Below are 57,284 nucleotides of genomic sequence, written 5' to 3'. Positions count from 1 at the left end.
GAAGTTTGAGCCGAATTGTCATGATCTGCTTCCCGACGGAGACCTGGTTGAAAGCGCGATACTGTATATATCGCGTAAGAAGCATCAATAAGTGAACGGATTTCGTGCACATATATTCAGCTCCACTGGAGGATTGTAGCGGAGAGATTGCAAATATTTTGTGTATTTTTTACCAAGTCCACGGATTAAATTGTATTTTTTGAGCATTTGCACAAACGGGAGTCATACAGCCACGACGTACTAGCGACTAACTTACATCAGACATCATGCACTAGGAGACAGGTCATTCCATGAGCATCAGAACATTCGATGGTTAAGGGGCACCGCTGTTGGTTTCCACGCAGAACTGAGCCGGTTTTTCCACCGAGAAGTGAGCCACCTCTGAGTATGGTTTTCTGATCAGGGTTTGGTCAAGGGGTTGGCTTTTTCTCCTTTCTTCTGCGCTGCTGCAGCCGAGCTGGCATTGAAGCGGAAGCTGTCATTTCCTGTTTCCAGGATATGGCAACGGTGGGTCAGACGGTCGAGCAGAGCCGTGGTCATCTTGGCGTCGCCGAAGACTGTTGCCCATTCGCTGAAGCTGAGGTTGGTGGTGATGATGACGCTGGTGCGTTCGTAGAGCTTGCTCAACAGGTGGAAGAGCAGCGCTCCGCCTGAGGCGCTGAACGGCAGGTATCCCAACTCGTCCAGGATGAGCAGATCGAGGCGCACCAAGGTCTCCGCGATCTGGCCCGCCTTGCCCTTGGCCTTCTCCTGCTCGAGAGCATTGACCAGTTCGATGGTCGAGAAGAAGCGGACCTTTCGGCGATGATGCTCGATCGCTTGGATTCCAAGACCGGTCGCGACATGCGTTTTTCCAGTGCCAGGGCCACCGATTAGGACAACGTTCTGCGCCCCATCCATATACTCGCATCGGTGCAGTTGGCGCACGGTGGCCTCGTTGATCTCGCTGGCAGCGAAGTCGAAGCCGGAGATGTCTTTGTACGCAGGAAAGCGAGCGGCCTTCATATGATAGGCGATGGAGCGGACCTCGCGCTCGGCCATCTCGGCCTTCAGCAACTGTGACAGGATGGGCACGGCCGCATCAAAGGCAGGAGCCCCTTGCTCGATAAGGTCTGTGACGGCTTGGGCCATGCCATACATCTTCAGGCTCCGTAGCATGATGACGACGGCAGCACTTGCGGGGTCATGACGCATGGCGACCCCCTGCGATCCTGGCGCGTAGGCCATCATAGCGTTCGACATTGGCCTCGGGTTCACGCACCAAGGTCAGCGCCTGTGGCGTATCGATGTCGGGACCATCGATTGTCTTGCCGTCGATCAGCCGATGCAGCAGGTTCAGCACGTGCGTCTTGGTCGCCACCCCCGCATCCAGGGCCAGTTCCACAGCCTTGAGGACGACCTGTTCGTCGTGATGAAGGACAAGGGCCAGGATATCGGCCATCTCACGATCACCGCCGGGGCGGCGAAGCATCTGATCTTGCAACTGTCTGAAGGCCACCGGGAGTTCCAGAAAGGGTGCACCGTTGCGCAGGGCACCGGGTTTGCGCTGGATGACGGCAAGGTAATGTCGCCAGTCGTAAATCGTTCGCGGCGGCTTACCGATGAGATCCTTCAGCGGATGCCGGACGAGCGCCGTTATCCGCGGGCCGCAGCCGAAGCCGTGCGTGGTTTCCTGTTGTTGCGTCTCGGCCTGCATCTGGGGCTTCGCCAGAAAAACCTGCGCCAGCTTCTGCTCTGCCCGCGCGGTCATTTTCCGCGCTCCGAGCGGCGGCTGGAAGAACTGAAGCGGGGCGAGTTGCGCTGGAACGACCGCGAGCGGGGCTGGGAAGTGCTTATCCCTGCCAACGCCTTCAAGAATGCCCACTCGTCGTTCTTCGGCTCAAAACCCTTTCGGCTGGTTCTGCCCGATCTCATGGGGCTCTACACGCATCTCGACGCCTATGTCGAACGACACCGCAGCGTTCTTCTTGGAAACGCGCGCGATCCCGAAACCTTCTTCGTCAAGACGGTGAAGACCACCAGCAAGGATGCGGCCTACGACCAGACGACTTTCTATGAGGCATGGCGGCTGACCATCCAGCGGTACGGGATCTACAATCCCTACACCGGCCGCGGCGCGATCGAAGGCCTGCTGCCACACGGGCCACACAATGTTCGCGATGTGCTCGCCACCCACATCCTGAAACAGACCGGCTCCTACGAGCAGGCAAGCTATGCCATCCAGGACACACCCGACATGGTGGCAAGGCACTATGGCCGGTTCCTGCCGCAGGATAAGGCGGCGCTGGCGGCGAAGATCCTCAATCAGGTCTGGCAGGCGGCGTGAGGACCATGTGCCCCTCGCGCAGGCTCAGGTCTAACATGCAAAGGGAGCGGCTGATAACCGCTCCCCATTGCAGCTTCGTCAGTACGGAAACAGGTAATGCTTCCCCCTCCACCTGCAGGCTCACGACGTGCGGCTATATCCGATTACTTCTCGATGATGGTTCCAAGGCTGCTCGCCGGCCCCTTCAACGCCGTACATGCTGACGACCAGGCATTGGCGTCATCGCCGATGGCAGTTCTCAACCAAGCCAGCGTCATGCGCTTCGTTGCCTCGAGCGCATCCGGCACCTCAACCTCTGTCTCCTTGGCGTCGAGCCCTGCAATGCCACCGAGGCCGTGGCCTACTCCGTGAAGGGTAAGAAGCGCATGCGCACCAACCGCGTCATGGTAGGCATCGGCGTGCCAATCCGGGCCACGGGGCGTAAAACGCGGGTTGTCATCTGCCCCGCAGACGACCAGGCTCGGCGTCGCGAGGTGTGAGAAGTCGAGGTCAAAGAATGGAAAGCGCGCGGCGTTGTCTTCTGTCAGATCTTTTCCACCACGTCCGGGAGCGGTGAGAAGGATCCCAGCCTTAACGCGCGGATCGCCAAACATTTCTCCATGAAGGCGTGCACCCGTTAGCAGGCTCACGGTATGGCCACCGAGGGAATGTCCTGCCGCCGCGATGCGGTCATGGTCAAGTCGGCCAGAGACGGCCGGCGCACGCTCCTCGATCTCTGACAAACGGTCGATGATTGTCCGTATCTCAGCGACGCGCTCGCGCCAGAAGAACGGCGCTCCTTCGGCGTCGTCAGGACGGCCGCCGACGCGGGAGCTCGCGTGGGTGGGCTGGATGACAGCAAAGCCGCGCTCCGCCCAGAACTGCGCCAAATGCGCGTAGCCGTCCTTCGACGGAACGTAGAATGACGGCCCGAATCCATGCGACAGAATGACGATGGGGAGGCGATCGCCTTCTGCCGGTGCAGTCAAACGCAGTTCCAGAGGCGGCCGTCCGTCGATGTCGAGGCGGATCGGCGAGTAAGCTATCGTGAGGGCCCCGACAGACGTTGGGATACGGCGCGCGATATCGATCAGATTGTTCGTTGTCATTTGTGGGTCTCCTTGTGCGCTGCCAAGATGGACCCACAGGACGGGACGATCTATATTTAAACGTCCGTACCTATTTCGTGAAAGTCCAGAAATGTCCGATCCACTCGCCCAGATCGTCTCGCTGCTCAAGCCCGTACCATCGATCGCCAAGCTGGTTACGGCCGGCGGGACGTGGTGGGTCGAGCGTCGCGAGCTTGGTAGTCCTTTCTATTGTGCGATTGTGGAAGGACGCTGTCTGCTGACGATCGCCGGCAGAACGCCGATCATCCTCGAGTCCGGGGACTTCGTTCTCGTGCCGCAAATCCACGAATTTACCATGAGCAGCTTTGAGCCGCCTCCGCCGGGCACGTCATCGCAACGGCTGGAGACCGGTCCCGGCGTCTTCCGCCTCGGCGATCCTGACGCACCGTCCGAAGTCACGGCCATGGTGGGTCACTGTTCCTTCCGAGCGAACGACAAGCAGCTGCTGAGCTCGCTGCTGCCGGACATCGTTCATGCTCGAGGCGAGCGGCGGCTCATGGATCTCGTAGGGATGATTCACGCCGAGATGGTCGGCGGACTTGCAGCGCGGGACATGATCCTGAGCCGGTTGCTCGAAGTTCTCTTCATCGACGCTCTTCGGAGTACGGGAGGGGCTGAGACATCTCCCGGACTGTTACGTGGGCTTTCCGACATGCGCCTGGCTCCAGCTCTGCGACGCATCCATCAGGACCCGAGCGGAGGCGTGTCCGTCGAAGAACTGGCAGAGACCTCCGCTATGTCTCGGTCGGCATTCTTCGACCGCTTCCGAAGACAGGTGGGCGTCCCTCCGATGGAATATGTGACGGGCTGGCGCATGGCGATTGCAAAGGACCTCTTGATCCGGCGAGAGGCGCCGCTGGTCGAGATCGCAACGCGGATCGGTTATGCCTCCGCCAGCGCATTCAACGTTGCATTTACGCGGCATGTCGGCGTCACGCCAGGGGTTTTCGCCCGAACAGACTGACCTCGACAGCCCTGTCCCGCCGCCTAGTTTATGCTGGCTCTGCCCTGCAATGTCTGTTTCGAAGGCACCAAGTACGAGACGCCTGCCAGACCTTTCGTGTTCGCAGCAATTGGGCTTTCTAAAGCTACCGCTTTACGAGAGATGCGGCTGAGCAAGATCGCTCGTTGTCATAGGAGACGCCGTTGCAGAGTCTGAAAAGTGGACTGTGGCTCAATGAGCCCACAAAAGCACATGCTTCGGATACCGAGCTTTCCGTGACGACCGACGCCAACACGGATTTTTGGCGAGAAACGCACTATGGCTTTGTGCGCGACAACGGCCACTTCTATGCATTCCAGACCGAAGGCGATTTCACCGCCCAGGTTCGGATTCAGGCAAATTTCACGCATCTCTACGATCAGGCCGGCCTGATGGTCAGGCTCGACGAAAGACGGTGGGTCAAGACCGGGATCGAGTTCTCGGACGGATATGGCTTGCTCGGCAGTGTGCTGACGAATGAAGCCTCCGACTGGGCAACGGGGCGTTATGACGGCGACCCATCAGATTTCTGGATAAGGGTGACCGTCCAGAGCGGCGTTCTGAGGATACAAGCTTCACACGATCGGCAGACTTGGCCACTCGTGCGCCTCTGCCCATTCCCGAAAGCGGACCATTATCTCGTTGGACCCATGTGCTGTACCCCCGAACGTTCAGGTTTGGAGGTCAGATTTAGTGAGTGGCAATTGAGACCGACCTTGGGCAAAGACCTTCACGACCTGACGTAGCTGCCAGAGCTTTGTTTGGCAGCCGCAGCATCTGCTTCTCGCGCAATTCACGCAGATGTGCCGAGGCGCATTCCTGACAGGCAATCATCCTCGCCAAAGTCGAAAGCACTGGTGGTCGCCGCCTGGCAACCTACATCATAAATCTCTGAATCACAGAGACGACCTCATACGCGATAACGCCTCGGCCACAAGGTTTGGTGCAGCAATCCATACGGCGCCCAATCCTACATGCAGCGCTCCGATTGTCATCAGGATGCTGCGGAACGGCTCTTTGCGCGTTTTGTGACCAAGTACTTGCTGGGCGGCAAGGGCTCCAAGGCTTCCACCGACAATAGCCAGCCAGAGCAGCGTGCTCTCGCGAACGCGCCACGCTCCCTCTACCGCAGCTTTCTTATCCCACCAGTAGACGCAGTAGACCGCGACGTTGATGAGAAGATAAATGAGAAGCAGTGTCAGCTGTGTCGAACGGTACATAGTCGAATATATGCATGCGGGCGTTAACCGCCGGTCAATCATCGGTTCGATGATTGACGCAAGTTTCTTTGCGACGCAGCCTGCCGCGCGTCACTGGAACGGCATCAAATGGCATAGTGCCAGGAAGGGATCGTGAACGATCTGATCTGTTCCGGAAACTCACTCCCTCATAACCGGAAAAGCTTTGGGTCCACTTGCGGGCAAGACGTTTGAGATGTGGACATGGGCAGCGCGTATCTTGTATTCTACATGTACCCGTTGCTGAGTGGTGAGGATGAACGGAGGCCACGATACGATTTCTGGACCGCCTCTTGCGCCGCACGCAGGCCGCACTGGTGCCGCTGACGTCCTGGCCCGACGGCCCCGCGCCTGCGGAGGTTCCGTTATTTCCCGATGGCATGAACCCGATCCTTCGCCTTGCCGACGATTGGCGCTTACCCCGTCACGAAACGCGCATGGAAGTCTTGGCGCGCTGCGGCGTTCTGCCCGATCCGATCTACAACTGGCCAGCGCTCGTCCTCACCCACGCCGAACCTCCACCAGGCGCACTCGCGCCTTGGACGGCAAGCGCCTTTGAGCGCATCCCACCCCAGTTTCCGATCACCCGTTTTACCGCCCTTGCGTGGTTTAAGGACGACGCGCACGCCAACCTTCGACGCGTCGCTGACCATCTAACGGCATCGCTCGGGCCCGCGCCGGTCGGTCAGCGGTGGAACACTGTCGTTGCCGCCTGGCGGTCGGGGCTGGCTGAGGTCTCGCTGACAGCCTGGCCGCCGGATTGGCAGTCGCACGGTCTGCAAAACCCATCCGAGGATCGCGACCCGCGCCTTAGGACCGCCTGCCACCTGACGCTGACGACGGGCTTCCGCCTGGCTCTCAGCGCGAGAGAACGAGAATGGGTGACAGGCTTCCTGCCTCTCGCGTTCGACGGGGATGTCGGGACAGCGCGCATGGCTCAGGCTGGCCGCCTCTCGCCGGGCGAGACAGAGCTCGAATATGTGCGCGACCCAGAAGATCTGGTCAAGGACCGGCAGCGGATGCTTGGGCTGTCAGCAGACGGCGAGGCGCTGATCGTGGTTTCGGATCAGCTCTTCGTCATGCCCCGCACCGACATTCTGCACCTTGAGGTCATCCGTATGACGCCGGCCAAGGGCGGGGGCGGCTCGTCGCTTCATGCCCATTGTTATACGCACGCACCCGGCGCGGACAGCCAGTCTGTGTTTCTAGCGCAGCACGGCGATCCAGACGGCATGACGGCGCTTGGGCAAGAACTGGGCGAGCGGCTCGGTTGTTTGGTCGAGGTCAGCCCCTACTACCCGGATTGCTGACCACGTAGGGATGACGGCTTGGACCAGCGTCGATAGGATGCCGGAGCGAAACGGACAGAAGCGGGCTCGCTAATGGAAGGCAGGAGGACGGGCGCATGGCGGACAGAGACCGGAACCAAGTGGCGCGGAGGAGTGCTTGACCGTTTACGACGGCGCGGCATCTCCAAGCTTCTCGTCCTCCTTCTCGTCCTGCCGGTCGCAGCGGAGCCGCACGAGCCCGGCTACGCGGACGCGAAGATCGCCTCGCCCGCACGCACTGGCCGCGCGGGCGTCCGTCTCGCCTTTCCTGCCGATCAACTGCCGCGTCGCGGGATGCTGGTCGCGACCGGTAACGTCCTGTCGCCGCTGGCGCGCTGGATCGTCATTGATCTCGACCTCATGACGATCCGTCAGGCTACGACCCGTCTGGCCGATGCGGGAGGGCCGGTGGAGATCGAAGGCGGACGCACCGGTTCCATTTCGGATGAGGAGCGGCGCAACGTGATCGCGTCCGGGAACGAGGTCTGGATCATGCCGGATCCCGATCCGCCAGTGCTCGGTGAGCCGACAGACCATCTGTGCAGCGTCGCGCTGTTCGACGGCGATGACGTCCTGCAGGAGGTCGGCTCCGATTGTCCGAGACCACGCCTTGTCGCGGTACTGGAAGCGTTGGCGGCGTCCCGCTAACGGGCGAGCGAGTTCGAAGGGGCATGCGCCGGCGCCTTCTTCCGCGGGGCCGTGGATCGGCTCAGCGCATTGCGAGCCCGAAGGCACCCTGGTCCTATGGCTGCGAGGAAAAAGTGAAGACGGGTCCGTTGTCGGACATGGTGAGGTGCGCTACCCACCAAGCAACCACCACTATCACCGTGTCCTGCGCCATTTTGGACCGATCCCGCCGGGCGGTGAGGTTCTTGTGCGGCCATTTCCACCACTCTGGCCGGACGAACCTGCATTGCTTCAGCGACCAAGGTCGTAGGTCACGGTGACGATCACCTGGGCGCGATCGCGACGCGCACCCGGTTCGTTGGCACGGCTGAGGACCAGTGCCAGCTTTGGCTCCTTGCGCAGTCGGAAGAAGGTCGAGACCATGCCCTCTCGGCGCTCTTCGCCGATGCGCTCCCAGCGATCGGAGACGTCCGGTGAGGCGGCCACCGCTTCGGCCGCCGGCTGGAAGTCGACCCCGCCGCCGCCCGTGATGTGGCACATCGGAATATCGCGCGAGACCACCAGCGCGTAACCCTCGTTGGGTCCGGCATCGATCCGCCAGTAGCGGTTGCCGCGTCGGAAGGGCTCGGGTGGGAGGAGCGGCTCGGGCAGGCTCTCGGTCTCGAACACCGCACCGCTAAGATCGATGGCCGCTAGGAAGCGTGCCGGATTGTTCAGCCAGCTTGACGGGTCGAGGACCCAAATCTCGCAGCCGCGCAGTGCGCCTTCCAGACCGCTGCGCAACGGATCCGCGACAGGCCCATCCTGCGCCGATGCGGATCCGGAGATGGCAAGCAGCATGGTGTATGCGAGCAGCAGGCGGGACAAGCGTTCCATGTAGATGCAGCACCGTAAGCGCAGCATCATCGGTTCTCCAAGCCCTGTGAGGCGCGCTCGGCTCTGATCATGTCCGCTTCTCGACCGATCTGGTCGCGAAGGGCCGTCAGTCCTGCCCGCATCCGCTCGTGTACGGCCGGATCCAGCGAAGGATCGGGATAACGTACGTCCCAAAGGAGCACGGCGTCGATCGTCCGGTGGAGCTTGGGGATGTCGCCGAAGGCCCAACCATTGACGGGCGGCCCGAGTGTCTCGAACAGCGACGAGAACAGAGCGGGTTCGCCGGTCGGGTCCTGAGCTGGGCTGGCGTTCAGGCGTGAGCGCCAGCGAAGTTGTCCGGCATAGAACCAGAACGTCGCCTCGTCGCGCCTGCCCGCCTGCATCAGGGGTGCCACACGCAGCATGATTTCGCTGGGCAGCGCGTTACCCGCGGTCTCGGCACTTGGCGGCAAGGCCAGCTCCTCTGCGAAGGCAGGTGGCGGACCAAGAAGAAAGAGGGCTGCCGCTGTAAGGTGCGGGAAGATGGTGCGATAGGACATGTGGCGCGGCGGCTCCCTGCGGCTTCTGCCGATTCACGAGGCTTATGCAATAAAGGCAGAAAGTGAACGGCAGCCTAGCGGGGAGTGGACGAGCACTTGTGGCACGGCTTCGAAGGGTTACTTCCGGTGATCCACAAATTCGCAAAAGTCGGTCGCGAATGGTAGCATTTTGCGCCAGAATTTTCCCTCAAAATTTAACGTCGCTGATCTGTCGCGACTGTTAGGGTTTGGCGGCACTTGCTCCGGCAGCGAGTAACCCCTTTCGGCCAATTACAGACCTCGTTGAGCCGAACACCCTGAGCCGGATCGAACCTTCGCCCCCTCGGTTGTTCCGTGTAGGTCTCATCCAAAAACTCTTTGAGATGCCAGTAATATAGAAATCTCTACCCTTAACGGCGAGAGGCTTGCCGATAACAAAGGACAGCCGTCTCGCTTGCTGAGACTTGTCGCCTAATACATCATATGTCATCTCGATACAGAACTTGGGATCTGCTCTACTGAGGAATAGCCAATTATTAGCTCACAAACTGTAGACTCCAAACGCAACCAAACCAGTAGCAACGAGAGCATAGATTTTTGTTCCCCACGGCAGGTTGCGCACCCAGTCCAGTGCTTCAGGTATGCTTCCAGCCTGCTTCGAATCCACAACCAAAGCCGCGAAGACATGGCATGCATCATTATGGGTAACGATCCTCAGGGCGCAGCCTTTGCGCTCGTCGGTGGCAAATAGGGAGTGACACAATGGCAAAGATGACCACCTGTCTATGGTTCGACCACGGCAAGGCTCGCGAGGCTGCCGAATTCTACGCGAGCTTGTTCCCCGATAGCTATGTTGGCGCGGGGCAAGACTCCCCTGCGGACAATCCCTCGACCAAGCGTGGCGAGGAGATCACTGTCGAGTTCACCGTGCTCGGCCAATCGTTCGTTGGCCTGAACGGCGGTTCGCGCTTCGTCCCGAACGAGGCGGTCAGTTTTCAGGTCTTCACCGATAGTCAGGAGGAGACCGATCGTTACTGGAATGCGATCGTCGGCAGCGGCGGTGCAGAGAGCATGTGCAGCTGGTGCAAGGACCGCTGGGGCTTTTCGTGGCAGATCGTGCCACGTGCGCTGATGGCCGGAATGGCCGACCCAGACCCCGCAGCGGCCAAGCGTGTGATGGAAGCGATGATGAAGATGCGCAAGATCGACATTGCCAAAATCGAAGCGGCGCGCGCAGGGGAGACGCGCGATGCGTAAGATCATCGGCGGCATGTTCTTATCACTCGATGGAGTCGTACAAGCACCGGGTGGACCCACAGAAGACCCGACCGGCGGATTTGCCCATGGCGGCTGGATGTTTCCCGTCGCCGACGATCAGGTCGGCGCTGCGGTTGGCGAGTTTTTCTCACGGCCTTACGATCTTCTGCTGGGCCGGCGGACCTACGACATTTTCGCCGCATACTGGCCTTACGTCGAGGGCGAAGAGATGGGCAAGGCCTTCACTCTGGCAAACAAATACGTCCTGACAAAGGGTGAGCAACCGCTGCCATGGGAAAACAGCCATCGAATGCGCGGGATCGACGACGTTGCGATGCTCAAGCAGGGCGATGGTCCCGATCTGTTGATCCAGGGATCAAGCACGATCTATCCCGCACTGCTCGCAGCAGGCCTGCTCGACCAGCTGGTGTTGTACACCTTTCCGATCGTGCTCGGCAGTGGCAAGCGGCTGTTTAATGACGGCACGTCGTCGAGCACGCTCAGGTTGGTGGATCACCAAATATCTTCTGGTGGCACCGTCATTGCTACTTACGAACCCGCAGGTGCCGTCGAAACAGGGTCCTTTGGCGCGATCAAAAGCGCGCGTGAGGAGGAACGTCAAGTGAAGATGAGGAACCGCACCTGGTAATCCAGCTCTTCGGTCATCCGTTTTCGTCCTATATTTGGAAGGCGCAATTCGCGCTCTACGAGAACGACACTCCGTTCGAATTCAGGATGATTTCTGATTCCAGCGACGGCCAATCATAACGGCTGATTTCGAGAACAACTCCGGCTCCACTCATGGATCAGAGCCAGAGGAGCACTCTGATCGTAATCGGATGAAGGCCGCCGCATTCCATGAACCACCGATCCCGCGAAAAAGCCGGTCGTGTCTGACACGGGCCGGCTCTCTGGTTACGTCCGAGATCTGCGCAACGTCAAACCTGCGCAAGCCCCCCGTCTACGAAGACCTCACCGCCCGTCATGAAGCTGCTGTCAGCGGAGGCAAGGAAGGCAGCGACGGCGCTGGTCTCCGATGGGTCTCCCACTCGGCCGAGGACGGTCGTCGCGCCGATCGCATCCATGCCATCAGCACCCAGCACTTCCTGCGCGAGCTCGGTTGAGATCGGCCCAGGCGACATCACGTTGACCCGGATGCCCGTGCCGCGCAGATCAAGTGCCCAGCTGCGCGCGAGATTGCGCACGGCCGCCTTCGTAGCGCTGTAGATGCTGAAGGCCGGTGTGCCCATCACCCCGGTGCTTGAACCGGTGAGAATGATCGAGCCGCCGGTGCCCATCAGCGGCAGAGCCTTCTGTACGGTGAAGATCAGCCCCTTTACGTTGATGTCGAAGGTCTCGTCCACATGCTCCGGCGTGATACTCCCAAGTGCAGCGAACGCGCCCGTGCCAGCGTTGGCGAGGACGATGTCGAGACTGCCCCGCTCGGCCTTCACGGTTTCATAGAGGCGGTCGAGATCGGGTAGGTGGGTGACCGACCCCTGCACGGCGCGCGCCGAGGGCCCGAGCTGATGCACGGCCGCATCCAGCATTTCCTGCCGCCGGCCGAAAATGTAGACGAAGGCGCCTTCCTCGATCAGCGTTTTGCTGCGCCGAGGCCGATGCCGGTTGCCCCGCCGGTGATCACGGCCGTCTTGCCTGTCAGTCTGCTCATTGTGTGCTCCTTGGTTGAGACTACGCCAAGGTGGCCAGGCGCCTTCCACTTGACAAGTATGCACCTTTTGGTAAGTACTTACTATGACCATACAGATGCAAAGCCCGACCACCCCGTCTCTACCGGAAGCCGGCACCTGCACCCCGACGTTACCCGGCTTTACCTGCGGGCTGGACGCGACGCTTCGGGTGATCGCAGGGAAGTGGAAACCGCTGATCCTCTATTTCGTCGCCCAAGGCGGCCCGACCCGCTATGGCGCGCTGCGCCGTGCCGTGCGCGATGTCAGCGACAAGATGCTGATCCAGCAGTTGAAGGAAATGGAGGCAGACGGCCTTGTGAAGCGCACGGACTACAAGGAAATTCCGCCGCGTGTGGACTATAGCCTAACCCCGCTTGGCCACAGCCTCGCGCAGGCCCTTGTGCCACTTTGCACCTGGGGCACGGAGAACATGGCCGAGGTGGCACGCGTGTTTGCCGAACGCGACGCCATGACGGCGCAGAACCAGCAGAAGAGACGGAGGTATCCGCACGAAGCGGTATGACCGCGCCCTAATGCAGGTCTCTCGGTCTTCCACATAGGCAGAACCGGCTTTCGTCGGAAGGACGGCGTGTCCGAGGAGGTCGCGTCTACGCCGCGGCCGCATGCGGCATCATTGCCATGAGTTCAGCCGATAGCGCCGGATCGACACCGAGATCCTGCCGGATCAACCCATGGCTCCATCGATTGCGGGATCGCGGCGCATGCCAAGGCGGGCAGTCGACCATCGGATACCAGCAAATGCCGACGATCCCGACGCCCCGGTCCTTGGCAATCTTGACCTCATCCTGCACATGCTGGAGCCAGATGCCCTTGTTCACCCCCGGATAGCGCCTGTGATGAACCGGGTGGCCATCGTGCCAGCTGGTCTCCGACACCATGATCGGCTTGCCGTAACGCCGCCACGTCTTGAGCAGCACTTTCGACAGAGATGTGCGGGCCGTATGCGGGTAGTAATTCACGCCGATCACGTCAACGACCGTGCGCGAGACGATCGCATCGGTCGCCGCGAACTGACGCTCACCGATGCCCGTGATGGGATCATTGACGAGAATGCCGACGGAGGGATGCAGGTGCCGAGCCTCCTCGGCCATGACGACCGCCATATCGATCGCGTGATCCCGGGACATGCCGGCCAGCATCGGATAGAGCGACGGCTCGTTGACGGGACACAGCCACAGGCGTTCTGCGCCACAGACTGCCCGAGCCTGCCGTGCGATCGCTCTCGCATGGGCTCCGGGATCGTCGATGCGATGATAGTGCGACAGATCCCAGATGGTCTGCACGCCCTCATCCCGCGCGATGCGCAGTCTCTCAACGGCATCGTGCCCTGGCACCAGCCCGTCACGCGTGGTGAAGAGCCCGTGATGTCTGGCAATTCTCAAATGGTCGCGCATGCGGCCGGCCGGCAGATGGCGGGTGGTCTGCAACAGATCATGCCGACCGCCGTGAACAAGCCCGCACTCGAACCCGGCAATGATTTCGCTGTTGAACGGAGAGCGCTCCGTAAGACCGAAGCTGAATTGATGCTGCCGCGACACCGCCTGTCCTCGTTCCGGGTTTGATGGGACGGATAGCCGCGCATTCCGGTGCGAGGCATGAGAAACCTGGGCCTCGACAACAGAGAAGCAATCAACGGCGTGACCCGCAATGCTCGCCGCACACCGCCGCTGCGTCTTGGCCAAATGGCAGGTACAGGACGCTTATGCCTTGATCTCGATCCCGGCTTCGTGCGCCGCAGCGATGAACGACAACCGAGCCGCTTCCGCCGACGTCTTGCCGTTCATCGCGGCTTCGAGGGTCAGCAAGGCGGCATCCAGCGCTTCGCCATCCTCAAGAGGCCAGTCCTCGATGAGAGCCCAGGACGCCTCCTGATTGTTGCTGATGGTGGTAAACGCGCCGTGTTCTCCCAGCGCCAGTGTCACGCCTTTGTTCCAGTCGTCGCTCAAGCTATGGCCTCCAGGCAAGCATCGTCAGCGCGTTTGCGATTGCGGCGCCCGACGCTGTGGTATCGAACACGCACCCGCCATCGTCGGCAAGCATTTGCCGGTATCTGCCGATCTCGGTTTCGTCGTAGCTGGAATAGTCGGTTTTCGGCATGCCACGCAAGCGGACATGGACGGGCGGCGTTGTGAAGGAGGTCGCCGGCCACACCGGCGCCGGGGCGGCCGGCACGCGGTCGACCCGGTGATGCGCGAGGAGGACGAGAGCCTCCCTTGGACGTCCAGCTTTTGTGGCGCACCTCGATCACGATGCGTCCGCCTTGCCTCTGCCGCAGGTTCGTGAATGCGTGATCGATGACAGTCGGATCGAACGCCGGCCTTGGCCGCAGATGGCAGAGAAACGGGCCGATCCCGTCGCCGAGCGGAGACATTTTCCTTCAGAAACAGAAGGAACAGCGGCCCGATATCGGTCAGTCGCCGATCGCGGATTATCGTTTGCGGCTTTCTCAGCGCAAACTGGAAATCGTTGAGTACCCTGTCTGCCCATCGCGCGGAGGTCCATGCCCTGCGATGCCCGTAGACCGCCGTATCGACCTCCACGCCCTTCAATAGCGACGCAAACCGGGCAAGGCCCGTACCTTCCTTGGGAAACGATCCGGCAACCGCTTTCGAGATAGGCGAGGAAGCGGCTGGGATCACCGGCATGGCTGCCGCCCCGCCTGCGTCATGAGCCCCCGTCGAGCCTTTCCCATCTAACGGCTCGAGACATCCAGCGCTCCCGCCTCCCGAAACGCGGCCTGCGCTTTCTCGACATCCGCAAGCGCCAGATCGACGGACACCTGAAGTTGACCGTCGAGAGCCGCATCCGTTCGCACGCCATCTCCTTCCCGGTTCTCAAGATCGCCGCCCGAGGGCTGCGTGCCGGCCGTGTTGCCCGATCCGACGGCCTCGACGAAGACGTCGGTCCGCTCGATGCCGTATTGCTGCACGAGATGCTCGATGGCGAGGTCGGCGGCCTCGCGGGTGTCGAAGGTGGCAATGAGGGTTTTCACGTGATCGTTGGGCATCGATTGTCTCCTGTTGCGTCTCGGGAAACAGAATGCCGATGATGTGGTTCCCGTCTGAATATGGCCAAGTCTTCAGGCTCGGGCGTGAACAGGGAATAGGATCGAATGGCAGCGGACCTATCAAACATGAGACACGGAGAAAGGTGACATCAAATGTTCCTTATCGATGTCCCGGCTGGCACATCATCGATCAGATGCGGTCGAACGCCTGTCATGATGTTCAAATGGGAGGCACCTAGCCTGACACTCTGCGATCCTGACGGATATGCTCGTCGCAGGAATTGTCCGGCGATATCGGGAGCAAGCCGCACACCGAAGGCATCGGGCGATCGGCGACACCGTTGGACCTGCCTGATTGCCATATCCGCGACATGTCCGATGAACCGCCGTCACGCCTCATCCGCCTCTCCGTCGTCAGAAGGGCTTTCCCCGAACGAAAGCGCCGCCGCCGTCTTCGACCCGCGCATCAGCCCGGCATCCTCCAGCATCTCGATATCGGGCAGGTCCCGCAAGGTCTCGAAGCCGAAGGCCGACAGGAAATGCCTGGTGGTGACATAGGTATAGGGTGCGCCGGGCGTGGGGCTGCGGGGACCGGAGCCGATGAAACCTGAGCCGCGCAAATTTCCGATCGTGTCGCGACTGATCTCCCTTCCAAAAATCTTCGACAGTTCGCCGCGCGTGACCGGTTGGAAATATCCAACCGCCATCAGCACCATGGCCTCGAACTCCGACAGCGCAGCTGCCCCTCCCCGCGTCGGCGCCATTGAGGCCCGGATCGTGTCGGCAAAGCGCGGCCGGGTGCGATGCTGCCAGCCGCCGGCGACCGACACCAACTCGTAGGGCCGGTCACCGAGTTCCTCGATGAGATCGTCGATCAAGAGGTCGATGCTGCAATCGCGACCGACCGCACGGGCCAGCGTCTCGCGGCTGACGGGTTCGGCGGAAGCAAAAATCACCGCCTCAACCCGCAGCATCCACTCCCGCCAGCGCAACTCTGGCGGCAAGTCTTCCAGTTCCCTATCATAGAGGCGTTCGCCTCCCTCTCCCTTGTCGGGCCGCCGTCTGCTGCGAGGCGTACTGGATCCGGTCATCGTCACAATCCAAAAATCCGGAAGGAGGAACGGCCGGACAATTCCCGCACCGCCTCAAAGCTTTCAAGCCGTTCGAACAGCCGCGTGGCCGCCCAGCGCGACAGGGTGCTCCCGGGCGCCGAGGCCGGCACGGCATCTTCGTTCAGCAATTTGCCGATGACCGGCCCGGCACCCTTGGTGCGCAGTTTCGGCGCGACAGCCAGCAGCCGCGCCGCCCGGCGATCGATCTCCATGGCGAGGCGAAGCGCCGCCTCGACGCCGTCGACAAGCGCCAGGCAGATCGCCTTTGGATAGGCCGGCTCGCCCGGCCGCACCCGGCCACTGCCGCCGATCGTGCGGAAGGCCGGGCCAAACCGTTCGGGCAGCAGCAGCGGCACGGGTCTTGGCCACTTCAGCGTTTGCGACAGCACGACGTCGGCGAGCCCAAGCGCCAACACCTCCGCATCCGGGCGGGTCGCGCACATCGCTGCAACCAGGTCCGCCGCGACGAAGGGTGCCGCCCGCCCGCCCGGGATGGCGGTATCGAACAAGTCTGGGATTGAAGTAAGGCCGTCATCCCAACGGATCCCCAGAAGCGCGGCAAGCTCCTTAACGAACGGTGTGGTGATTGTCCCGGATTGGCGCGTCAGCATTCGTGTGGCGGAAAACAGCTTTCCGGCAGGGCCTGGATCGTCACCAACGGCGGTCAGCAAAACGGCGTCGCGGATGGCGGGTTCTTCCTCGCTGCGGCCGAGCATTTTTGCGGCGACGGCTGCCGATTTGAGCGCCAGTCGATCGCGCCAGCAGCCAATCCACGGCGGTTCGGCGCTGATCAGATCGTCGAACGATTTCAGGGCGATGCCGGCGGCGAAGGCAGCGTCGGACTCGGTGATGTCACGGCCGCGCGGCCGCGTCCAACCTGGTAAGCGGGGAGACCAAGCGGGTGTTGTTGAGACGTGCGGTGAAAGCGAATCCATACCGTGGATGATAAATCAAACGCGCACTTTAAGCCAGCTATAACGCAATCAACCGCACAGCCTGTCGCCTACATAAAATGTCCGATAATGTTGCATTATCGGACGTCTTTGGCATAATACGCAAATGACCGAAATCATCGAGCAAAGCAGCGAAAATCACATCGTGGAGCCATCCGCGCGGCCTCCGGGTTCGGTATCCGGCAGCCTTCTGTCCGCAGCGGATGTCCTGGGCAGCAGCCTCCTGCCCTCCCCCGCTGGTGCAGATAGGTCGCCCGCTCATCTCGCCGGCCTTGCCGATCGTGCGCGTGGTTACGTCGAAGCCGCCAGCTCGGCCAATACCCGCAAAGCCTATACCGCCGACTGGAAGCATTTCTCCGCCTGGTGTCGCCGATCGGGCCTGTCTCCCCTCCCCCCGCAGCCGCAGACCGTCAGTCTCTACATTACGGCCTGCGCCTCCGGCAGTGCCGTTGGCACCCCGACGCGCGACGTGAAAGCGAATGCGGTCTCGACGATTGAGCGACGTCTGGCGTCCCTGTCATGGAACTATGCCCAGCGCGGGCTCAGCCTCGATCGCAAGGATCGTCACATCGCAACGGTCCTGTCCGGTATCCGCAGGAGCCATGCCAAACCTCCGGTTCAGAAAGAAGCGGTGCTGGCGGAAGACATCATCGCCATGGTCGAGACACTCGACCGGGGAACGCTGCGCGGCCTGCGCGATCGCGCCATGCTGCTCATTGGCTATGCCGGCGGCCTGCGGCGTTCCGAGATCGTCGGTCTCGATCTGAAGGCCGACCAGACAGAGGACGGGCGCGGGTGGATCGAGATCCTCGATCAGGGCATGCTCGTTACGCTGCGGGGTAAGACCGGATGGCGGGAGGTGGAGATCGGACGGGGGTCGTCGGATGCCACCTGCCCGGTCGTGGCGGTGGAGACCTGGATCCGGTTTGCAAAGCTGGTTCATGGGCCGCTGTTCCGCCGGGTAACGGGACAGGCCAAGGCCGTCGGGCCCGATCGTCTCAACGACCGGGAAGTGGCGCGGCTGGTGAAGCGCGCGGCGATGGCCGCCGGTGTCCGTGGTGATCTCAGCGAGATCGAGCGGGCGATGAAGTTCTCCGGGCACTCGCTGCGCGCGGGTCTTGCGTCCTCGGCCGAAGTGGACGAGCGCTATGTACAGAAGCACCTTGGGCATGCGTCGGCTGAGATGACCCGGAGATATCAGCGGCGAAGGGACCGGTTCCGGGTGAACCTGACGAAAGCGGCCGGCCTTTAAAGGAGACCGGCCGCGATCAAAATCTTTCGGAGCGCGTAGCGGCACATGTGTTTAGACGTCGTGGGAGCCGCGCCGAAGTCGTCACTCCCAATAGTCGCAACCTGACGGTTTTCATTCTCCATGATTCAACCGCCGACAGGCGCTTCACCATGTCGAACAAGGCTTTGGCGGTCTTTGGCACCTCCAACGCTTCGCAGCACGTTTTCATCGCGAAACCTAAGCTTTACCGGTTCGTGTAACCTAAGCGCCGGTCCTGCTGTAAGATTTCAGCATGAAATCAAAGAATGAAATCGCCCGCGCTCAACGTTATCGATCCTTCGAGTGTCACTTGGAAATCAGTAAAGCCATCTCCGTCCACATCCGCAAATACTTCTGTCCTCCCATCGGAAACCTCAAATCGAATTTCTGCGCCGGTTCCGCTGAACGCTTCGGATCCCCTAAAGACGAGCTCTCCTATGGCGGAGAGATCTATGATGTCCCTATCGTCTTGCGAGAAGTCTGTGATCCGGTCGATCCCGGAAGCAGCGTTCGAATGGGTAAGAGCGGTGAAGAGAAAAGTGTCTTGTCCGGAACCGCCGGCGAGCAGGTCCAGACCCTCACCGCCGAACAAAGTGTCGTCGCCAGCAAGTCCCAAAATTGTATCTGCTCCGTTACCACCGCTCATCGCGTTGGCCAAGTTGTTGCCAGTGCCGACAAAGTTCGAAGGACCTGTGTAAATCAGGTTTTCGACATTGTTTGTCAGTGTGTAAGTGTTCGTCGATGTGAAAACGGTATCGGTACCGTTGCCGGCTGTCTCCGTCACGGCCACATTGCCGCTGCCGATATAATAGCTGTCGTTTCCACCGCCGCCGGCGAGGGTCACGGCCGAGGAGGCCACCAAGCTGTCGCTGAACGCCGAGCCTATGACAGTCTCCAGTGCCACGAGAGTATCGCCCTCCGCGTCGCCTCCGGTGTGTACTCCCGTCACCAGATTGATAGAGACCGCCGTGGACGATGATGCATAGCTTGCTGTGTCGGTGCCGGAGCCGCCGTTTAAGATGTCCGCTCCGGATCCTCCTGTCAGTAGGTCGTTGCCGGCGTCACCGTTGAGCGTGTCAGACCCTGTTCCGCCCGTGAGGATGTCGTTGCCATTGCCTCCGTTGAACACGTCGTTGCCCGCGTCGCCCGTTATCGTATCGCCGTAACTGGAGCCGGTGATGATCTCTATGCTGTTCAGTGTATCGCCTGCGGCATCACCAGTCTGCGCGCCTGTTGCCAGAGTGATCGCGATCGCAGCAGCAGCCGTTACGTAACTCGCCGTGTCGATGCCGCCATTACCGTTAAGCACATCCGCGCCAGCGCCACCGATAAGCACGTCGTCTCCCGAACCGCCGGTTGACGTATTGCCGGACGCATTGCCGTATGCGGTCACAGAACTCGAACCGGCGTAGACAAGGTTCTCAACATTTGCAGTCAGAGTATAGTTTGAGACTGTGGTTATGACGGTATCAGTGCCGCCACCGGCAGCCTCCGTAGCTGGCCAATGTCGTGGCGATCAGCGAAGCCGCCGCCGTTCATTTCGATGCTTTTCGCAGCCGGCCGGAGGACTTTGGTCCACAGGTCCGCATGCGGCTGTCCCAGGCCATCGCCATTCCGTCACCGCTCTATCTCAGGGCCCTGCAGATCCGTGTGGTGATGCTGGAAGAGTTCCTCGCGACGGTGTTTTCGGCCTGCGACGTCCTGATCGTGCCGACCATGCCCTTCCTGCCGCCGCTTTCCAGCGATGTGGACGTCGGCGCGCGTGCGTCCATGAACCGCATCGTCAGCGCCATGACGGCCCTGACGCGCCCCTTCTCCTTTCTCGGCCTGCCCGTGGTGACGCTGCCGGTCGCCCGCAGCCGCGAAGGCCTGCCCGTGGGCCTGCAGATCGTGGCGCCGCCGTGGCAGGAGCAGCGCGCAGCGTCCCTCGCCCGCCATATCGAACAGCAGCTCGCGCTTGGATCGTTCGCCGCCACCTTTCCCCGCCCGACGGCGGCCTGAGCGCGCGCCGGAAACGCTAGAAAAGGAAGCCCCATGTCCGCAGCACCCCTCATCGACGCCGGCCGGATCGAACCCGCATTTGTGGATCGCGACGCGTTTCGCAGCGCCATGTCGCGGCTCGGCGCGGCCGTCAACATCATCACGACGGATGGGCCGGCCGGCAAAGCGGGGTTTGCAGCCTCCGCCGTCTGCAGCGTCACCGATACGCCGCCGACGCTTCTGGTCTGTCTCAACCGGTCGAGTTCGGTCTTTCAGACCTTTGCCGCCAACCGCATGCTGTGCGTCAACACGCTTGCCGGGCATCATGAACATCTGTCGGCGCTGTTCGGCGGCAAGACCCCCGTCGAGGAGCGTTTCGCCGCCGCCACATGGACGCCGGGCGCGACCGGCGCCCCGGTCCTCACCGACGCCGTCGTCTCCTTCGACTGCGCGATCGACGCGAGCACCGATATCGGCACCCACCAGGTCCTCTTCTGCAAGGTCCTCGGCATCCATGAAACCGGCAGCAACGTTCCGCTGATCTACTTCAAGCGGACCTATCACCGCATCGGCACAGAAAGCCTTTAGCCGCGCGTCCGGCCTCGGACGGATCGACAGTCATCGCATCCGGATCATTGCTCCCGTCAAATCCGTCGTTGCGTGTCGCTCAGCCCTGCGCCTCGGCCGAGATCTGAAGATCCGCTGCCGGCTTCCGCGCCGTGTAGCCTCTGCTCCCGTCCATCAGCACCCTGGTATAGGGGTGGGTGACCTCTCCGTTGAGGATCTGCGTCTTCGTCACCGTCTCGACGAAGACCCCGTTCTGCATGACGGCGACGCGGTCGCAGAGATGGGCGATGACCGCCATGTCGTGACTGACGAGGATGAAGGTCAGGTTCTCCCGTTGCCGCAGATCCTTCAGCAGATTGAGGATCTCGGCCTGGATCGACACGTCGAGGGCGGAGGTCGGTTCGTCGAGGAGCAGGATACGCGGTTTCAGGATGAGCGCGCGGGCGATCGCGACGCGCTGCCGCTGGCCGCCGGAAAGCTGGTGCGGAAACCGGTAGCGGAAGCTGACGGGAAGGCCGACATCGCGGAGCACGGCCTCGACCCGGGTCTGCCGGTCATCGAGCCCGTGGATTTCCAGCGGTTCCAGCAAGATGCGGCCGATCGTGTGGCGCGGGTGCAGGGAGCCGAACGGATCCTGGAAGACCATCTGCTGGAGCGCCAGTTGCGCCCGCGTACGCTTGGCGCCAATCGTCTCGCCGTCGATCGTAATGTGGCCCGTCCAGTGTGTGTTGCGCCCGGCAAGCGCACCGAGGATGGTCGATTTCCCGCAGCCGCTCTCGCCGATGAGGCCGAAGGTCTCGTTGGCGCCGACCGAAAAGGAGACGTCGTTCACCACGCGGGTCGGTCGGCTCGGGCTGCCATAGGAGACGGCAAGATGGTCGACAGAGATCATGGACATGCTCAGCCCTCCAGCCAGACAGGATCGCGCGCGAGAACGTCGAGCCTGTCGCGTGGGCGGTCGAGGCTCGGCAAGGCGTTGAGGAGCCCCTGCGTATAGGGATGCTTCGCCTGATCGAGATCGGCCGCCGCGATGGTTTCGACGATCCGTCCCGCATACATGATGATGACGCGGTCGCAGAAGCTGCGCACGAGGTTGAGATCGTGCGAAATGAAGATGAGACCGATATCGCGCTCGGTCACCAGATCGTCGAGAATGCTCAGAACCTGCTGGCGAACGGTGACATCCAGCGCGGAGGTCGGCTCGTCGGCAATGATGAGCGAGGGCGACGCGATCAGCATCATCGAGATCATGATGCGCTGGCCCATGCCGCCGGACACTTCATGCGGATAGAGATCGAACACCCGACGCGGGTCGCGGATCTGGACACGCTCCAGCATGCCGAGCGTGCGCTCCCGCGCGACCCTGCGGGACACCTTCTCGTGCAGCATCACGGTCTCGCCGATCTGCTCGCCCACCGTCATCACCGGATTGAGCGAATATTTCGGATCCTGAAGGATCATCGCCATGCGCCGCCCGCGGATGGACAGCATTTCCTTCTCGCTGACCTTCAGGAGATCGATCTCCTCGAAGCGCAACGTGTCGGCTTCCACCACCGCGCCCGGCGGCTGCAGGCGCATGATGGCGCGGCCGGTCGTGCTCTTGCCGGAGCCGCTTTCCCCGATGATGCCGATCTTTTCGCGCCCGACGGAGAACGAGATGTCGCGAACGGCAGGAACCAGGCCCGAAAGCGAGGGAAAGCCCACCGACATGTTGCGCACCGTCAGGATCGGGTCGACGGGCAGCGGTGATGGATCAGGCATTGCGCGGGTCCAGAATGTCACGGAGACCGTCTCCCAGAAGGTTGAAGGCAAGGCTGACGACGAGGATCGCGATGCCGGGAATGGTCGTCAGCCACCAGGCGTCCAGCAGATATTGCCGGCCGGACGCCGCCATCGCGCCCCATTCGGGCATTGGCGGTTGCGCGCCGAGGCCGAGAAATCCGAGACCCGCGGCCGTCAGGATGATGCTCGACATGTTGAGCGTCAGCCGCACGATGATCGATGGCGCACACAGCGGCACGATATGGCGGAAAAGAATGCGCGCCATCCCCGCGCCCTGAAGTTCGGCCGCCACCACGAAATCCGCCTTGCGGAAGGTCAGCGTTTCCGCCCGGGCGAGGCGCGCGATCGGCGGCCAGATGGTCAGCGCGATGGCGATCACGGCGTTTTCGATGCCGGGTCCGAGGGCTGCGGAAAAGGCGAGCGCCAGAACGAGAGAGGGAAAGGACAGGAAGATGTCGGTGATCCGCATCAGCACCGTATCGACCCAGCCGCCGAGATAGCCCGCCGTCGCGCCGATGACGAAGCCGATCGGCGCGACGATGACGGTAACGAGAATGCTGATGTAGAGGGTGGTGCGGGCGCCGTAGATCAGACGGGCATAGACGTCCCGCCCGAACTCGTCGGTTCCGAACCAGTGGAGGAGAGACGGCGCCTTGAGCGCCATGGTGAGATCCTGGGCGAGCGGATCGTGAACCGTGAGAACGGGCGCGAGCGTCGCAAGGCCCACGAGGAGCACGATGACCATCAGGCCGAGCAGCGCCAGCGGATTGGCGACGAGGCTCAACCAGCCGACATAGGCCTTGTGCAGGCGCGCCTGCCGGGTGGAGGTGAAGTCCTCGCGGATCAGCCAATCGTGCAGATTATGGAACGTGCCGGAACGGATTGTCATGATGACCGGGTCCTCGGATCGATGAAGCGATAGACGATGTCGGAGAGGAGATTGACCGCAATCGAGATGAGACCGATCAGGAGAACGCTGCCGAGGACGGCATTCATATCGGCAAAGAACAAAGCCGAGGTCAGATACTGGCCGAGGCCCGGCCAGGAAAACACGGTCTCGATCAGCACCGTCCCGTCCAAGAGGCCGCAATAGGCAAGCGCGACGACGGTCAGAAGCTGGACCCGGATGTTTCGGAACGCATGCCGCCAGACGATGGGGCGCTGGCCGAGGCCCTTGGCCCGGGCCGTCAGGATGTATTCCTGGCGAAGCTGCTCCAGCATGAAGCTCCGGCTCATCCGGCTGAGATAGGCCATGGCGGCATAGCCGAGAATGATCGCCGGCGCCGCGACATGGTGAAGGGCGCTCCAGAAAACCTCCCACTCGCCCGCCAAAAGCGCGTCGACGATCAGGGAGTTGGTCGGCCCGTCGACCAGTCCTTCATTGTAGATATCGATGCGTCCGCCGCCGGGTATCCAGCCGAGCGTCGCGTAGAACACGAGAATGACGATGGTGCCGAGCCAGAAGATCGGCGTGGAATAGCCCAGCAGCCCGACGACACGCGCGACATGATCGACCCAGGTGCCCTTGCGCACGGCGGCGATGACGCCGAGCGGCACCCCGAAGCCCGCCCCAATCAGCGTGGCGAGCGTCGCCAGTTCCAGCGTTGCCGGGAACACCCGCGCCAGATCGCTGGCGACCGGGTTCTTGGTGACATGCGACTGGCCGAAATCGAGATGGGCGATATCGCCGAGATAGGTGCCGAACTGGACATAGAGCGGCTGGTCGAGACCCATTTCCTTGTAGACGCGATCATACGTCACCTGATCGGCCTGATCTCCGATCACCGCGATGACGGGGTCGGCCGGCACCATGCGGCCGATCACGAAGGTGATCACCAGAAGGCCGAGCAAGGTCGTTGCGATGACGCCGAGGGACGCCGCCAGCTTGCCGGCCCCGGTGAGCAGCGCCGATTTGTCCGGCAGCCTGCTTTCAGTGGTCTGAGTGATGCTCACGACGGTCTCCTTCCTGATCGATGACGGCGGTCCCGATCGTCATTCGGCCTTCGTGACCGTGTCCCAGCGGGTGAGCCATGTGGCGTGGCCGACATAGCCCTTGACCAGATTGCGCACGGCCTTTGCGTCCGTCCGCTGGAAAGAGGTGATCAGGGCGGGAGAGGCTGCGAGATAAGCGGCATTGATCCGGGTGTAGAGATCCGCGCGCTTGGACGCGTCGGTCTCGTGCGCTGCGGCCGTCACCATGTCCTGGATCTCCCTGGGCACATCCCAGGCGGAGCGCCAGGCGAGCAATCCGGTGAGCTTGGCCGCATCGGCATTGTCCGCATTGGTGGCGTAGGAGTTCAGCACGGCATGCGGATCGGGCAGGCGTTCGCCGGAGCGGGCAGAAAACAGTTCGAAGTCCCGCGCCCGGAATTTGCCGATATGGTCGCCGCCCTGAAGATCGAGCTTGATGCCGGCTTTCGCCGCATTGGCGGCCAGCGACTGGGCGACCTCGTATTCGGGCGTGACCGGCGTCGCGTAATAGACCTTGGAGAAGCCGTCGGGATAGCCCGCCTCGGCAAGCAGGGCTTTCGCCTTGTCGATATCCAGCGTGTACGGGTTTTCGCTCGATGCGCCCGGCAGGCCGGCGGGGACGATCGTCTGCTGCTTGACGCCGTAGTATTTCATGACGGTACCGGCAAGGCCGTCATAGTCGATGAGGTAGCGGAAGGCCTCGCGGACCTTGGGCTTGGAGAGAATCTCGTCTTTCTGGTTGAGCGCGAGATAGTAGAAGCCGAAGCCGGGCGTCTTCTGGATGGTTACCTTGCCGCCCGCGTCGAGCGCGTTGAGATCGGTGGACGACAGGCGCGTGGCGACATCGATGTCGCCGGCCTCGATCTGAAGGCGCTGGGCGGAAGACTCCGGCATGTGCCGGATCAGAACGCGGCGCATGGCCGGCGCCCCCTGCCAGTAATCCTTGAAGGCATCGGCGATCAGAAGCTCGTTCGACCGCCAGGACCGCAGGGCGTAAGGCCCCGAACCGGCATCCGCCGTCTGCAGATAGGCCCGCCCCATATCGCCGTCCTTCTCCTTGTCGGCCAGGAACGCGCTGTCGAGAATGGAGGTGGAGAAGCTTGCAAGCGAGAAGAGAATGAGGTTGGCATTCCAGACCTCGGGCGTCTCGACCACCAGGGTGGCGTCGTCCGTCGCACGGATCAGCGTGTCGACATTGTCGGCGGAAAAGCCCCATTGGCGAAGATCGGTGGAGGGTGCGAGCCCGAGCTTCACGAGGCGGCGCAGCGACCATTCGACATCCTTGGCCGTCAGGCTATTGCCCGAATGGAACGTGACCCCGGCGCGGATCTTGAACGTGAACGTCTTTCCATCCGGCGAGACGGACCAGCTCTCGGCAAGGCCCGGCTGCGGCTCGGAGATCTTGTCGGCCGCCAGGACGACGAGCCGCTCATAGAGATTGGCAACGACTTCGGCCGATTCGAGCTGGTTCAGCTCATGCGGATCCAGTCCGCGCATCGACGACATGTTGGAGGCGAGGACCAGCTGGTCTGCAGGCGTGGCCGCGATCGCGAACGGTGCACCAAAGAGGGACAGCGCGGTCGCGGTCGCCAGTGCGATGATAGGGGCTTTGTTCATGTCCGTCTCCTCCGAGGCTCCTCAACCTCATGATTGCAAACTTTCATATCGACAACGATCTGAAATTTGATATATCAGATTTCACAAATCGGGATGGACGTCAACGGGGTTCTCGACATCATGGCTCAAAACACGACGGATGATCGCGGTGACGAAATGTCGAAGCTCGACCCCCGGGTCTTCGCGACCTTGCGGGATCACGTGCACCGCAGCCTGCGCACGGCGATCATCGGCGGGCGCTTCGCCTTCGGGCAGAAGCTGAACGAGCGGCAACTCGCCGAACAGCTGGGCGTGAGCACGACGCCGATCAAGGAGGCCTTGCGCCAGCTGGAGTCCGATGGCTTGGTCGAGACGCAGCCCCGCCGGGGCGTCATCGTCCGTTTCAACGCGACCTGGGCGGAGGAGATGATCCTCGCGAGGGCGGCGCTCGAATCGATGATCGCGCATCTCGCCGCCAAGCGCCGGGAGAGCGATGAGGGAACGGCGCTGGCGGCGACGGTCAAGCGGATGCGCGAGGCGACGGACAGCGGCGATGTCGACAGCCTGATCCTGCTCAACGAGACCTTTCACGACCAGATCCACATCGCGTCGCGCTGCGCCTATCTCGGCAAGCTGATCGAGCGCCAGCAGTTCTACGATGCCGGCACCCGCCGCATCATTCATTCGGATCCCGCAGAGCGCGAAAAAGCTTTTGGGGAACATGCCGCGATTGCGGCCGCGATCACGGCCGGCGATGCGGATCGGGCGGAACGCACGATGCGCGACCACGTGGTCCGCTCCGGCGAGACCTATCTCGCCATCGTATTCGGTAACAAGGAGAGTTGATGTGACTGACACGCTTCAGGCCGTTCGGACGGCCCTCACCGGCATTTCCGGCGTTCCGGTGACCCCCTATCGTCCCGACGGCAGCGTCGACACCCGGAAACTGACAGACCTCATCGAGCGCCTGGCGGCCGCGCGCGTCCACAACCTGATGGCTGCGGGCAACACCGGCGAGTTCTTCACCCTGACGATGGAGGAAGTCCGCGAGGTGCACCGCGTCACCATCCATGCGGCCAACAGGCAGACCCTCGTCAGCGCGGCCGTGGGGCGGTCCCTTTCGGAGGCGAAGGCGCTTGCGCGCGACGCCATCGCGGAAGGGGCGGATGCCATCATGGGGCATCATCCGATGGATCCCTTCGCCGGACCGAGTTACCAGGCCCGCTATTTTCTCGATCTCGCCGATGCCGCCACCGTCCCGCTGATCGCCTATGTGCGCAGCGACAGCTTTTCCATCGATGACTTCCGATCCCTCGCCCTTCACGGCAACATCGCCGGCATCAAGTTCGCGTCCACCAATCTCATGCTGCTTGCCGACATCATCCGCTCGACGCGCGACGCGCCGGCGATCTGGGTCTGCGGCCTGGCCGAAGGATGGGCGCCCGCCTTCTATGCGCTCGGCGCGCGGGGCTTCACCTCCGGGCTGGTCAACGTCTTCCCGGAGCGTAGCCACGCGATCCACCGCGCCCTGGAGGCGGGAGACTATCCGGCCGCCCGAACGCTCATCGACGGCATTGCCGGCTTCGAGGCGCTGCGCACCAAGTACAACAACGGCGCCAACGTGACCGTGGTGAAAGAGGCTCTGGGCATGCTGGGGACGGATGTCGGCCCCGTGCGGGTTCCCGGCGTGACAGCCCTGACGAGCGACGAGCGCTCCCTGCTGCGCGCGATCGTCGATCGCGTCGATACCGAAACCCGCGCCGCCTGACCGGAGACCGAAACGTGCATATCACCAGTCTGAAAACCTATATGCAGCGGGTGGACGAACGTCCGCGGCTGCTTGTGAAGATCGAGACCAGCGAAGGTATTTCCGGCTGGGGCGAATGTTACAATCACGGCCCCGATCTCGCGCTGCCGCCCTTGCTGGACTACCTGTTCCACCAGATCGAGGGCGAGGACCCGCGCCGCGTGGAGTTCCTGGTCCTGAAGCTCAACCAGCAATGCCGGTTTCCGCCGGGCGCGCTCGGTCTCGCCGCCATCTCGGCGATCGATCATGCGCTGTGGGACATCGCCGGAAAAGCGGCGGGCCTGCCGGTCTACATGCTGCTCGGCGGCAATGTCCGCGACCGCGTCAAGGTCTATTGCGGCGTCTACACCGCGCCCGACCCGGAGCATGCGCGCGACCAGACACTGCAGCTGCATGAGGACTATGGCTATACCGCCTTCAAGATCAGCCCGTACCGGCGGGACCTGCACAAGGGGCGCTGGGGCGAACTGGTGCGGGAAACAGGCGACTATTTCGGCCGCATCCGGGAGATAACGCCCTCGGATTTCGAGTTCGCCTTCGACGCGCATGCCAAGATCTTCGAGCCCTACCAGGCGATCCAGCTTGCCGCCGCCATCGCTTCCCATGATCCGCTGTTCTACGAGGAGCCGATCCGGCCGGAGCACATACCCGCTTGGAGCGAACTGAAATCCAAGATCAACGTCCCGCTCGCGACGGGCGAATCCCTCTATTCCCGCTTCGAGTTTCTGGCACTGCTCACTGCACGGGGTGCCGATATCATCCAACCCGATATCTGCGTCGTCGGCGGCGTCACGGAAATGCGCCGGATCGCCACCCTTGCCGAGGCCCACTACGTCACGGTCGCGCCCCACAATCCCATGGGTCCGCTGGCCACCGCCGTCAATATCCATTTCTGCGCGGCCCAGCCCAATTTCAAGATCCTCGAATTCAAGCCGCACGTTCACGCACCCTGGGCGCTCGACCCCTACATGCCTGTCGACGGACATATGGACCTGCGCCCCGATCGCCCGGGATGGGGTCTCGAAATCGACGAGGCGTGTCTTGCCAAGGACGACTACGTCCATTGGGAGCGCAAGATCACCCGCAAACCCGATGGATCGACGGCCTATCCGTGACGCGGCGCGCGCGCAGGGCGCCCGCCGGATAAGACGATGCGCGCGCCGGGGACCCCCATGCGCGCGCACCGTCAACGCTTTCGGATGATGACACGCGGGACACGGTTTGCCCGTGCCCCGCGTGGTGTGGTGTGGTGCGGTCCGGTGCGGCCCTCAGGCTGCGAACTGGTTCATCGTGTTGTGCGAGCCGCCGGCCTTCAGGGCCGCTTCGCCGGCGAAATAGTCCTTGTGGTCGTCGCCAAGGTCGGAGCCGGCCATATTCTGGTGCTTGACGCAGGCGATGCCTTCACGGATCTCCTTGCGCTGGACGCCCTTGACGTAGCCGAGCATGCCGGCCTCGCCGAAATACGCCTTCGCCAGATTGTCCGTCGACAGGGCTGCCGTATGGTAGGTCGGCAGGGTGATCAGGTGGTGGAAGATGCCGGCGCGCGCGGCCGCATCGCGCTGGAACGTCCGGATGCGCTCGTCCGCCTCCTGCCCGAGCGGCGTCGCATCGTAATCGACGCTCATCAGCCGGGCGCGATCGTAGGCGGAGACGTCCTTGCCCGCCTGGCTCCAGGCATCGAACACCTGCTGGCGGAAGTTGAGGGTCCAGTTGAACGAGGGCGAATTGTTGTAGACCAGCTTCGCATCGGGAACGACCGCGCGAACGCGATCGACCATGCCGGCGATCTGCTCGATATGCGGCTTTTCCGTCTCGATCCACAACAGGTCGGCGCCGTTCTGCAGCGAGGTGATGCAATCGAGGACGCAGCGGTCGGCCCCCGTGCCCTCGCGGAACTGGTAGAGGTTGGACGGCAGGCGCTTCGGGCGCATCAGCTTGCCGCCGCGGTTGATGATGACATCGCCGTTGAGCGAGCTGATATCGGCAACCTCCTCGCAATCGAGATAGGAATTGTAGAGATCGCCGATATCGCCGGCCTGCGTGCTGACGGCGATCTGCTTGGTCAGGCCCGCGCCGAGCGAGTCCGTTCGGGCGACGATGATGCCGTTGTCGATGCCGAGTTCGAGGAAGGCATAGCGGCAGGCCCGGATCTTCGCGATGAAATCCTCGTGGGGAACCGTGACCTTGCCGTCCTGGTGGCCGCACTGCTTTTCGTCGGAAACCTGGTTTTCGATCTGCAGGGCGCAGGCGCCGGCCTCGATCATCTTCTTGGCCAGAAGATAGGTCGCCTCGGCATTGCCGAAGCCGGCATCGATATCGGCGATGATGGGAACGACATGGGTCTGGTACGTCTCGACCGCGTGCTGCAGCTGGCGCTCTCTGGCGATGTCGCCGGCCGCGCGGGCCGTATCGATCTCGCGGAACAGCATGCCGAGTTCGCGGGCATCGGCCTGCCGCAGGAAGGTATAGAGCTCCTCGATCAGCGCGGGAACGCTGGTCTTCTCATGCATGGACTGGTCCGGCAGCGGGCCGAATTCGGAGCGCAGCGCCGCGACCATCCAGCCGGAGAGATAGAGATAGCGGCCCTTGGTCGTGCCGAAATGCTTCTTGATCGAGATCATCTTCTGCTGGGCGATGAAGCCGTGCCAGCAGCCGAGCGACTGGGTATAGTTGGCCGGATCGGCATCGTAAGCGGCCATGTCGCGGCGCATGATGTCGGCGGTGTAGCGCGCGATGTCGAGGCCGGTCTTGAAGCGGTTCTGCAACCGCATCCGGGTCACGGCCTCCGGGGTGATGCCGCTCCAGGTGGCGTTTTCGGCAATCAGGTCTTCGATCTGCCGGATGTCGGTCTTGTAGGCCATGAGAATGCTCCTTGGATGTCGATGGAACCGGTGTAGGGCAGCCGCCGCGCCGACGTCAGGGCCTTCGGTGTGCACTTGTCAAACCTTACAAATTTTGCTTGTAATGTTGTAAGGATGGAGAGCGGCCATGTCGGAGAAGCAGGGTGTGTATGTCGGAGCGCGCCTGCGGCGGCTGCGGCGCAATCTCGGGCTGACCCAGTCGGAGATGGCGGGCGACCTGGAAATCTCCGCGTCCTACGTGGCGCTGATGGAGCGCAATCACCGCCCGGTGACGGCGGAGGTGCTGCTGCGGCTGGCGCGTTCCTACAAGATCGACATGGCCGAGCTTGCCGGCGATGGCGGTGCCGATCATTCCGCGCGGCTGCAGAGCGTCATGAAGGACCCGATCTTTGCCGACATCGATCTCTCGACGACCGAGATCTCGGAGGTCGCAAACGGCTTTCCCGGCTTCAGCGAGGCGCTGCTGCGGCTCTACACGGCCTATCGCGAGGAGCAGATCGCGCTGGCCGAGCGCCTGCCGGGCCAGGGCGCCCAGAGGCCGGAGGCGGTCGATCCGGTGGCCGCGACGCGCCGCTTCCTCGCCGCCCGCCGCAACAGCTTTCCGATGCTCGACACGGTGGCGGAAAAGCTCGCGGCGACGGTGCAGGACAAAGGCGGCATCCCGACCTATCTGCTCGAACGCCACGGCCTGCGCATCCGCCGCCTGCCCTCCTCCATCATGTCGGACTCGCTGCGGCGTCACGATCTGCACCGCAAGCAGATCCTGCTCGATGAATCGCTCGACATGGCAAGCCAGCAGTTCCAGCTCGCCCAGCAGCTCGCCTATCTCGAATTCGGCAAGGAGATCGCGGATGCGGTCGAGGAGGGGCATTTCCAATCGGAAACCAGTGCCCGGCTCGCCCGCCGCGCGCTGGCAAGCTATGCCGCCGCCGCCCTTCTGATGCCCTACACCGCCTTTGCCAAGGCGGTGGAAACGCGCCGATACGATCTCGCCGCCCTGTCGCGCCAGTTCGTCACCAGTTTTGAGCAGACGGCGCACAGGCTGACGACGCTGCAGAAGCCGGGACAGGAGCGCGTGCCGTTCTTCTTCATCCGGCTGGATGCGGCCGGCAACGTGTCCAAGCGGCTGGATGGCGCGCATTTCCCCTTTTCGGCCTCGGGTGGGGGCTGTCCGCTCTGGAACGTGCATCAGGTCTTTCGCATGCCGGGCGAGATCCTCACCCAGTGGCTCGAATTTCCCGATGGCCAGCGCTTCTTCTCGATCGCCCGCACGGTCAGCGCCGGCGGCGGCGCCCATGGCGTCACGCGGGTCGATCGCGCCGTGGCGCTGGTCTGCGATGCCCAGCATGCCGATCGCCTCGTCTATACCAGGCCCGACAGCGACCGCACGCCGACGCTGGTCGGCATCGCCTGCCGCCTCTGCCAGCGGGCCACCTGCACCTCGCGCGCGGAACCTCCGATCGGCCGCCAGATCCTCATCGACGACTATCGCCGCACCGCCGCACCCTTCGGCTTTGCCGACACCTGAACGTGCAAGCATCGGTTTCCGCTGTTATATAAGCATTTTCACGAAAATGTCACACTCCGCAAACCAAACGTTCAGTTTCCGCTGCCAAGGTCGGTCACGACCGCTTTCGGAGACCGCGATGAGTGCCCTGCTGGAAACGTTTTCGCCCCGTCGCCCGGGCCGCAAACCGATCGTCCCCCTGTCGAAACGCGTGATGGAAACGGCCCTGCAGCCGATCGTCGAGGCGACGACCGGGATCTGTTTCGGCTACGAGTCGCTGATGCGGGGCTTCGATCGGCTCGGCTTCCCGTCACCGCTGGCGCTCCTCGACCGCGCGCAGGAAACCGGCGAGCTTCTGGCGCTGGAGCATATGGTCATCGGCCGGGCGCTTGCGGCCTTTGCCGGCCTCCCCGGCGTTCACCAGCGCACCCTCTTCATCAATTTCGACACGCGGCTGATCGGCGTCCATGACGAGGCGATCCTCGACCGGCTCGACGCGCATCTGAAGCGCATCGGCATTTCGCCCTCCAGCCTCTGCTTCGAATTGTCGGAGCGGCACGACAGCGAGACGATCGCCGCCTTCGACACGCTGCTCGACCGGCTGCGGCAGCGCGGCTTCAAGCTGGCGATCGACGATTTCGGCGCGGGTTATAGCGGCCTGCATCTCCTGTCGCGCGCGACCGTCGATTATCTCAAGATCGATCGCCATTTCGTCTCGAAGATCGAGAGCCTGCCGCGAAACCGGCAACTCGTGAAGCATATCGTGACGATGGCGCACAAGCTCGGCGCCCGCGTGATCGCCGAGGGCGTGGAGACCGAGGCCGAGTTCCACATTTGCCGCGATCTCGGCTGCGATCTGCTGCAGGGCTATTTCGTCGCCCTGCCGACCGTCTGCCATGCGGATCTGAAACCGAGCTATCCGCATCTCGTCCAGGCCGACGATACGCGGCGGCGCACGGCCTCGGCTGATAGCGTGCTGATCCGCAGACAGGTCGAGCCTCTGCCGACGGTGCAGGAAAGCGCCAGCCTCGACACGATTTTCGAGCTGTTCCGCACGTCGCCCCGTCAGGCCTTCTTTCCCGTTGTGAACGCGAACAACGAGCCGCGCGGCATCATTCACGAATATCACCTGAAGGAGATGATCTACCACCCGTTCGGTCGGGACCTTCTGCAGAACAAGGACTATCAGCGCCGCGTTTCGAGCTTTTCCACGCCGGCACCGGTGGCCGACGTCAACATGCCGGCCCATGAGATGCTCGATATCTTCACCGGCGCGAACGGCAGCGACTGCCTGATCCTGACGGAGAACATGCGCTATGCCGGCGTGCTCTCCTCCGCCTCGCTGCTGCGCATCATCAGCGAGAAGCAGCTGACCTTCGCGCGCGACCAGAACCCTTTGAGCGGCCTGCCGGGCAATCGCGCCATCCGCGATCACGTGCACGAGGCCATGCTCGACGGCGACCGGACGCGCCTTTTCTGCTACTGCGATTTCGACAATTTCAAGCCCTTCAACGACCGCTACGGCTTCCACCGCGGCGATGCCGCCATCACCCTGTTTGCCGCCCTCCTGCGCCGCCACTTCATCGGCGACGGCGATTTCGTCGGCCATGTCGGCGGCGACGACTTCTTCGTCGGCCTGTCGGACGTCTCACCGGACGCTGTGGCCGATGTGCTGACGCGGCTCCTGCGCGGCTTTGCCGACGAGGTCAGGGATCTCTACCCCGAGGACGACCGCCGCCGCGGCGTCATCACCGGACAGGATCGCACGGGCACGGAGCAGACCTACCCGCTGATGCGCTGCAGCGTCGGCGTTCTCGTGCTGGACGAGGGCGAGATCCTCACGGACATCAACGCCGTCACCACCCGCGTCGCCGAACTGAAAAGCCGCGCCAAGGCGAGCCGCTCGGGCCTCGTGACCGACCGGCTGGCCTGACGCTGAAAGGGTCGGCCGCGCAGTGCGGCAGAGACGATGCCGGCATCGCCGGTCGTCCCGAGCCTCTTCGGCTCTTGCGATCCCCTCTGCCTAGCGGTGGCCGCGTGCGCCAGGGGTGAAGGGAGGGGCCCCGGCGCGCGTTTTGCGCTATGGAGGGACAAGCCCCGACGACGACGCAACCGAGAGATCGCCCATGACCCAGCCCGAAACGCTCTTCACCCATGCCCGGCTGATCGACGGCACGCTCTGCGACATCACCGTTGCCGGCGGGCGGATCACCGCGATCGCACCGGCCGGCACGCCGTCCGCGATCGCGCAGATCGTCGAGATCGGCGGCGCGCTGCTGGTGCCGGGCTTCGTCGAGGGGCATATCCATCTCGATACCAGCTTTTACGGCGACCGCTGGATCCCGCACCGGCCCTGCACGGACGGCTTCGACGTGCAGGAGCGCGTGGCGTTCCAGGCCGAGAACATGGCCTCGGCCGCGCCGATGGAACGCCGGGCGCGCGACCAGCTCGACCTCTGCATCGCCCAGGGCTCGTTGCAGATGCGCAGCCATGTCATGGTCGATGGCTCCGTCGGACTGGCCTCGCTGGAAACGATCCTCGCCGTGCGCGAGGACTATCGGGACCTGATCGACATCCAGCTCGTCGCCTTTCCGCAATCGGGCATCCTCAAAAGCCCCGGCACGCCGGAGCTGCTCGATGCCGCGCTTCGCCTCGGCGCGGATCTCGTCGGCGGCCTCGACCCCGCCAGCTTCGACCGCGACGTGAACGGGCATCTCGACGTGGTCTTCGGTCTCGCCGAAAAGCACGGCACCGATATCGACATCCATCTGCACGAGGCGGGCACGCTCGGCGCCGTCACCATCGAGGCGATCTGCGCGCGGACCACAGCCCTCGGCATGCAGGGGCATGTCGCCATCAGCCATGCCTATGGCATCGGCGATCTCGCCCCCGATCCGGCCCGTCGCCTGGCCGCCGGGATCGCCCGCGCCGGCGTTTCCATCATGACCAACGCGCCCGGCAACCATGCCTTCCCGCCGGTGGCGCTGCTGCGCGCGGAAGGCGTCGTGGTCTTTGCCGGCAGCGACAATATCCGCGACAGCTGGTGGCCCTATGGCGATGGCGACATGCTGCGCCGCGCCGAAATCATCGGCTACCGCTCCGGCTTCTACACCGATGCCGAGCTTACCGCCGCCTTCGACGTGGTCACCGCGGCCGGCGCGCAGGCGCTGCGGCTGGAAGGCTACGGCATCGCGGTCGGCGCGCGGGCCGATTTCGTCACCCTCGATGCGGACCACGTGCCGCTCGCCGTCGTCTCGGTGCCGAAAGGGCGGCGGGTGTTCAAGGCCGGCCGGCTGGTGGCGGCGGACGGAAAGGTGCTCCGCTAGCACGAGACCTGCCCCGGCATCCCGTGGCGCCGAACGCTGCCACAGGCGCCGAGCGCTGCCACAAAAGCGACGATTGCCGACGCTAGGGTTTCGGCGCAACAAGGAATGAAACATGCGCCTGCCGATCCTGATCCTGCCCGTTCTGATGACCGCGACCCTTGCCCATACCTCGTCTGCCCATGCCTCTTCCGACGATGCCTGGGCGGCGCTCAACCTCAAGGTCGCGGAGACCTGCGCTGCGGCCAGCGGGCTGAAACACGCGCATGTCTCCGAGCTCGTCGGCTTCGACGATACGCTCGGCAAGGTGGCCACGCTGGTGAGCGGCGTCTATCCGCAGAAGGCGCTGAAGGGCGCGCATGGCAAGATGCTCTGCATCTTCGACAAGGCCACGGGCAAGGCCTGGACCGACGAGGCCAAGGGCTGGACCGCCCCCGACCTGCGCTGACGCCGCCGGCGCGCCTTTCGCGGGACCGAGCCGTTGCAGTTCGCCGGCACAAGGCTTAGGCATGGGAGCGATCGAGAAAGGGAAGCGCAAGCTTACCTTTCCGATACCCGACCCGACACGCCCGCAGAGACGGCAGAAGACCTTGCTATGCCCGACATCGACATTCTAGACGGGCCTCCGTCGTCTCCGACGTCACGCCCGCGCACATCATGACAGCCCGCATCATGACCGCCAAAAGCCGCGGCTATCTCTACGTCCTCCTCGCCGTCACGATTTTTGCCGGTCAGGATGCCTTCTCGAAGCTGCTCGGGGAGAAGTACCCGCCCATCATGGTGGTGATGGTGCGGTTCTGGGCATTCGCGCTGTTCGTCATGGTCATGGCGGCGATGTCGCCGGGCGGGCTGAAACGCGCCTTCGTCACCCGCCGGCCCGTGCTCCAGGCCTTCCGCGGCGTGCTTCTGGTCGGCGAAGTGGTGGTCGTCGTCTTCGCGCTCGTCACGGCCGGCCTTGCCATGAGCCAGGCCATCCTGCAGGCGACGCCGCTGATCGTCACCGTGCTGTCCGTGCCGCTGCTCGGCGAAAAGGTCGGCTGGCGGCGCGGGCTGGCGGTGCTTGCCGGCCTTTTCGGCGTGTTCGTCATTCTCGATCCGCTGTCGGTGCAGTTCGACCTGCGCCTGCTCCTGCCGCTCGCCGCCGCCTTCATGTACGGGTTCTACAGCATCGCCACGCGGGCGGTGAGCCGCGACGATTCCGCCAGGACCAGCGTCCTCTATGCCGGCGTGTTCGGAGCCATCGCGGCCACGCTGGTCGGCCCGTTCTACTGGACGCCCATCGCCCCGGCCGACTGGCCTGCCATGATCGCGCTCTGCATCTGCGGCGCCACCAGCCATTACTTCCTCATCAAGGCCTATGGCCTGCTGACGGCGGTCGAGGTGCAGCCGTTGACCTATCTGCAGCTCGTCTTCAGCGGCGGCGTCGCGGTGGTCTTCTTCGGCGAGACGGTGACGGTCAACATGATCGTCGGCGCCGTCATCGTCGTCGGCGCCGGCCTCTTCACCGTCTGGCGCGAGCACCGCGTGAACCTGCGATCCGCCCGATAGCGAGGATCCCGGTCTTTGCCGCATTCTTCGACCCTGACGCGAGCCCGCTTCGGCTGGACACGCTCTAGCCTTTGCGCGGATCGACCAGCAGCCCGGTCGAAAGCGCCCGAAACGCCTCGATCGCCTTCGGCAGCACGCGGGCCGCGTCGTCGCTTGCGGCGATCCACAGCGCGGCATTGAGCGCGGCGCCGCTGATCAGCCGGGCGGCGGCCTCGGCATCGACCGGCTTGACGATGCCGCCCGCAATCAGCCGCTCGATCGTCCGTTTCGTCACCTGCAGGCACGTGTCCTGGCTCGGCCATTGCGAGGGATCGCCCAGCACCGCCGGCCCGTCGAGAAGAACGATGCGCTGCACGTCCGGGTCGAGCGACATCTCGATATAGGCCGTGCCCTCGGCCAGAAGTCCCGCCCAGTCGTCCGCCATCTGCGCGCCCACAGCCTGCGCCCGCGCCGCCATCTCGCCGTCGATCTGGTCGACGACGGCGGCGAACAGGCCCTTCTTGTCGCCGAAATTGTGGTAGAGCGCGCCGCGCGTCAGCCCCACTTCGGCCGTCAGTTCGTCCATCGAGGCAGCGGCATAGCCTTTTTCGGCAAAGGCCCGGCGCCCGGCGGCGATCAGCTTCGCCCGGTTTTCCTCCATGGTCTGCGCCCGCGTCTTCGCCATCCGGTTTTCCTTCTTTCAGCCGTTAATTCACATACGAAGCGTATCTGTAATTGACATACGCCGCGTATGCGATTATCTCTCTACATACGCATCGTATCTGAATTTCGATGCGCCCGGAAGCCGTCCCGTTTCGGCTTGCCCTCCAGTCCAGACAAGGATCCACATCATGACCACCCGCCAGGCCATCTTTCCCGCCGACCGCCATGCGCTCTACGAAAAACACGGCTACTCCGCCGCCATCCGCTCCGGCGAACTCCTGTTCGTCTCCGGCCAGGTCGGCAGCCGCGCCGATGGCTCTCCCGAGCCGGACTTCGCGACTCAGGTCGAACGGGCGTTCGAAAACCTGGAGGCGACGCTTGCAGCAGCCGGCTGCACCTTCGACGACGTGGTGGACGTCACCACCTTCCACACCGACCCGGAGCGCCAGTTCGAAACCATATTGCCGATCAAGTCGCGCTATTTCAGCACGCAACCCTACCCCGCCTGGACGGCGATCGGCATCACCTGGCTCTCCGGCTTCGATTTCGAGATCAAGGTCATCGCCCGCATCCCCTAGGCCTGAGATGACCCATCCCGGCGCGCCTTGATGAAATCGATGAAGGCGCGCAGCGGGCTCGGCACCAGGCGGCGGCCGGGATAATACAGGAACGGGCCGGGAAAACGCGGCCACCAGTCCTCCAGCACCGGCTCCAGCGCGCCGGTGTCGAAATGCGGCTGCAGCCAGGCGTCGAACAGCGAGACGATGCCGAGCCCGTCGATCGCGGCGGCAACGCCGAGATCCGAGCCGCCGCCGGCCTGCACGATCAGCTGCGGCGCCGGATCGACGCGGACGGTTTCCGCCCCGCGCTCGAACTCCCAGGGCGTGACGGAGCGCCCTGCAAAGCGGCTGCGGATGCAGGCATGGGCCAGAAGATCGCGGGGATGCGCCGGCCGGCCCCGCGCGTCGAGATAGGAAGGTGCTGCGGCCGTTGCGAACCGCTGCTCGCGCGGCCCGATCGGCACCGCGATCATGTCCTGCTCCAGCCGCTCGTCATAGCGGATACCGGCATCGCAGCCGGCGGCGTTGATGTCCACGAAGGTCTCGTCGGTCAGGATCTCCAGCCGGATCTCCGGATAGGCCTTGAGGAAGGCCGGGACGATCTGCGGCAGGATCAGCCGCGCCGCGCTGATCGGCACGTTGAGCTTCAGGCTTCCCGCCGGCCGCTCGCCGAGACCGACGACATGGCGCAGCGCCGCATCGATCTCGCGCATGGCCGGGTTGACCCGCTCGATCAGCGCCCGCCCCGCCTCCGTCGCCACCACGCTGCGCGTCGTCCGGTTGAGCAGCCTCGTGCCGAGCTGCGCCTCGAGCCGGCGCACCGCATCGCTCAGTGCCGAGGCGCTGCTGCCGGACGCCCGCGCCGCCTCGCGAAAGCCGCCCGCGGCAGCCACGCTCAGAAACGCCTTCACGTCCCCCATCTCGAACCCGCCATCCTCGATCACGCCGCCACCCGCCATTGTCCGCCTATCCGCACAAGCTGTGCACATTGCCACGGATTATCAAGCGCCCCCGCGCGCGCTATCTCTCCATCATCGTCCCATCAGCATCAACATAAGAGGGTCCCATGACCGATATCCACACCGCCGGCACCTATCGCCTCGGCGATTTCACCGTTTCGCGTCTCGGCTATGGCGCAATGCAGCTTGCCGGCACGGGCGTGTTCGGCCCCCCGCGCGACCGGGAAGAGGCGATCGCCGTGCTGCGGGACGCGGTGGAAAGCGGCGTCGATCATATCGACACCAGCGATTTCTACGGCCCGCATATCACCAACCGGATCATTCGCGAGGCGCTGCACCCCTATCCCGAAAATCTCGTCATCGTCACCAAGATCGGAGCCGTGCGCGGCGCGGACGCTTCCTGGAACCCGGCCTTCTCGAAGGATGCGCTGACGAAAGCCGTGCACGAAAACCGCGACAATCTCGGGCTGGAAACGCTCCCCGTCGTTAATCTGCGCGCCATGTTCGATGTGCACGGCCCGGCCGAAGGCTCGATCGCGGCACCGCTCGCCGTGCTGGCGGAGCTACAGGCGGAGGGCCTCATCCGCCATATCGGCCTCTCCAACGTCACCCCGGCGCAGATCGCCGAGGGCCGCGGCATCGCCGATATCGTCTGCGTGCAGAACCAGTACAATCTCGTCCATCGCGGCGACGATGCGCTGATCGACGACCTCGCCGCGGCCGGCATCGCCTATGTGCCGTTCTTCCCGCTCGGCGGCTTCTCGCCGCTGCAATCGGCGACGCTGACCGATGTCGCCGCCGATCTCGGCGCCACACCCCTGCAGGTGGCGCTCGCCTGGCTCCTCGCCCGCAGCCCCAACATCCTCCTCATCCCCGGCACATCCTCGCGCATCCACCTGCGCGAAAACCGCGCCGCCGCCGATCTCGCCCTGTCGGCGGAAACCCTCGCCCGCCTCGACGCCATCGCCACCGCGGGATGAGGGAGACGCACGCCCCAGTCCCAGTCCCACTGCGTCAACATGCCGGATGTCATCGCCAGCGGTTCCGGGATAGGTCTGCCGCCATCCTGAAACCTCTCAGACTGAAAAACCGCGAGATATCCGCCATGTGGGATTGGTTCCCGATCGTCTTCTTTCCGCTCAAGCTCATCGTGCTCGGCACCGGCATGTTCTTCGCGATCAAATGGCATCGCGACCAGGAAAAGAAGAAATAGGACGACACCCGCCCGTCAGCGCCCGTCGATCGGACAGGCGCTGACGGTTTTTTGGTTCTAACGCGCCTTACGCCGCCGCGCCGAGGGTTCCGTGGGGGTCGAGCACGTATTTGGTTGCGGCACCCTGGTCGAAGCTCTCATAGCCTTCCGCCGCCGCGTCGAGCGGGATGATCTTGGCGTTGACGATGTCGGCGATCGGCAGGCGGTCGTGGAGGATGGCCTGCATCAGCTGGCGATTGTACTTCAGCACCGGCGTCTGGCCGGTGTGGAAGGACTGCGCCTTGGCCCAGCCGAGCCCGAAGCGCAGCGACAGGCTGCCGCGCCGGGCCGCATCGTCCACGGCGCCGGGGTCTTCGGTGACGTAGAGGCCGGGAATGCCGATCGAGCCGGCGGCGCGCGTGATCTCCATCATCTGGTTGAGCACGATCGCCGGCTGCTCGCCGCCCGCATGGCCGCGCGCCTCGAAGCCGACCGCGTCGATGGCGCTGTCCACCTCGTCCGTGCCGATCACCTGCGCGATCATGTCGCCCAGCCGGTCGCTCTTCGACAGGTCCACCGGCTCGAAGCCGACCTTGGCCGCATGCGCCAGGCGCTCCTTGTTGAAATCGCCGATCATGACGACGGCGGCGCCGAGGATGCGGGCCGAGGCCGCCGCGGCCAGGCCGACCGGGCCGGCGCCCGCGACATAGACGGTCGAGCCGACGCCGACGCCCGCCTTCACCGCGCCGTGAAAGCCGGTCGGCAGGATGTCGGAGAGCATGGTGAGGTCGCGGATCTTCGACATGGCCCGGTCGCGATCGGGGAATTTCAACAGGTTGAAATCGGCATAGGGAATGGTGACGTAGCGGGCCTGCCCGCCGATCCAGCCGCCCATGTCGACATAGCCATAGGCGCCGCCGGCGCGCGACGGGTTGACCGTCAGGCACACGCCGGTGTCCTGCGACTTGCAGCAGCGGCAGCGGCCGCAGGCGACGTTGAAGGGCACGGAGACGATGTCGCCGACGGACAGCATCTCGACGTCGACGCCTTTCTCGATCACCTCGCCGGTGATCTCGTGGCCGAGCACGAGGCCCGGCAGCGCGGAGGTCCGGCCGCGCACCATGTGCTGGTCCGAGCCGCAGATATTGGTGGAGATGACCTTCAGGATCACGCCGTGCTCGATCCGCCGACCGTCCGGCGCCTCCAGCTTCGGATCGTCGATGTCACGGACTTCCACCTTGCCGGGTCGCAGATAGACGACGCCTCTGTTCCTGCTCATGCGATTTCCTCCTCGATTGATGTCCCGCGCGATCGTCTCGATCCGCGGCAGATCCCGCTCCGCCCGCGCTCCTCCGCGAACGGCTGGGGGCCGTCAGGTCCCGGTCCGGGTTCCGGGTCCGGGACATAGCGAGCAGATCACGGACACGGCGCACAGGCAACCGGAGAAGCGACATGCGTGCCCTGCCCCACGACATCGGCAGGCCTTGGGGCGGCGCCGCACGCCGAACGCCGCCCTCCCGTCAGGCGTGCGCCGGCGCCGCCGGCTGGCGGGTGGCGTGGTAGAGGCGCCCCTGGCGTTCGGAAAGATCGTCCCAAAGCGCGCGCGCGGCCGGATCGGGCGGAATTTCCTCGGCAAGCCGGGTCATGGCCTCGGCGGTTTCCTCGAAGCCGCCGTACCAGCCGGCCCCCACCGCCGCCGACATGCCGGCGCCCAGCGCCGAGGCCTCGTTCGACAGGCTGCGGATGACGGGCAGGCCCGTCGCATCGGCCACCATCTGGCGCCAGAGCCGGCTTTCGGCGCCGCCGCCGATCACGAAGAGGCGGTCCGCCCGGGCGCCGCTCTCGCGCATCTTGGCCAGCGACCGGGAAAATTCGAGCGTGATCGCCTCCATCGAGGCACGATAGAGATGGCCGATTCCCGTGTCGGGACCCATGCCGGAAAAGGTGGCCCGCGCGGTATCGTCCCAGTGCGGGTCCATGCAGCCGACGAGATAGGAGCAGACGGTGACGCCGTTCGAGCCGACCGGAAGCCGGATCGCCTCGGCTTCCAGCCGTTCGAACACGCCGGGATCGCCCCGCCCGCCGGCAAAGGCGTCGAGCAGCCAGTTGAAGAAGTAGGTGCCGCCGCGCTGGCAGCTTTCGAGCAGATAGCCCTTGCCGCTCGGCGACACCAGCGTGCGCCAGAAGTCGCTGAGCTCGGGCGTGGCCGACCACAGGCCGCCGACCACGGCCGTGCCGAGATTGAGATAGACGGCGCCCGCATTGATGGCGTTGACGCCGAGCCCGGCGCAATTGCCATCGCCCCCACCGGCAAAGACCGGCGTTCCCGGCCGAAGTCCGGTGGCCGCCGCCGCCGTGGCGATGATCTGCCCGATCGCCGCGCCCGGTGCATGGAGGGAGGGCAGTTTGTCGGAGGGGATGTCGAGATGATCGAGGATCTCGCGCGACCAGCGCTTGGTGCGAATGTCGAGAATGCCGAACGGATCGGCGCTCGTCCAGCTGGCCGAGGCCTCGCCGGTCAGCTTCAGCGTCAGGAAATCATGGACGCTGAGAATGCGGGCGGCCCTGTCGAGAAGGGCCGGCTCATGCTCGCGGAAATAGCGCAGGCGGTAGACGCAGGGGATGACATCGACCGGCTTGCCGGAAATCGCATGCAGCCGGTCGGCGCCGAGCTCGCCGGCCAGCACCGGCACGAGGTCGTGGGCGCGCCGGTCGAGCCAGAGGGTCGCCGGGGCAAGCGGCCGGTCTTGCGCATCGACGAGCACCATGGTCTCGCGCTGGTTGGAAATGGCGATGCCGTCGATGCGCTCCGGGTCCACCTGCCGCATCAGCGATTGCAGCGCGGTGCAGGTCGCGGTCCACCAGTCCCCGGCATTCTGCTCGGCATGCATGGGGCCCGGCGTGCTGATCGTCAGCGGCGCCCGGCCCTCCGCATGAGAGCGGCCGTCCGCGGTCCAGGCGATCGCCTTGACCGACTGGGTGGACGAATCGATTCCGATGACCAAACGGTCGCGATCAGGCATGCAGGGCTCCTCCTCGACAGCGAGAGGCCGGCGTGCGACGGCGCGCGCCCGGCAGCACGGACCGGATCTCCTCCCCCGGCCCGCACCCTCTCCTATGAAACCTTCGACGACGCGTTCAGTCTTTCCGTGCCCGTCTCTTCATGCAGTGCCAGCCGCGGCGATCAGGGCTTCCGCGGTCGCCATGTCGGTGATGAAATGGGTGACGTAATCCGCCTCGAGCGTGGCGATGATCGCCTTGATCTTCGACGGCCCCCCGGCCACGCAGATGCGGCTCGGAATGTTCTTCAGCTCGTCCAGCGTGATGCCGACGATGCGCTCGTCGTGCGCGCCGCCGACGGCGCCGCCATGGGCGTCGATGAAGCGGCCGATGATCACGGCCGTCGCCCCCCGCGCCACATAGTCGTCGATCTCCTCCGGCTCGCCGATACCCGCCTGCCGCACCGTGCTTTTCGGCCCGATGTCGCCGACGCCGAAAAGGATGCGGTTGGCCGAGTGGACGAGGTCCATCTGCTTCAGGAGCACCGGCTCGGCGAGCAGCAGCGCCTTCAGCGCCTTGGTCGACAAGACGGCCGGTGCCAGAAGGTTGACGCAGCGCGCATGGATGCGGTTCGACAGGATCGAGGTGCAGAGTTCCGGCGAGAAATCCGCCTCCCCGGTCGAGCTGCCCGACACCTGCACCACCGTGAGATTGCGCACCGGCCGCGTCAGCGAGATCTGGTCGGCCACCGCCAGCACCGTGCGCCCCCAGGCGACGCCGATCGTGTCGCCGTCTTCCATCTGGTCGGCCAGCACCCGCGCGCCGGCATCGCCCAGCCGCTGCACCAGCGCCTGCTCGTCGCCGTCCGGAATGACGAAGGCGCCGGCGAGCCCGAACGTGTCCATGAGCGCGCGCGCGACGCGCGTGCGGTTTCCGGCCTTCGGGTTGATGTGGACCGAGACGATGCCGCGCTCGCGCGCCTCCTGCAGGTAGTTGACGATCGTCGCGCGAGAGACGTTCAGCCGCTTGGCGATCTCGCTCTGCGTCATCTGGTCGGCATAATAGAGCCAGGCCGCCCACATGATGGAATCGTCGAATTCCGTCGGCACGAGCATGCCCTTTTCCGCATCGGTCCGGTCTGATGTCTTCGCCTTGGCCATGGACCTATCTGACGCCGATATTGTCATTTGTCAACTTCTGCTGTCTTGTGTCTTGACATATGACATCGCCTGTTGTCATTTGAGCGGAAGGCGAGGAGGCCCTGCAGATATGGAACGTGGAACGATGGACACGGCGCTCGCCACGCGCGCCGGCTGGACGACGCTGATCGACGATATCGTTGCGGGCCGATGGACCAATCCCGAGACGGACGCGCTTGCCAGCGTTCCCTACGAAACCATCGTCATCGAGGAGAGCCTCGACGGCGCGGAGGCGGATCTGGTGGCCGGCCTCAAGCTCGGGGAACGCTTCACCGTCGTGACCGACACCAACAGCTGGGACGCGATGGGCGACCGCGTCGCGACGGCGCTCCGGCGTCTCGGGCCGGTGGAAACCGTGGTTCTCGATCATCCCCATGCCGACATGGCGAACGCCGAAGACCTGCGCCGGACGCTGCACGGCGCCGATGCCGTCGTCGCGGTCGGCTCCGGCACAATCAACGATCTCGTCAAGTTCGTCACCGGCCAGGCCGGCAAGCGCTATGCCGTCTTCGGCACCGCGGCATCGATGAACGGCTACACCTCGACCACGGCCTCGATCACGCTCGACAGCGGATTGAAGGTCTCCCTGCCCTCGCAGGGGCCGGCGGGTTTCTTCGTCGATCTCGGCGTCAGCGCCCGCGCGCCGCGCCATCTGTCGGCGGCGGGTTTTGCCGATTGCCTCGTGCGCTCGGTTGCGCAGGTCGACTGGTGGATGTCGCACCGGCTGCTGTCCACGCTCTATTCCACGGTCCCCTACATCATCCAGGAGAAGGACGAGGCGGAGCTCAACGCCCGCGCCGCCGGCATCGCCACGGGCGACATCGCGGCCAACGGCTATCTCCACCGCGTCCTGACCCTGTGCGGCCTCGGCGTGTCGTTTACCGGCATGTCCAATCACGGCTCCATGGGCGAGCATCAGATCTCCCACTATATCGACTGCTTTGCCGGCGCCGATCATCCCGGCACGCTGCATGGCCAGCAGGTCGGCGTCGCCACGCTGTCGATGGCGCGGCTGCAGCGTCACTTCCTCGACAGCGAGACGCCACCGGTCATCCGCCCGACGCGGATCGACCCGGCCGACATGGCCCGGCGCATGGGGCCGGATATCGCGGCGCAGTGCTTTGCCGAGCTGAAGGGCAAGGTCTTCGACGACGAGGGCGCAGCCCGCATCAACGAGAAATTCGCCGCGCTCTGGCCGACGCTGCGGGCGGAGCTCAACGCCTTCGCCCTGCCCGTCGCCGAGATGGAGCGGCTCCTGTCGGATGCCGGCGGCGCGATGACCGCGGCCGATCTCGGCCTGCCCGTCGCACGCTATCGCGAGGCGGTGATCCACAGCCGCGAGATGCGCAATCGCTATTCCTTCCTCGATGTCGCGGCGGATGCCGGCATTCTCGAGGATTTCGCCGCCGGGGAGGCCTGACCCGATGCGCCCGATCCTGGACATGCCCATCGAGGTCGCATCGCGGATCAAGGTGCTCTTTGCCGACATCGACGACACGCTGACGAACGAGGGCCGCCTGCCCTCCTGCGCCTATGATGCGCTGGAGCGGCTGACGGCGGCGGGCATCGCGGTCGCCCCGATCACCGGCCGGCCTGCCGGATGGTGCGACATGATCGCCCGGATGTGGCCCGTGGCCGGCGTGGTCGGCGAAAACGGCGCCTTCTATTTCGCCTATGACGAGACGCAGCGCCGGATGCGCCGCGTCTTCGCGGTGGCCGATCAGCAGCGGGCGAACGACCGGCAGAGGCTGCAGCATATCCAGACGCGCATCCTGCGCGAGGTTCCCGGTTCCGCCCTTTCGGCCGATCAGCTCTACCGCGAGGCGGATCTCGCCATCGATGTCTGCGAGGATATCCCGCCGCTCGCCGTGTCGGACGTGGACCGGATCAAGCGCATCTTCGAGGAGGAGGGCGCGGTCGCCAAGGTGTCCTCCATTCATGTCAACGGCTGGTACGGCAGCTACGACAAGCTGACCATGGCGCGCCGCTTTGCAGCCGACATTCTCGGCATCGATATCGACCGCGAGCAGGAGGCGATCGTCTTCGTTGGCGACAGCCCCAACGACGCGCCGATGTTCGGCTTCTTCCCGCATGCCTGCGGTGTCGCCAACGTGCTGCAGTTCGAAGGCCGCATGGAGGCCGACCCGACCTATGTCACGGCGGCGCGCGGCGGCCACGGCTTCGTGGAAGTCGCCGACCATATCCTCGGCGCCCGGCCGCGGAGGGACGCGGCATGAGCGCACCGGTGTTCGATCTCGCCATCGTCGGCGGCGGCATCAACGGTGCCGGCATCGCACGCGATGCGGCCGGCCGCGGGCTGAAGGTCCTGCTGGTCGAACGCGCCGATCTCGGCGCCGCCACCTCGTCGGCCTCGACCAAGCTCATCCATGGCGGGCTGCGCTATCTCGAACACTATGAATTCAAACTGGTGCGCCACGCCCTGGCGGAGCGCGAACGGCTCTGGGCGATCGCGCCGCACATCATCTGGCCGTTGCGCTTCGTGCTGCCGCACCGCAAGGGGCTGCGTCCCGCCTGGCTGCTCCGCCTCGGGCTCTTCCTCTACGATCACCTGGGCGGCCGCAGGCGCCTGCCGGCAACCGTCACCCGGCGTCTGCGCACCGATCCGGTCGGGCAACCTCTGCGCGACGTCTCCGGCATCGGGTTCGAATATTCCGACTGCTGGGTGCAGGACAATCGCCTCGTCGTGTTGAACGTGCGGGATGCCGCGAGGAACGGCGCCGACATTCGCGTGCGCACCGCGTGCCTTGCGGCCCGGCGGCAGGCCGACCACTGGCAGCTGACGCTCGGCGACGAGGAAACCGGCGCGCGCAGCGACGTCTCCGCCCGGGCTGTGGTCAATGCCGCCGGCCCGTGGGTCGATACGTTTCTCTCGGGCGTCGCTGGCCTGAATGCGGGAGGCCGGGCGCGGCTGGTGCAGGGCTCCCACATCGTCGTGCCGAGACTCTACGACCACGACCGCTGCTACATTTTCCAGAATCCGGACGGGCGGATCATCTTCGCCATTCCCTATGAGGACGATTTTACCCTGATCGGCACGACCGATCAGGACTATCGCGGCGATCCGCGCGACGTGAAGGCCTCGCCCGCAGAGATCGCCTATCTCGTCCGGGCGATCTCCTCCTATTTCAAGCGCGAGATCACCGAGAAGGACGTCGTCTGGACCTATTCCGGCGTGCGCTCGCTCTATGACGACGGTGCGGCCAGCGCGCAGGAAACCACGCGCGACTACGTCCTCGCCCTCGATCAGGGCTCCGATACCAGCTCCAGCCCGACGTCCAGCCAGGCGCCGCTCCTGTCCGTGTTCGGCGGCAAGATCACCACCTATCGCTGCCTTGCCGAGGATGCGCTCGACCGGCTCGCCGCCCTGTTTCCGGAGATCGGCGCGAAGCGCGGCTGGACGGCGACGCGGGCGCTGCCGGGCGGCGATTTCCCGGCGGGCACGGCCGGCGCCTTGGTGGCGGATCTCTGCGAGACCTACGGCTTCCTGTCGGAGCGCGAGGCCCGGCGCCTCGTGCGGCATTATGGGCTGGAAGCGCGCGACATTCTCGGCACCGCGCGCCGCGCGGACGATCTGGGCCGGGCCTTCGGCGGCTCGCTGACGGAGCGCGAAGTCCTGTTCCTGATGGACCGGGAATATGCCCGCGAGGCGGCCGATATCGTCTGGCGCCGGACGAAATCCGGGCTGCGCATGACGCCGGAGGAAATTGCCGCCCTCGACGTCTTCATGGCGCAGAGACGGCGGGAGAGACGGGCGGCGGCGCAAGGGCCGAAGCCTGCAGTGGTGCCTGCGGTGAAGGCCGCGGCCAAGGGCTAGCATTTTTCCGGCCGAAGCGGGACGGCTTCGGGTCCGCACCATCGGGAGAATGGTCGGGACCGGAGGACACGAGAGACGGGACGAGCATGCGGCGCCCTTTGCGCCGGGGTTTCTGGGAGGAAAGAACCGCAATGTCCATTGCACAGGTGAAACGCATCGCGATCTCGGATTCGCCATGGCCATGGCTGCTGCCGCTCGTCGCGCTGCTGGTGGTCTTCACCGTCTATCCGCTGGTCTACAATGTCTGGCTCAGTTTCCACGAATTCGTCCCCCGGCAGCGAACCCTGAAATTCGTCGGCATGGCCAACTGGGTGCAGCTGGTCAATGACGGCCGGTTCTGGGGGGCGCTCGGCGTCACCTTCCTCTATTTCTTCATCGCCCTGACGGTCGAGATCATCCTTGGCATGTCGGTCGCCATGCTGCTCGATGCGGAGCTGCCCGGATTTGCCGCCCTGCGCGCCATCCTGTCGATGACGCTGGTCATTCCCCCCGCCATCGCCGGCATGATGTTCCTCCTGATGGAGGACGCGCAGTTCGGCGTTCTCTCCTATTTCCTCGGACAGCTCGGGCTGCTCGACAAGTCCACGCCGATCCTCGGCACGTCCTCCCTCGCCCTTCTCGGCGTGCTCGTCGCCGAAATCTGGCAGTGGACGCCGTTCATGGTGTTGATCTTCATGGCAGGCCTGCGCTCGCTGCCGTCGGAGCCCTACGAGGCCGCCTCGATCGACGGGGCCTCGTCGTTCCAGATGTTTCGCCGGCTGACGCTGCCGATGATGTCGCGGGTGATCGCCGTGGCGGTGCTCCTGCGCGGCATCGATCTCTTCCGCGTGTTCGACTACGTCTTCGTCATGACGTCGGGCGGGCCGGGAACCGCGACCTACACGGTCAGCCTCTATGCCTGGCAGCAGACCTTCTCGTTTCTCAAATGGGGCTACGGCGCGACGCTGAGCCTGACGAGCCTCGTGATCGTCATGGTCATGGCCAACCTCTTCATCCGCGTCGCGAAGGTCAGGTGGTAACATGCATCAGAGCAAGCTCGTCCGCACCGTTCGCACCATTGCCGGCTGGCTGGTGGTCGGCGCCTTCTTCTTCCCGATCTATTTCTGGACCTCGGTCGCCTTCCGGGATTCCAAGGACATCTTCAACTGGCCGCCGATCCTCTTCAACTTCCAGCCGACGATGCGCAATTTCGAGCAGGTGTTCGGCATTTCCTTCGGCTTTGCCCGGCAGGGCTCCGTCGCCCCGGGCGGCGGCAATTTCTACATGGCCCCGCGGCTGTGGGATTCGATCGTGGTCGCCTCGATGTCGACGGTGCTCGCCATCACGGTCGCGACCTTCGCGGCCTATGCGCTGTCGCGGATGCATTTCCGCGGGCGCCACCAGTTCGTCAACTGGGTGCTGTCGACGCGCATGATGCCGCCGGTGGCGGTCGCCATCCCGATGTTCTTCATCTTCAAGCAGTTCAACCTGCTCGACACCTATATCGGGGTGATCCTGATCCACGGGCTGATGAACCTGCCGCTGGCGGTGCTGCTGCTCAAGAGCTTCTTCGACGACATTCCCGCCGAGATCGACGAGAGCGCGCTTCTCGACGGTGCGTCCCGCTGGACGATCTTCCGGCGGGTCGTCCTGCCGATGGCCAAGGGCGGGATCGCGGCCACCGCCGTGCTCTGCTTCATCTTCTCGTGGACGGAATTCCTGTTCGTCCTGACGCTCACCCAGACGGGCCTGAAGACCGTGCCCGTGGTGTCGTCCACCTTCGTGACTTCGATCGGAACCGCCTGGGGCAATATGGCCGCCCTCGGGGCGGCGGCGATCGTGCCGGCCTTCTTCGTCGTCCTTCTGGTCCAGCGCCATCTGGTGCGGGGCCTGACCATGGGCTCGCTGAAGCAATGACTGCGGCGGGCCGGGAGGGCCTGCCGTTCGATCAACGATCTGCCGCCGTCAATCTCGACGGCGGATACTGGAGGAGAGAACAGTGAAAGAGAGCGATAGAAAGTCATACCTGGCGTCGATCACCGACCGCTTCGTGAAGGGTCAGATGGACCGGCGGGCCTTTCTGCGGGCAACCAGCAAGCTCGGCCTCGGCGCAGCAGCCCTCGGCATGGGCATGGGCAGCCGCCCCTTCATGCTCAACAAGGCCGTCGCGCAGGAGGAGATGCAGCCCTCGGCCGAAGTGATGGCCTGGCTCAAGGATGTCGGCAAGCCGTTTGCCGGGACCACCCTGAAATTCGCGACCGAATCCACGCCGCCGTCGAACGCCATCAATTCGCAGCTCAAGAAATATTTCGAGGAGGCGACGGGCATCAAGGTCGAGATCGAGGTCCTGCCGCTCGAGCAGGTTCTCCAGAAGATGACGCTCGACGTCGCGTCCTCGCTCGGCACCTACGATCTCTACTACATCGACCAGAGCTGGGCCGCATCCTTCAGCCAGGACGTCTTCGATCCGCGCGAGCAGATCAAGGCGAAGGCGGACCTTGCCATGCCCAACTACAACATCGACGACTTCCTGCCGGCGCTCGTGGACGGCATCTCCAAATACGAGGACCACTGGGTCGGCGTGCCCTACGACATCCCGATCTTCATCATGATCTACCGTAGGGACATCTACGAGAAGCTCGGCCTGAAGGCGCCGGCGACCTTCGAGGAGCTCTACACCAACTCGGCCGCCATCACCAAGGAGATGGGTCCGGACACGTTCGGCTATGCCGGGCAGATGAAATCGGGCCATTATGCGCTGGAATGCGAGTGGACCTCGATGCTCTGGGGCCATGGCGGGTCGATCTTCAATGCCGACAAGGCGTTTTCCGGCAATGACGAACGCGGCATCGCCGCCCTCGACTACTACACGAAGCTCCGGGACATCATGCCCCCAGGCGTCAACCAGTGGACATGGGACGGACAGGGCCAGGCCGTCGCCCAAGGGGTCGCGGCATCGATGCTCTCCTGGGGCGAGTTCTTCCCCTTCTTCGACGATCCGACGCAGACCAAGGTGTCCGGCCTCTGCGAAGCCGTCATCCCGCCGCAGCCGATCGCGCTGCGCAAGCCCGGAGAATGCGGCTATGGCGAAATCCCCGGCGTCGGCCACCAGGGCGGCTCGTCGCTGGCGGTCTCGCGCTACTCCAAGAACCCGGATGCCGCCTGGCTGTTCATGCAGTGGGCGACATGCGCCGATACCCAGGCGCTGGTGACGACGCTCGGCGGCGGCACCGGCCCCACGCGGGCGAGCGTCTACGACGATCCGCGCGTCAAGAGCCATGCCCGCGTCGGTGCCGGCACCACCCGCCACCTGCCGGTCGTGCAGGAGACGATCGCCAAATATATGGGCTCCGAGCCGGACCTGCCGGAATGGGCGCAGATCTCCTCCGACACGATCCCCGTGGCGCTCGGCAAGTATTTCTCGGGCAGCTACGGCTCGTCCAAGGAAGCGCTCGACGATATCGGCACGCAGATCGCAGCCGTGCTGAAGGGCTGAGCGCCGGTATCGCCTCTTGCCCTGAAACCTGGAGGTCGCGGCCCGCCCGCGACCTCTCCCGGACAGGCCGCCGAAGGCGCCGTCACAACGGAGGAAACAATGGACACCAAACCCTTGATCGCCATCACCGGCGCCAGTTCGGGGATCGGCGAGGCCGTGGCCCGCGCCTTCTCGGACGCCGGCCATCCGCTGCTCCTGATGGCGCGCCGGCTCGACCGGCTGGAGGCGCTGGCCCTGCCCCGCGCCGTGTTGCGGCAGGTCGACGTGCGCGACCGCGCCGCCCTCGCCTCCGCCGTCAGCGATGCCGAGGCGCAGCACGGGCCGGTCGATCTGATGTTTGCCAATGCCGGCATCGCCCGGCTCGGCGATATCGCCTCCCAGCCGCCCGAAGAATGGGACGAGATGATCGACATCAACACCAAGGGCGTGATGAACAGCGTCCATGCGGTGCTGAACGGCATGATCGGCCGCCGGCAGGGCACGCTGGTCATGATGAGCTCGATCGCCGGACGCAAGGTCTATCCCGACCACACCGTCTATTGCGGCACGAAGTTCTTCGTCCATGCGGTGTCGGAAAGCCTGCGCGGCTATCTCGCGCCCCACAATGTCCGCGTCGTCGTCGTTTCCCCCGGCATCGTCGATACCGAGGTCCTCGACCATGTCAACGATCCCCGGACGCTCGAAAACTACAGGACCAACAAGGCCGCCATCGGCGGCGGCATTTCCGCCGACATCGTGGCCGGTCTGATCCTCGACGCCTATGCGCTGCCGCAGCGCGCCATCGTTCAGGAAATCGTCGTCACGCCGACGCAGCAGACCTACTGAAACGACGCCGTCCGACCCGCGGCCCGCGATACAATGGAGCATCCTCAATGGCGACCGTCGAATATCAGCGCATAGGCAAGTCCTTCGGCGCCTTCACCATCATGCGCGACATCTCCTTCGAGATCGCGGACCAGGATTTCGTCGTCCTGCTCGGCCCGTCCGGCTGCGGCAAGACCACCCTGCTGCGCATGACGGCGGGGCTCGAAAGCGTCAGCGAGGGCGACCTGCTGATCGACGGAAACCGCGTCAACAACCTGCACCCGCGCGACCGCAACATCGCCATGGTGTTCCAGAACTACGCGCTCTACCCCACCATGAAGGTCTACGAGAACATCTCCTTCAGCCTGGAGGTCGCCAAGGTCGCCCCGGCCGAGATCAAGCGCCGGGTGGAATGGGCGGCCGAGACGCTGAACCTCACGCCCTATCTCGACCGCTACCCGAAGGAGCTTTCCGGCGGCCAGCGCCAGCGCGTCGCCATGGGGCGGGCCATGGTGCGCGAGGCCGCGGTGTTCCTGTTCGACGAGCCGCTCTCCAACCTCGACGCCAAGCTGCGCGCCCATATGCGCACCGAGATCCGCCAGCTGCACAACCGGCTGAAGACCACCACGGTCTACGTGACGCACGACCAGATCGAGGCCATGACCATGGCCGACAAGATCGTCGTGATGCGCGCCGGCAAGATCGAGCAGATCGGCTCGCCCGACGCGGTCTACGACCGGCCGGCCAGCAAATATGTGGCCGACTTCATCGGCGCCTCCGCCATCAACTTCCTCCCCGGAACGGTCGTCGTGGCCGATGGCAGGCCTGCCGTCGACACGGCGACCGGACGGGTGGCGCTGGAGGCGACGACGACGGCCAGACCCGGTGAGAAGGTCGTCATCGGCCTGCGTCCGACCGATGTCGTCGTCGACGACGCCGGTCCGCTCGCGGCGAAATCCGTGCTGGTCGAGCGCCTCGGCCACGATGCCCAGCTGTTTTGCGACGGCGCCGACGGGCGCTTCACCGTGTCGGTGGACAAGACGGCCCGCTTTGCCGAGGGCAGCGACGTCCGCTTCTCCATCCCGCCCTCCAAGGTTCACGTCTTCAACGCCGAAACGGAGGCCCGCCTCTAGAGCGCCTTAGCGTCGGGCAGGGCGGCACCGGCGCCCGGCCGGCGCCCGCGCCCTCCCCTCCCATTCCATCCTCTGGCATCCCCCGCCGCCGATCGCGCCGGCACAGAAAGGACCGTCATCATGAAATCCCGCTGGTCGGACTCCGACTTCACATCCGTCGTCGATGCCTATGTCGCCAAGGGCATCAACCGAGACCTCGCCATCCGCACCTATACGACGCGCCTTCTGGGGCAGGACCCGGAACTGGTGCTGCATGGCGGCGGCAACACCTCGGTGAAGACCGTCTTCACCGAGATGGACGGCACGGAGGTCTCGGTGCTCTGCGTCAAGGGCAGCGGCTGGGACATGGGCACGATCGAGCCCCCGGGCCTGCCCGCCGTGCGGCTCGATCCGCTGAAGGCCATGGTCGCCTTCGAGACGCTGTCGGACGACGACATGGTCATGCTGCAGCGCCGGCTGCTGCTCGACCCCGCCGCCCCGAACCCGTCGGTCGAGGCGATCCTGCACGGCCTGCTGCCGTTCAAGCATATCGACCACACCCATGCCAACGCCATCGTCTCGCTGACCAACCAGCCGCAGGGCGAAGTGCTGGTGCGCGAACTCTTTCCCGATGCGATCATCGTTCCCTACGTCATGCCCGGCTTCGACCTCGCCAAGGCCTGCGACGCCGCCTTCAAGGCCAATCCGGGCGGCGACGGCATGATCCTGCTGAAGCATGGCATCTTCACCTGGTCGGAAGATCCGCGCACGAGCTACGAGGATATGATCGCCAAGATCGACGCGGCGGAACGGCGGATCGCCGAGGGCCGCCCAAAACCCTTCCGCGGCGTGACGCTGCCGCCGAAGATCGCCAGTGCCGCCGAGATCGCGCCGATCCTGCGCGGCGCGATCGCCCTTGCGACCGATGTGGAGGGCGCGCCCCGCCGCTTCGTGCTGGAGCATCGCACCAACGGGAAGATCCTCGATTTCTGCAATGCCGAGACGGTGTCCTCGCTGGTGACGCGGGGCAACGCGACGCCCGAACACGTGATCCACATCAAGCGCTTCGGCGTGGCCCTGCCCGCGCCCGAGGCCGGAAAGCTCGACGCCTGGGCTGCGACGGTGACGGACGCGATCAAGGCCTACGAGGCGGCGTACACCGCCTATTTCGAGCGCAACAATGCCCGCGTCGGCGGCGGCAAGCGCATGCTCGATCCGATGCCGCGGGTGTTCTACGTCGCGGGCGTCGGCCTCTTTGCCGCCGGTGCGGCCGCCAAGAATGCCCGGGTCGGCGCGGATGTGGCCGAAGCGACCATCGCCGTCATCACCAATGCCGAGGGCATCGACGCCTTCGAGGCACTGTCGGAAGCCGATCTCTTCGATATCGAATACTGGTCGCTCGAACAGGTGAAGCTTGCCAAATCGGTCGAGAAGCCGCTGACCCGGCAGGTCGCCATCGTCACCGGCGGCGCGAGCGGGCTCGGCCTTGCGGTCGCCGAAGCGCTGAAGGCCGAAGGGGCGGAGATCGCGCTGTTCGACGTCTCGCCGGAGCGCGTGGCCCGCGAAGCCCAGCGCCTTGGCGCCTTGCCCGTCGTCTGCGACGTCACCGACCCCGAGGGCGTGGAGGCCGCCGTCGCCACCGTCGCCGCCCATTTCGGCGGGGTCGACATTCTCATTTCCAATGCCGGCGCCGCCTTCCAGGGCAGCCTGCTCACCGTGTCGGAAGACACGTTCCGAAAGGCGTTCGACCTCAATTTCTGGGGACATCACTATATGGCGCGGGCCGTGGTGCGGGTGATGGAACGGCAGAAGACCGGCGGCGCCCTGGTCTTCAACGTCTCCAAGCAGGCCGTGAACCCCGGCGCGGATTTCGGCCCCTACGGCACCTCGAAGGCGGCGCTGATGGCCCTGATGCGGCAATATGCGGTGGAGCACGGCGCCTCCGGCATCACCTCCAATGCCGTCAATGCCGACCGCATCCGCACCGGGCTGATGACCGACGAGATGGTGGCGGCCCGCAGCAAGGCGCGCGGGGTGACGCCGGAGGCCTATCTCTCGGCAAATCTCGTGCGCCGCGAGGTGACCGCCGCGGATGTCGCCGCCGCCTTCGTCCACCTTGCCAAGGCGCGCGCCTCGAGCGGCGCGGTCCTTACGGTCGACGGCGGCAACGTCGCGGCCATGATGCGCTGACCCTTGTCCCGGAGAGGAGACCGTCCATGGCCCATATTCTGATCCTCGGCGCGGGCGTGATGGGAACGGCGCTTGCCGTGCCCGCGAGCGACAACGGCCACGACGTCGTTCTCGCCGGCACGCCGCTCGACGCGGCGACGATCGCGCGGATGCAGGCCACGGCGGGCACGCATCCGAAGCTCGATGCGCCGCTTGCCCCCTCCGTCCGCGTGCTGGCCGACGACGCGCTGACCGCGGCGGAGGCCGACCGGGCCGACCTCGTCGTCGTCGGCGTCAGCAGCCCCGGCATCGCCTGGGCCGTGGAGCGGCTGAACGGCCTGCTTCGCCGGCAGACGACCATCGCCTTTGTGACCAAGGGGCTCGACCGCAGGGACGACGCCGTCGTCACCTTCGCCGAGACGGTGCCGGCGCGCATCGCCCGGCTCGGCACCTTCATCGGCATCGGCGGGCCCTGCATCGCGCGCGAGCTGGCGCTGCGCCTGCCGACCTCCAGCGTCTATGCGGCGCGCGAGACGCGCGACGCGGAACGGGTGGCCGCCCTCTTCCGCACGCCCTATTACCGCCTTGCCGCCAGCGACGACCTGACCGGGGTGGAGGCCTGCGCGGCGCTCAAGAACTTCTTTGCCATCGGCGTCAGCGCCATGCAGACCCGCTATCCCGACACGCTGCGCGCCGACGGCCAGTCGAAGAACCCGACGGCCGCCGCCTTCACCCAGGCGGTGCAGGAAATGGCCGACCTCTGCGCGCTGATCGGCGGCAGGCGCCAGACCGCCTTCGACCTCGCCGGCATCGGCGATCTCCACGTGACCGTCGGCGGCGGCCGCAACAGCCGCCTCGGCCACAGCCTCGGCCGCGACCGCACGGTCGCAGAGGCGGTGACGCAGGAACTGGCCAACGAGACCGTCGAGGGCATCGACACCGCCCGCGTCGTCGCCGCTTTGCTCGAAACGGCCGCCAACGCCACCCCCGCCTCCCCCCTCGCCTTCCCCCTCGCCCAAGCCATCGTCACCGCCGTCCTGAACGACACCCGCTTCGACTTCGATTTCGAAACGCTCCACG

At 64.5% G+C, this 57,284-nt stretch carries 53 protein-coding genes and 3 pseudogenes (2 of these 56 cut by a window edge); 31 read left to right on the top strand and 25 right to left on the bottom strand.

Features of this window, described 5'->3' with window-relative positions:
- From ASG39_RS22685 to ASG39_RS23565, 3 genes and pseudogenes are all read right to left on the bottom strand, one after another.
- On the bottom strand, positions 1-22 hold the start of the coding sequence (locus ASG39_RS22685; protein WP_162242473.1) for a HAMP domain-containing methyl-accepting chemotaxis protein. 1,820 nt of this gene lie to the left of the window's left edge; only the first 22 of its 1,842 coding nucleotides appear in the window; the start codon lies at positions 20-22; its stop codon lies beyond the left edge, outside the window.
- A gap of 377 nt (positions 23-399) precedes the next feature.
- Entirely contained in the window at positions 400-1,194 is a 795-nt protein-coding gene (gene istB / locus ASG39_RS22680) for an IS21-like element helper ATPase IstB (RefSeq protein WP_062597226.1), read from the bottom strand.
- Positions 1,184-1,597, bottom strand: a pseudogene (locus ASG39_RS23565) (IS21 family transposase); the annotation flags it as partial. The pseudogene ASG39_RS23565 and the gene istB, both read right to left, overlap by 11 nt.
- On the opposite strand from ASG39_RS23565, the pseudogene ASG39_RS22670 reads away from it, so the two are divergent.
- Positions 1,589-2,326, top strand: a pseudogene (locus tag ASG39_RS22670) (hypothetical protein); the annotation flags it as partial. The pseudogenes ASG39_RS23565 and ASG39_RS22670 sit on opposite strands and share 9 nt — an antisense overlap.
- A 143-nt stretch (positions 2,327-2,469) precedes the next feature.
- On the opposite strand, the gene ASG39_RS22665 reads toward ASG39_RS22670, so the two are convergent.
- Entirely contained in the window at positions 2,470-3,414 is a 945-nt protein-coding gene (locus ASG39_RS22665) for a dienelactone hydrolase (protein WP_062597224.1), read from the bottom strand.
- A 91-nt stretch (positions 3,415-3,505) separates the two neighbouring features.
- Between ASG39_RS22665 and ASG39_RS22660 the strand changes: the two genes are divergently transcribed.
- Positions 3,506-4,399, top strand: a complete 894-nt coding sequence (locus ASG39_RS22660; RefSeq protein WP_062597223.1) for an AraC family transcriptional regulator — start codon at positions 3,506-3,508, stop codon at positions 4,397-4,399.
- Between the two features lie 182 nt (positions 4,400-4,581).
- A complete protein-coding gene (locus ASG39_RS22655; protein WP_062597222.1) occupies positions 4,582-5,163 on the top strand; it encodes a DUF1349 domain-containing protein in 582 nt (193 codons plus the stop codon).
- A 150-nt stretch (positions 5,164-5,313) separates the two neighbouring features.
- On the opposite strand, the gene ASG39_RS22650 is transcribed toward ASG39_RS22655, so the two are convergent.
- Entirely contained in the window at positions 5,314-5,637 is a 324-nt protein-coding gene (locus ASG39_RS22650) for a DUF1294 domain-containing protein (RefSeq protein ID WP_062597295.1), read from the bottom strand.
- Between the two features lie 311 nt (positions 5,638-5,948).
- On the opposite strand from ASG39_RS22650, the gene ASG39_RS22645 reads away from it, so the two are divergent.
- On the top strand, positions 5,949-6,965 hold the full coding sequence (locus ASG39_RS22645; protein ID WP_156468250.1) for a hypothetical protein: 1,017 nt from the start codon (positions 5,949-5,951) through the stop codon (positions 6,963-6,965).
- 72 nt (positions 6,966-7,037) lie between these two features.
- Entirely contained in the window at positions 7,038-7,631 is a 594-nt protein-coding gene (locus ASG39_RS22640; RefSeq protein WP_156468249.1) for a hypothetical protein, read from the top strand.
- Between the two features lie 270 nt (positions 7,632-7,901).
- Here the strand turns inward: ASG39_RS22640 and ASG39_RS22635 are convergent, their stop codons facing one another.
- Both ASG39_RS22635 and ASG39_RS22630 read right to left on the bottom strand, forming a co-directional pair.
- Positions 7,902-8,486 carry a hypothetical protein gene (locus tag ASG39_RS22635; RefSeq protein WP_156468248.1) on the bottom strand — a complete coding sequence of 195 codons (585 nt, stop codon included), beginning with the start codon at positions 8,484-8,486 and terminating at the stop codon, positions 7,902-7,904.
- A gap of 26 nt (positions 8,487-8,512) precedes the next feature.
- Positions 8,513-9,025 (bottom strand): hypothetical protein, encoded by a 513-nt coding sequence (locus tag ASG39_RS22630; RefSeq protein WP_062597218.1) that lies wholly within the window; start codon positions 9,023-9,025, stop codon positions 8,513-8,515.
- A 741-nt stretch (positions 9,026-9,766) separates the two neighbouring features.
- Here ASG39_RS22630 and ASG39_RS22625 point away from each other — a divergent pair.
- Entirely contained in the window at positions 9,767-10,261 is a 495-nt protein-coding gene (locus tag ASG39_RS22625; protein WP_062597217.1) for a VOC family protein, read from the top strand.
- Entirely contained in the window at positions 10,254-10,910 is a 657-nt protein-coding gene (locus ASG39_RS22620; RefSeq protein WP_062597216.1) for a dihydrofolate reductase family protein, read from the top strand. Before ASG39_RS22625 ends, ASG39_RS22620 begins: the two co-directional genes overlap by 8 nt.
- Before the next feature lie 289 nt (positions 10,911-11,199).
- On the opposite strand, the pseudogene ASG39_RS22615 reads toward ASG39_RS22620, so the two are convergent.
- Positions 11,200-11,933, bottom strand: a pseudogene (locus tag ASG39_RS22615) (SDR family oxidoreductase).
- A 95-nt stretch (positions 11,934-12,028) separates the two neighbouring features.
- Between ASG39_RS22615 and ASG39_RS22610 the strand changes: the two are divergent.
- Positions 12,029-12,475, top strand: coding sequence for a helix-turn-helix domain-containing protein (locus ASG39_RS22610; protein WP_062597294.1), 447 nt, complete (start codon positions 12,029-12,031; stop codon positions 12,473-12,475).
- A gap of 85 nt (positions 12,476-12,560) precedes the next feature.
- Here the strand turns inward: ASG39_RS22610 and ASG39_RS22605 are convergent, their stop codons facing one another.
- The 5 genes from ASG39_RS22605 to ASG39_RS22580 form a co-directional block, all read right to left on the bottom strand.
- The gene (locus ASG39_RS22605) at positions 12,561-13,511 is read right to left on the bottom strand and encodes a glycosyl hydrolase 53 family protein (protein WP_062597215.1); all 951 of its coding nucleotides are present in this window, start codon (positions 13,509-13,511) and stop codon (positions 12,561-12,563) included.
- A 162-nt stretch (positions 13,512-13,673) separates the two neighbouring features.
- Positions 13,674-13,919 carry a DUF982 domain-containing protein gene (locus tag ASG39_RS22600; protein WP_062597214.1) on the bottom strand — a complete coding sequence of 82 codons (246 nt, stop codon included), beginning with the start codon at positions 13,917-13,919 and terminating at the stop codon, positions 13,674-13,676.
- Positions 13,920-14,665: 746 nt separating this feature from the next.
- Positions 14,666-14,980 (bottom strand): hypothetical protein, encoded by a 315-nt coding sequence (locus ASG39_RS22590; RefSeq protein WP_062597212.1) that lies wholly within the window; start codon positions 14,978-14,980, stop codon positions 14,666-14,668.
- A 389-nt stretch (positions 14,981-15,369) separates the two neighbouring features.
- Positions 15,370-16,071 (bottom strand): SMC-Scp complex subunit ScpB, encoded by a 702-nt coding sequence (locus tag ASG39_RS22585; RefSeq protein ID WP_062597211.1) that lies wholly within the window; start codon positions 16,069-16,071, stop codon positions 15,370-15,372.
- Between the two features lie 2 nt (positions 16,072-16,073).
- Positions 16,074-17,027 (bottom strand): DUF1403 family protein, encoded by a 954-nt coding sequence (locus tag ASG39_RS22580; protein ID WP_062597210.1) that lies wholly within the window; start codon positions 17,025-17,027, stop codon positions 16,074-16,076.
- A gap of 124 nt (positions 17,028-17,151) precedes the next feature.
- Between ASG39_RS22580 and ASG39_RS22575 the strand changes: the two genes are divergently transcribed.
- The gene (locus ASG39_RS22575) at positions 17,152-18,297 is read left to right on the top strand and encodes a tyrosine-type recombinase/integrase (protein ID WP_062597209.1); all 1,146 of its coding nucleotides are present in this window, start codon (positions 17,152-17,154) and stop codon (positions 18,295-18,297) included.
- A gap of 277 nt (positions 18,298-18,574) precedes the next feature.
- Here ASG39_RS22575 and ASG39_RS24740 read toward each other — a convergent pair whose 3' ends face one another.
- Entirely contained in the window at positions 18,575-19,708 is a 1,134-nt protein-coding gene (locus ASG39_RS24740) for a calcium-binding protein (RefSeq protein WP_082477441.1), read from the bottom strand.
- Positions 19,709-19,824: 116 nt separating this feature from the next.
- Between ASG39_RS24740 and ASG39_RS22565 the strand changes: the two genes are divergently transcribed.
- Positions 19,825-20,316, top strand: coding sequence for an amidase family protein (locus ASG39_RS22565; RefSeq protein WP_062597207.1), 492 nt, complete (start codon positions 19,825-19,827; stop codon positions 20,314-20,316).
- A gap of 33 nt (positions 20,317-20,349) precedes the next feature.
- Positions 20,350-20,883 (top strand): NADH-dependent FMN reductase RutF, encoded by a 534-nt coding sequence (gene rutF, locus ASG39_RS22560; protein WP_062597206.1) that lies wholly within the window; start codon positions 20,350-20,352, stop codon positions 20,881-20,883.
- A gap of 79 nt (positions 20,884-20,962) precedes the next feature.
- Here rutF and ASG39_RS22555 read toward each other — a convergent pair whose 3' ends face one another.
- The 5 genes from ASG39_RS22555 to ASG39_RS22535 are packed head-to-tail and all read right to left on the bottom strand — an operon-like array spanning position 20,963 to position 26,232.
- A complete protein-coding gene (locus ASG39_RS22555) occupies positions 20,963-21,754 on the bottom strand; it encodes an ABC transporter ATP-binding protein (RefSeq protein WP_062597293.1) in 792 nt (263 codons plus the stop codon).
- 8 nt (positions 21,755-21,762) lie between these two features.
- Positions 21,763-22,623 (bottom strand): ABC transporter ATP-binding protein, encoded by an 861-nt coding sequence (locus tag ASG39_RS22550; protein ID WP_062597205.1) that lies wholly within the window; start codon positions 22,621-22,623, stop codon positions 21,763-21,765.
- Positions 22,616-23,527: an ABC transporter permease gene (locus ASG39_RS22545; protein WP_062597292.1), complete on the bottom strand. Its 912-nt coding sequence runs from the start codon at positions 23,525-23,527 to the stop codon at positions 22,616-22,618. The genes ASG39_RS22550 and ASG39_RS22545 overlap by 8 nt, the downstream gene beginning before the upstream one ends.
- A gap of 2 nt (positions 23,528-23,529) precedes the next feature.
- A complete protein-coding gene (locus ASG39_RS22540; RefSeq protein WP_082477439.1) occupies positions 23,530-24,597 on the bottom strand; it encodes an ABC transporter permease in 1,068 nt (355 codons plus the stop codon).
- A gap of 39 nt (positions 24,598-24,636) precedes the next feature.
- Positions 24,637-26,232, bottom strand: a complete 1,596-nt coding sequence (locus tag ASG39_RS22535) for an ABC transporter substrate-binding protein (RefSeq protein ID WP_062597204.1) — start codon at positions 26,230-26,232, stop codon at positions 24,637-24,639.
- 120 nt (positions 26,233-26,352) lie between these two features.
- Between ASG39_RS22535 and ASG39_RS22530 the strand changes: the two genes are divergently transcribed.
- From ASG39_RS22530 to ASG39_RS22520, 3 genes are read left to right on the top strand one after another with little or no spacing between them, the layout of a single operon-like run.
- Entirely contained in the window at positions 26,353-27,057 is a 705-nt protein-coding gene (locus ASG39_RS22530) for a GntR family transcriptional regulator (protein WP_082477461.1), read from the top strand.
- Position 27,058: 1 nt separating this feature from the next.
- A complete protein-coding gene (locus ASG39_RS22525; protein WP_062597203.1) occupies positions 27,059-27,979 on the top strand; it encodes a dihydrodipicolinate synthase family protein in 921 nt (306 codons plus the stop codon).
- Between the two features lie 14 nt (positions 27,980-27,993).
- The gene (locus ASG39_RS22520; protein WP_062597202.1) at positions 27,994-29,133 is read left to right on the top strand and encodes a mandelate racemase/muconate lactonizing enzyme family protein; all 1,140 of its coding nucleotides are present in this window, start codon (positions 27,994-27,996) and stop codon (positions 29,131-29,133) included.
- Between the two features lie 153 nt (positions 29,134-29,286).
- On the opposite strand, the gene ASG39_RS22515 is transcribed toward ASG39_RS22520, so the two are convergent.
- On the bottom strand, positions 29,287-30,879 hold the full coding sequence (locus tag ASG39_RS22515) for an isocitrate lyase (RefSeq protein WP_062597201.1): 1,593 nt from the start codon (positions 30,877-30,879) through the stop codon (positions 29,287-29,289).
- Positions 30,880-31,006: 127 nt separating this feature from the next.
- Here ASG39_RS22515 and ASG39_RS22510 point away from each other — a divergent pair, with 127 nt between their 5' ends.
- From ASG39_RS22510 to ASG39_RS22490, 5 genes are all read left to right on the top strand, one after another.
- Positions 31,007-32,407 (top strand): helix-turn-helix transcriptional regulator, encoded by a 1,401-nt coding sequence (locus ASG39_RS22510; RefSeq protein WP_062597200.1) that lies wholly within the window; start codon positions 31,007-31,009, stop codon positions 32,405-32,407.
- Positions 32,408-32,525: 118 nt separating this feature from the next.
- On the top strand, positions 32,526-34,319 hold the full coding sequence (locus tag ASG39_RS22505; RefSeq protein WP_062597199.1) for a GGDEF domain-containing protein: 1,794 nt from the start codon (positions 32,526-32,528) through the stop codon (positions 34,317-34,319).
- A 193-nt stretch (positions 34,320-34,512) separates the two neighbouring features.
- On the top strand, positions 34,513-35,712 hold the full coding sequence (locus tag ASG39_RS22500) for an amidohydrolase family protein (RefSeq protein WP_062597198.1): 1,200 nt from the start codon (positions 34,513-34,515) through the stop codon (positions 35,710-35,712).
- A gap of 112 nt (positions 35,713-35,824) precedes the next feature.
- Positions 35,825-36,157 (top strand): hypothetical protein, encoded by a 333-nt coding sequence (locus ASG39_RS22495; protein ID WP_062597197.1) that lies wholly within the window; start codon positions 35,825-35,827, stop codon positions 36,155-36,157.
- A gap of 224 nt (positions 36,158-36,381) precedes the next feature.
- Positions 36,382-37,257: a DMT family transporter gene (locus tag ASG39_RS22490; protein ID WP_062597196.1), complete on the top strand. Its 876-nt coding sequence runs from the start codon at positions 36,382-36,384 to the stop codon at positions 37,255-37,257.
- A gap of 64 nt (positions 37,258-37,321) precedes the next feature.
- Here ASG39_RS22490 and ASG39_RS22485 read toward each other — a convergent pair whose 3' ends face one another.
- Positions 37,322-37,921, bottom strand: coding sequence for a TetR/AcrR family transcriptional regulator (locus tag ASG39_RS22485; protein WP_062597195.1), 600 nt, complete (start codon positions 37,919-37,921; stop codon positions 37,322-37,324).
- 166 nt (positions 37,922-38,087) lie between these two features.
- Here ASG39_RS22485 and ASG39_RS22480 point away from each other — a divergent pair, with 166 nt between their 5' ends.
- Positions 38,088-38,477: a RidA family protein gene (locus ASG39_RS22480; RefSeq protein ID WP_062597194.1), complete on the top strand. Its 390-nt coding sequence runs from the start codon at positions 38,088-38,090 to the stop codon at positions 38,475-38,477.
- Here ASG39_RS22480 and ASG39_RS22475 read toward each other — a convergent pair.
- Positions 38,474-39,418, bottom strand: coding sequence for a LysR substrate-binding domain-containing protein (locus ASG39_RS22475; RefSeq protein ID WP_244481314.1), 945 nt, complete (start codon positions 39,416-39,418; stop codon positions 38,474-38,476). The two genes, ASG39_RS22480 and ASG39_RS22475, sit on opposite strands and share 4 nt — an antisense overlap.
- Positions 39,419-39,525: 107 nt before the next feature.
- Between ASG39_RS22475 and ASG39_RS22470 the strand changes: the two genes are divergently transcribed.
- Complete coding sequence (locus ASG39_RS22470) at positions 39,526-40,398, top strand: aldo/keto reductase family oxidoreductase (protein WP_062597193.1); 873 nt, start codon at positions 39,526-39,528, stop codon at positions 40,396-40,398.
- Positions 40,399-40,698: 300 nt separating this feature from the next.
- Here ASG39_RS22470 and fdhA read toward each other — a convergent pair whose 3' ends face one another.
- From fdhA to ASG39_RS22455, 3 genes are all read right to left on the bottom strand, one after another.
- Positions 40,699-41,889 carry a formaldehyde dehydrogenase, glutathione-independent gene (gene fdhA / locus ASG39_RS22465; RefSeq protein ID WP_062597192.1) on the bottom strand — a complete coding sequence of 397 codons (1,191 nt, stop codon included), beginning with the start codon at positions 41,887-41,889 and terminating at the stop codon, positions 40,699-40,701.
- Between the two features lie 241 nt (positions 41,890-42,130).
- Positions 42,131-43,633, bottom strand: coding sequence for an FGGY-family carbohydrate kinase (locus ASG39_RS22460; RefSeq protein WP_062597191.1), 1,503 nt, complete (start codon positions 43,631-43,633; stop codon positions 42,131-42,133).
- A gap of 138 nt (positions 43,634-43,771) precedes the next feature.
- Positions 43,772-44,770 carry a sugar-binding transcriptional regulator gene (locus tag ASG39_RS22455; RefSeq protein WP_062597190.1) on the bottom strand — a complete coding sequence of 333 codons (999 nt, stop codon included), beginning with the start codon at positions 44,768-44,770 and terminating at the stop codon, positions 43,772-43,774.
- Positions 44,771-44,879: 109 nt separating this feature from the next.
- Here ASG39_RS22455 and ASG39_RS22450 point away from each other — a divergent pair, with 109 nt between their 5' ends.
- From ASG39_RS22450 to ASG39_RS22405, 10 genes are all read left to right on the top strand, one after another.
- Positions 44,880-46,229: a sn-glycerol-1-phosphate dehydrogenase gene (locus ASG39_RS22450; protein WP_062597189.1), complete on the top strand. Its 1,350-nt coding sequence runs from the start codon at positions 44,880-44,882 to the stop codon at positions 46,227-46,229.
- A gap of 4 nt (positions 46,230-46,233) precedes the next feature.
- Positions 46,234-47,046 (top strand): HAD-IIB family hydrolase, encoded by an 813-nt coding sequence (locus ASG39_RS22445; RefSeq protein WP_062597188.1) that lies wholly within the window; start codon positions 46,234-46,236, stop codon positions 47,044-47,046.
- The gene (gene glpD, locus ASG39_RS22440) at positions 47,043-48,644 is read left to right on the top strand and encodes a glycerol-3-phosphate dehydrogenase (protein WP_062597187.1); all 1,602 of its coding nucleotides are present in this window, start codon (positions 47,043-47,045) and stop codon (positions 48,642-48,644) included. The genes ASG39_RS22445 and glpD overlap by 4 nt, the downstream gene beginning before the upstream one ends.
- A 131-nt stretch (positions 48,645-48,775) precedes the next feature.
- Entirely contained in the window at positions 48,776-49,663 is an 888-nt protein-coding gene (locus tag ASG39_RS22435) for a sugar ABC transporter permease (RefSeq protein WP_062597186.1), read from the top strand.
- 1 nt (position 49,664) lies between these two features.
- Complete coding sequence (locus ASG39_RS22430; RefSeq protein WP_062597185.1) at positions 49,665-50,540, top strand: carbohydrate ABC transporter permease; 876 nt, start codon at positions 49,665-49,667, stop codon at positions 50,538-50,540.
- A gap of 82 nt (positions 50,541-50,622) precedes the next feature.
- A complete protein-coding gene (locus ASG39_RS22425) occupies positions 50,623-52,119 on the top strand; it encodes an extracellular solute-binding protein (RefSeq protein ID WP_062597184.1) in 1,497 nt (498 codons plus the stop codon).
- Positions 52,120-52,218: 99 nt separating this feature from the next.
- Positions 52,219-52,944: an SDR family oxidoreductase gene (locus tag ASG39_RS22420; RefSeq protein WP_062597183.1), complete on the top strand. Its 726-nt coding sequence runs from the start codon at positions 52,219-52,221 to the stop codon at positions 52,942-52,944.
- Positions 52,945-52,991: 47 nt separating this feature from the next.
- Positions 52,992-54,056 (top strand): sn-glycerol-3-phosphate ABC transporter ATP-binding protein UgpC, encoded by a 1,065-nt coding sequence (gene ugpC, locus ASG39_RS22415; RefSeq protein ID WP_062597182.1) that lies wholly within the window; start codon positions 52,992-52,994, stop codon positions 54,054-54,056.
- A gap of 120 nt (positions 54,057-54,176) precedes the next feature.
- Positions 54,177-56,225 carry a bifunctional aldolase/short-chain dehydrogenase gene (locus ASG39_RS22410; RefSeq protein WP_062597181.1) on the top strand — a complete coding sequence of 683 codons (2,049 nt, stop codon included), beginning with the start codon at positions 54,177-54,179 and terminating at the stop codon, positions 56,223-56,225.
- Between the two features lie 26 nt (positions 56,226-56,251).
- Positions 56,252-57,284: the 5' portion of a 2-dehydropantoate 2-reductase N-terminal domain-containing protein gene (locus tag ASG39_RS22405; protein WP_062597180.1), read on the top strand. It continues 5 nt past the right edge of the window; the window shows 1,033 of its 1,038 coding nt (coding positions 1-1,033); the start codon lies at positions 56,252-56,254; its stop codon lies off the right edge, out of view.

Origin of the sequence: Rhizobium sp. Leaf371, from assembly GCF_001424045.1 — a bacterium.
Taxonomy (GTDB): domain Bacteria; phylum Pseudomonadota; class Alphaproteobacteria; order Rhizobiales; family Rhizobiaceae; genus Ferranicluibacter.
This window is presented reverse-complemented; position numbering and strand designations above follow the sequence as displayed.

Coding starts and splice junctions, on each gene's coding strand:
- ASG39_RS22650 (WP_062597295.1), bottom strand. CDS start 5,637: ATGTACCGTTCGACACAGCTGACACTGCTTCTCATTTATCTTCTCATC.
- ASG39_RS22635 (WP_156468248.1), bottom strand. CDS start 8,486: ATGGAACGCTTGTCCCGCCTGCTGCTCGCATACACCATGCTGCTTGCC.
- ASG39_RS22455 (WP_062597190.1), bottom strand. CDS start 44,770: ATGGCCAAGGCGAAGACATCAGACCGGACCGATGCGGAAAAGGGCATG.
- ASG39_RS22495 (WP_062597197.1), top strand. CDS start 35,825: ATGCGCCTGCCGATCCTGATCCTGCCCGTTCTGATGACCGCGACCCTT.
- ASG39_RS22480 (WP_062597194.1), top strand. CDS start 38,088: ATGACCACCCGCCAGGCCATCTTTCCCGCCGACCGCCATGCGCTCTAC.
- ASG39_RS22475 (WP_244481314.1), bottom strand. CDS start 39,418: ATGGCGGGTGGCGGCGTGATCGAGGATGGCGGGTTCGAGATGGGGGAC.
- ASG39_RS22485 (WP_062597195.1), bottom strand. CDS start 37,921: ATGGCGAAGACGCGGGCGCAGACCATGGAGGAAAACCGGGCGAAGCTG.
- ASG39_RS22660 (WP_062597223.1), top strand. CDS start 3,506: ATGTCCGATCCACTCGCCCAGATCGTCTCGCTGCTCAAGCCCGTACCA.
- ASG39_RS22500 (WP_062597198.1), top strand. CDS start 34,513: ATGACCCAGCCCGAAACGCTCTTCACCCATGCCCGGCTGATCGACGGC.
- ASG39_RS22665 (WP_062597224.1), bottom strand. CDS start 3,414: ATGACAACGAACAATCTGATCGATATCGCGCGCCGTATCCCAACGTCT.
- ASG39_RS22555 (WP_062597293.1), bottom strand. CDS start 21,754: ATGATCTCTGTCGACCATCTTGCCGTCTCCTATGGCAGCCCGAGCCGA.
- glpD (WP_062597187.1), top strand. CDS start 47,043: ATGAGCGCACCGGTGTTCGATCTCGCCATCGTCGGCGGCGGCATCAAC.
- ASG39_RS22430 (WP_062597185.1), top strand. CDS start 49,665: ATGCATCAGAGCAAGCTCGTCCGCACCGTTCGCACCATTGCCGGCTGG.
- ASG39_RS22510 (WP_062597200.1), top strand. CDS start 31,007: ATGTCGGAGAAGCAGGGTGTGTATGTCGGAGCGCGCCTGCGGCGGCTG.
- ASG39_RS22640 (WP_156468249.1), top strand. CDS start 7,038: ATGGAAGGCAGGAGGACGGGCGCATGGCGGACAGAGACCGGAACCAAG.
- ASG39_RS22625 (WP_062597217.1), top strand. CDS start 9,767: ATGGCAAAGATGACCACCTGTCTATGGTTCGACCACGGCAAGGCTCGC.
- ASG39_RS22410 (WP_062597181.1), top strand. CDS start 54,177: ATGAAATCCCGCTGGTCGGACTCCGACTTCACATCCGTCGTCGATGCC.
- ASG39_RS22550 (WP_062597205.1), bottom strand. CDS start 22,623: ATGCCTGATCCATCACCGCTGCCCGTCGACCCGATCCTGACGGTGCGC.
- ASG39_RS22630 (WP_062597218.1), bottom strand. CDS start 9,025: ATGTCCTATCGCACCATCTTCCCGCACCTTACAGCGGCAGCCCTCTTT.
- fdhA (WP_062597192.1), bottom strand. CDS start 41,889: ATGAGCAGGAACAGAGGCGTCGTCTATCTGCGACCCGGCAAGGTGGAA.
- ASG39_RS22505 (WP_062597199.1), top strand. CDS start 32,526: ATGAGTGCCCTGCTGGAAACGTTTTCGCCCCGTCGCCCGGGCCGCAAA.
- istB (WP_062597226.1), bottom strand. CDS start 1,194: ATGCGTCATGACCCCGCAAGTGCTGCCGTCGTCATCATGCTACGGAGC.
- ASG39_RS22490 (WP_062597196.1), top strand. CDS start 36,382: ATGACCGCCAAAAGCCGCGGCTATCTCTACGTCCTCCTCGCCGTCACG.
- ugpC (WP_062597182.1), top strand. CDS start 52,992: ATGGCGACCGTCGAATATCAGCGCATAGGCAAGTCCTTCGGCGCCTTC.
- ASG39_RS22515 (WP_062597201.1), bottom strand. CDS start 30,879: ATGGCCTACAAGACCGACATCCGGCAGATCGAAGACCTGATTGCCGAA.
- ASG39_RS22450 (WP_062597189.1), top strand. CDS start 44,880: ATGGAACGTGGAACGATGGACACGGCGCTCGCCACGCGCGCCGGCTGG.
- ASG39_RS22445 (WP_062597188.1), top strand. CDS start 46,234: ATGCGCCCGATCCTGGACATGCCCATCGAGGTCGCATCGCGGATCAAG.
- ASG39_RS22535 (WP_062597204.1), bottom strand. CDS start 26,232: ATGAACAAAGCCCCTATCATCGCACTGGCGACCGCGACCGCGCTGTCC.
- ASG39_RS22460 (WP_062597191.1), bottom strand. CDS start 43,633: ATGCCTGATCGCGACCGTTTGGTCATCGGAATCGATTCGTCCACCCAG.
- ASG39_RS22470 (WP_062597193.1), top strand. CDS start 39,526: ATGACCGATATCCACACCGCCGGCACCTATCGCCTCGGCGATTTCACC.
- ASG39_RS22620 (WP_062597216.1), top strand. CDS start 10,254: ATGCGTAAGATCATCGGCGGCATGTTCTTATCACTCGATGGAGTCGTA.
- ASG39_RS22580 (WP_062597210.1), bottom strand. CDS start 17,027: ATGGATTCGCTTTCACCGCACGTCTCAACAACACCCGCTTGGTCTCCC.
- rutF (WP_062597206.1), top strand. CDS start 20,350: ATGTCCGCAGCACCCCTCATCGACGCCGGCCGGATCGAACCCGCATTT.
- ASG39_RS22420 (WP_062597183.1), top strand. CDS start 52,219: ATGGACACCAAACCCTTGATCGCCATCACCGGCGCCAGTTCGGGGATC.
- ASG39_RS22435 (WP_062597186.1), top strand. CDS start 48,776: ATGTCCATTGCACAGGTGAAACGCATCGCGATCTCGGATTCGCCATGG.
- ASG39_RS22575 (WP_062597209.1), top strand. CDS start 17,152: ATGACCGAAATCATCGAGCAAAGCAGCGAAAATCACATCGTGGAGCCA.
- ASG39_RS22590 (WP_062597212.1), bottom strand. CDS start 14,980: ATGCCCAACGATCACGTGAAAACCCTCATTGCCACCTTCGACACCCGC.
- ASG39_RS22530 (WP_082477461.1), top strand. CDS start 26,353: ATGGCTCAAAACACGACGGATGATCGCGGTGACGAAATGTCGAAGCTC.
- ASG39_RS22585 (WP_062597211.1), bottom strand. CDS start 16,071: ATGACCGGATCCAGTACGCCTCGCAGCAGACGGCGGCCCGACAAGGGA.
- ASG39_RS22610 (WP_062597294.1), top strand. CDS start 12,029: ATGCAAAGCCCGACCACCCCGTCTCTACCGGAAGCCGGCACCTGCACC.